Origin of the sequence: Gemmiger qucibialis (assembly GCF_027689445.1) — a bacterium.
Lineage (GTDB): Bacteria > Bacillota > Clostridia > Oscillospirales > Ruminococcaceae > Gemmiger > Gemmiger qucibialis.
Genome location: NZ_JAQFEN010000017.1, coordinates 1 through 51,465, shown reverse-complemented (window position 1 = coordinate 51,465; position 51,465 = coordinate 1). Strand labels below are relative to the sequence as shown.

The window sequence follows — 51,465 nt, the reverse complement described above, 5'->3', positions numbered from 1 at the left end:
CGCCCCAGAAACGCCCCGCCGGGGCGTTTCTGGGGCGCGGCTTGGCGAATCTTCCCGGCCGCACCAAACCATGAAAATCCGAACCTTTTCTCGATAGGAGAAGAGTTCGGATTATTTGTTTTTCGACTGCTACGAAACCACCTATTTCCGCAACGGGGTGAAGCGCAGACCGACATCCAAGCCAAGATGCCCACGGAAGAGTAAAACGACTTTGTAAATTGAAAAGAGACCGTGCTAACATGGCATCGACAATTTCTGCGTTTTGTTCAATTCATTTCTGACAACTATGAAATTGATAAACATTGTATTTGGAAATACAGCATGCTATAATTATGCGAGAATATTAATATAGGCTTTAGGAGGTGCTGAGATGGCCAAACAGCCAATAAATAATGGCAAGGTTGTCGAACGTTCGTATGAAGATTATAGAAATAATCAGTACTTAGTTAATCGACGTTATCAGAGAAAACTGGTTTGGGAGCTTGAGGAAAAACAGGCGTTTATTGATTCCCTTGCAAATGGCTATCCTGTTCCACTTTTTCTTTTTGCAAAATGCGTCTATAAAGGGCAGGATCGAAGCGAAATCATTGATGGCATGCAACGCTTAAATGCTGTTTTTTCTTTTATTGAAAATGACTATCCTGCTGCTAATGGGGAATATTTTGATTTAAGCACTACAGCTTTGACAAAAGACTTGTTGGACAGTCATATTTTAGAGCAAAGGCAGCCTGCACTGAATCGTGAGACGTGCGTTAAGATAGTCAGCTATGAACTGCCCTATTCGATTTATGACGAACATAATCCCGATATTATCGATGAAGTATTTAGGCGTATCAATTCTAACGGCAAGCATCTTTCCCGCCAAGAAATCCGACAGGCTGGCGTAGTTAACGATTTCTCACAACTTGTAAGAAATATTGCAACTCGTATTCGTGGCGATGTTTCTCATAATGATTTTTTGTTGCTCTCACAGATGCAGACTATCAGCATCACAAAAGACACTTATCATGGGGGAATTGATCCTGAATCTGTGTTTTGGGTTAAGGAAAACATTCTATCAAAAGAAGATTTGCGTCAGTCTATGGATGAGGAACAAATCGCCGATATCCTCGGTGCAATGTTGCTGACACCTGTTCCTCCTTCCAATGTTAGCATATTAGACGAATATTACGGTTATAAACAGCCGGATGCTTCTGCGCGGTATCAAAAGATTGAAGAAGCACTTTCTGCAATATCTCCAGAGAAAGTATCTGAGCAGTTCTTTTGTGTGTATGACGAAATCAAACGTGTGTTTTCCGGACGGCAAAAAACAATTATTACACAAATGGTATCACCAAGGACCTATCGAGGACCGCGTTATTTTCAAGTACTATTTCTTTCCATGTATGAATTATTAGTTCGACAGGAAAAACGTATTGCTGACTATGATGCACTTTATAATGCACTAGATGGAATCGGTGCTAGAATTATTCACATTTCAGGCGGAGGCGGTTGGTGGTCTCAACAGGAGAAAATCGATTTGATTGCTGCTACGTCGGGTGTACTGGCACCGCATTTTGTGGAGCGTGGAGAAGGAGATCCCATGCTTTACTCTTACGCAAATGAACTAGAAACACTTCTCAAGCAGTCTTTCACAGAAAATACCCAGTATGATTTCAAACAAGGTATTCACAACATGGATGATGGCAGAAGAAATAATACACTAATCCGAAAAATTTTTAAGACCCTTACGGCAATGGCCAATGCAGGGAAAAATGCTACCGGATATGTTCTTCTTGGTGTTGCAGACACCTTTGAGGATGCAGAAAAAATCCGGCAAGTCTATGGGCAGGAGTCCATCAGGGTTGGAGACTTTTATGTGACGGGTATTAATGGTGAAGTTGAAAAATACTACGAAAACTATGATGCCTACATTTTAACCATCAGAAACGCCCTAAATGATATGCCGCTACAAGATCATTATCGTAGGCAAATTGGGACCAAAATGCGTCATGTCAACTATCATGGAAAGTCGGTAATTATTTTACGGATTACTTGTAACAGCGGTCCAGCAATCTTCGATGGAGCATATTATACAAGGAGCGGCCCTAGTAACGATCCTGTACCAGTAAAGGCAGAAGAAATGCCGGCATTTTTTGCTCAGTTTGCTTAAGCCGTAAGGCGGGAATTGTGCAGTGTTTCCCTAACGTAACTTACTGCGTCTATGATTATAACCGTGTGGGAACCGATGGCAAACAGCGGGAACTCCATGTCGAAAAAGCGTTAGAGGCGACTCGACTAAAGCCCCCTGAACCGACTACCTTCAATGGTCATCTTGCCCAATGTACTTATTTTACCGTAGACGCAGTTTGCGGAGGATACTGTGGCTTTGCCGGAGAAATGTCCTTTGTTTCCTTACTGATTACAGATGACCAAGGCACCTTGCTCTGTGGTGATGAATCTCTCACCGTCAAAAAAGGGGAGAGCTATTTTCTACCGGCTAACAGTAGCCGCTACACTCTATCGGATACCGTAAAAGCGCTGGTGACAACCCTCTGACACACCCATTTTTGTTAATTCCCACGGGTTATAACGTTCTGACCACCGCGTACATTTAAAAAGAAGTGCTTTCTTCATTTTTCCTCTATTTCAAATATCCCCCCCGCCCCTTCCGCTTCAATCAATAACTAGACTTCAAATTTCTGAATTACCCCGTTCTTGTGCAATTCAATATGTAAGCGGCTACCAGTATCCAGACCTGAATCAGTCGGTCTTTTTCAGGATTTTGCGAATAAGGTTTCCGTAAAAGTCAAACTTGTAAAGCATTTACCTGCTGTACAACGTTTTTTCCGCCAAAATGGTATTATCTAATACCCATTTTGCGAACTCTTTTTTCTTTGAAAAAGTAGATTCTCTGTATTTTGACCACCATTTGACCACTACTGTGCAGTTTCCCTTCAAAACACCGAAAAAGCCTGTTGTGACAAGGCTTAATAGTGACAAGTAACTATTTTGTCGCAGAGAACGGTGTGACCCGAAGGTCACGCCGTTTTTCTGCGTTCATAGGTTGTTTGTGTGACAATAGGCTCGGAAATAACGGGAATATCCACATCGTCCACAAAGTTGAAAAAAATCTTCACTTTCTGCTTGCGCTTGCCGCTGGACTTGTCCGGGGCATAGACAACGATCTTCTTGATATACTCGTTCACGATGGTCTGTGTCAGTTCCTCCACATCCACATATTTCTGTGTCAGGGCGATAAAGGCATCCAGACCGTCATTCATTTCTTCCCGCTGTTCCACCCATTCTTCGATAACTTCAATTTCGAGCTTTAACCGTTCCTGTTCGGCTTCATAGTCCGCAGACATCTTTCTGTATCTGTCCTGATTGAGATTTCCAAGAACATAGTCCTCGTACAGCCGGGAGATGATGACATCCAGATCGGCAAGGCGTTTCTTTGCCTGTTCCAGCTTCTTTTTGTCATCCCGGATGCTGCGCTCCTGGTCAGTCCTGCGGCATTGCAGCCATTCCTCCTGAAAACCGTCCACATCGCTTCGGATATACTCATTGACTGCCCGGATGCGTTCCAGAACGATTTCACGAAGCACATCTTCCCGGATATAGTGGGCAGTACAAGTACCACGGTTGCTCTTGTAGTTGTTGCAGACGTAGTGATCCTGCTTGCCCTCAAAGCTTTTGCTTGTGGCAAAGTGGAGCTTGCCGCCGCAATCGGCACAAAACAGAAGCCCTGAGAACAATCCCTGCCGTTCCGCTTTTGCGGGGCGGCGTTTGTTTTTCCTCAGTTCCTGCACCCTGTCAAACTGTGCCTGAGATACAATCGCTTCCTGTGTGTCCGGCAGATAAAACATATTCTCCGGCTCATTGGGAATCCGCTTTTTCAGCTTGTAGGACTTGGAATAAGTCTTGAAGTTGCAGGTACAGCCTGTGTACTCCTGCCGTTCCAAAATCCCTACAATGGACTGGTTGCTCCAGTGGTACGGTCTTTCCGGCATCGGCTTTTTCTTTCGCTTGGCATACAGAGCTTTTGCGGTCAGAATCTGCTTTTCTTCCAGAATCCTTGCAATCTGCTCCGGGCCTTTGCCGTCAATGCAAAGGTCGAAGATGAGCTTGACTACCGGAGCCGCTTCTTCATCCAGAATCCAGTGATCCTTGTCCTCCGGGTCACAGCGGTATCCGTAGGGCGGTTTGCCCATGTGCTTCCCACTGGTTCCTCTCTGCCGCAAACTGACACGGACTTTCTTGCTGGTATCACGGGGATACCACTCGTTGAACAGATTACGGATTGCGGCGAAGCCCTCGCTGTCTCCCCGGTTGCTGTCCACACCGTCATTTACGGCGATAAAGCGGACATCGTAGCTCGGAAAGATAATATCCGTATATTGTCCAACAGTCAGATAGTCACGACCAAATCGGCTGAGGTCTTTGACCAGCCAGCAGCCTACAAGCCCCTGCTTGACAAGCTCAAAGCCCTCCTGCACACCGGGACGATTGAAGTTCGTCCCCGTATAACCGTCATCCACCAGAATTTTCAGGTTTGTATACCCGTGGTCACGGGCATATCGGGTTAAATACTCTCGCTGATTTGCGATACTGTTACTCTCTCCATCTTGGGCATCCTCATTGCTCAAACGACAGTAGAGAATGGTAATTTTCTGCTGATCCAACATAATATCCTCCTTCGGTTGTTGGTCAGCCGACAGTACCGTTGTGCATATTGGAATTATATCATGCTTTTGTGTCGCAGTCATTAACAAATCACCCCCTTGTCAGAAAAAATGAGCCGTTTTACCTTGTCGGCAAGCGGCTCATTCCCGTCACATTCTGTTTCAATCACATACCATGTGTTCCCGATCTTACGCTCAATGGTTTTGCGGAAAGAAGACTGCGCTGTTTCCCAATGCTTGCGGCATTCTTCCAAAAAATCAATGGGCGGCTCAAAAATCGGGTCGAAGCAGGAGTAAATATCAATATAGCCGATGGCATCATTGATTTCTTCCATCGGGGCATCTTCCATAATCATCTTGTTAATTTCCTCTACGGTTTTATTCATAGGCAAATAGTTCCTTTCTTAAATTTCCATATCCTGCCTACGCTTACGGGCAGGGTGCTTATGTTCCTGTGTTTCCTTTCCTCTGGCGAGAATGGCATGAACAAAAGCCCAAACCCTTTCAGACGCAATCTCTATCGCATCCAAGAAAGGCTGGGCTTTCTGTTTCAGTTCCATATATTTTTCGTTTACTGCTTCATACCGCTGTTTCCAGATGGAAATTGTTTTTTCAGCAGAAGCCAGTTTCTCTTTCAAACGCTTATTGTCAGCATTGGCAATAATGCCGTTGACCGCATAGCGTTTGAGTGTATCGCACTGATCCGGCGTGAGCGAGACATTTCCGGTGAGGGCATTTTTCTTGCCCATTTCCTCAATATCCTGCACCGTCAGCGCAATGGTCTTTGCTGCCTTGGTTTCCTTTTGCAGAGCTTCCAGTTTCTTTTTCTGCTTCTCCGTAGCAGCCTTGGCATCCGCCAAACTCTGCTCGGCCTGTTCCACCTGTCCGGTCACAGTTTCCAGGCGGTGCTGTTCGGCCTGTAACTTGAACTGTGTCACCGTCAGATGTTCCTCGGTACTGCCACGCTCTCCACGCTCCACATCGGTATATCCGGCGGCTCGCATGAAATTAAAAAAGTCATCCTGCAGCACACTGTAGGACGACTTCAAAATCTTTTTCCCTTTTGCGTTCAACATCGGATTGCCATCTTCATTGAGAACGGGTTTGGATTCCCATTTCTTACTGCGGCTGACCTGTGTGATCGTTTCTTTTACCGTTCCCCGGAGGAATTCATCCTTGCACCGCTTCGACCACAGGATTTGCTTTTCCACCACCGGGATATAAACCACATGAAGGTGGTAGTGGTACACATCTTCGCCCAGAGCTTCGGACATTGCCTGGTTGCGCTCGTCGGCGTGCATCACAGCGGATAGGATATACTGCTCACCGCCTACGATCTCCACGGCGGCTTTATAGGCATCGGCATAAAACTGTTTTGCAAATTCATAGCCGCCGTGATTGTAGAAGTAAGCAGAGTTCACATCAAAAATCAACTCACCGTATTTGACGGCATCCGGTTTCAGACCTCTTGTGGAGATTACACCGTCCTGTTCCATCTGCTCAAACATTTTTACATAATCGTCCGCGGGGGCTTTGAAATGAATGTTCAGAGAAGTGCGTTCCGGTACGATGTCCTGATTGCTGTAGCTGTCCTTTTCACGCTCATTGTGTTCCTGTACCTTTGCCACATCAGCCGGTGTTTCCAAGTCCTGATTCCGAGCTACGGTGCGGTGGATTCCATCATTTCTTGCCATTGGATTTTTCCTTTCTTTAAAATTTGCAGACAGCGGAGGGCTGGAGAACGGCACTTTTTCAAAGTGTAATAACCCACTATGACACTTTCATCCATACTGGCTGCAAAGTGCCGTGGGCTCTCCCGAGAGGGGATGCGGTCACTGCGGCGACCTCTGCTGACCAAAGCGAAAATGTCTGCGCCTTTTCCCATGGTCAGCCCGTCTGCATGGAGCCGTTCTGCCGAACTACTTCTTGCATCCGGTGGCAGCAAAAACCGTATCTTTCACTGCCATCCATAGGCAGCACTGCGGTGCGCCTATGGAGACGGGAGATGCGAGGGGCTGTTGCCGAGGCATCACTTCTCCCGTCTTTTCTGCCATACGATGTCGTAGCCAAGCACAGCGGCAAGCTCCAATACTTCCTTATATCGGATGCTTTCCCGCTGTAATTTTGCGGACAAATTGGAAACGCTGTCGCTCCATCCGTATTCGTCCGAGAGCAAGTCAACTACTTCCTGCATGGTCATTCCGGCACGGATGATCTGTGCCTTTATTTCATTGCGTACATTCATATTGAAAATTCCTCCATAATTTTGATTTGTAGTTTGGTACGATAGCTACTCTCCGAAGCGGAGCGGATGCACCGAACAGTGAAAAATCCGGCAACTCCAAAATCGTTTTATTTTTGCGGGTGCGATACTCTGTCCATATAGGCATATATCCCATTTTATTGTTCCGTGAGGTTTAGTCTGGAACAGTGAAAACACCCATTGTTCCGTGAACAGAGTACACGGTTTAGAGAAGCACGATTTGGCGAAATGGTTTCGTCCTGCGGTCAAAAACTTCGCTGTTTTCATTACCATTGATTTTCGATGTCCGAAAACAGGTCGGCTCTGAAAACCGCTGTTTCCTATAACAAGAGAGAACGGGGGGTAAATGCTGCGTACATACGTACAGAGCACGACTGGAAAAATCATTCCCGCCAGCCCTCCGGTACGTACGTACACGGCGAAACATCGTAAAATCCATTTATATGAGGTCTTGCCACAGCTTCCACGCCCATAAAGCCCCACACCCGCCGTCCGGCAGAGTTGGTGATGTTGTTGCAATGCTCCAGATTGAATCTCCCGGCATTGGCAATCATGGCGTCGCTGAAGCTGCGGGCTTTCAGCGGAGCAAGGGAATTTTCCTCGCACCACATCCGGTAGATTTCATAGAAATCCTTGGAGCTAATGGACGCATCCGCTTTACGCCGGATGTATCCCTCCGATTCCATGAAATCAAAGATATTGTTGTTGTCACGCTTGACCGCTTCCCTGTTTTCCCGGATACGGTCACTCTCCGTAAACTGAAAGTTGTTGGCAACAAGCCGCTGTAAACCCTCCAATGCCCACAGGAAGATGCCCTCGGCTTCGGTTTTCATCTTCTCTGCAAGGTCAGGATCGTCAGCTCTGTCAGTAGGCTTTTCTTTGGTAGTCAGCACAAGCTGTCTGCGGTAAAATCCGTCACTGCGGTCATACAAGGCTTGCAGATCACCGTTGCTGAACGCAAGCAACCGGGCAAACATCCAGCCCTGATAACTCTGCTTGCCTTTGCGTTCCAAATCCATCTTGCCTTGTGCGGTCACGATGGATTTTACATAGTTGGTCTGGCGCAGGGCTTCCATCCGCATATCATCATCCACGCACAGCAGAATGTGTTCCAGATCGGCACGGGCGAAGCGGTTTTCGGAAATCTTGCCGATGCTGCCGTCTTTCATATTCGTGCCAAAGATAGCAGAAAGCACAGCTCCGATTTGGGATTTGCCCTCGCCGCCGTTGCCTTTAATCACCATCATGCGCTGCCCCTTGTTGGAGGGAATCAGGCAATAGCCGATAAACTCCTGCAAAGTTGGAATGTCCTCGACGTAAAGCAACCCATCCAGAAAGTTCAGCCAGATCACCGGCGCAGTAGCATCGGGATTGTAAGCAACCGGCAAACGGCTCCGCACGATAGCCGGTCTGCCCTCGGTAAATGTGCCGTTCAATAGCAGCGTACCGTTGGACAAATGAATCCGATCCTGCTCCGGTGGAAAGTCCGGCACTTGCGCTTCCAGTTTCAGCACTTCCAGAATGTTGGTGATCTTCCGGGGGATATTGTTTACGGCACAGAATTTCAGCTTGTCGTAAATCTCCCCACGCAGAGGAAGATCGTCCGTCACTCGACCATCGGGCGTGAAAAAAGCTCCGTTTGCGAAGATGATCCTGCGCTCTTGCAGAAATTCTTCACAAAACAGAGCTTCGTTGATGTTCTGCCCGTCAAACCACATGGGCAAGTTCATATCAGGCGTTTTCCGGTTCTTCGCCATGGTGCGCCACCTCCTTTTTCTTTCGTGTGATGTACTCTTGCAGAAAAGCAATTTTGCCGTCCTGCATCAGCTTGTCCACCAATGCCACCCGTTCTTCCAGATCACCCACCGTCAGCACATCTGCCATATATTCGATATAGCAGTGCATCTGGCAGGCTTCCACAAAACGGTCATCCAGAGCATCTTCCGGTGTCTTGGGTGCGTATCGTACTTTCCAATCTTCCAGCAGATGCAGATAATTCGTCAGCACCCGGAAACACAGCATTTCATCCTCCCGTAACTGACGGATATAGGGACGCTTCGGCTTGACCATAGCTGCGGCAGTGGGCGGTTTTGGGTCAAGTCCAAAGTCCGCAGCCAGCTTTTGCGCTGCTTCATAACTGCTCAAATCGAACAGCCTTGCCACAAGGTCGATTACGTCCCCCTTGGCTCCGCAGCCGAAGCAGAAAAAATAGTCCTCATTCAGCTTCAAGCTCGGATACCTGTCGTTGTGGAACGGGCAGCAAGCCATGCCGTTGTGGCTCACTTTCAGCCCGTAGTGTTCGGCGGCTTGCTTGACGCTGATTGCCGCCTTGATGGTTTCATAGATTGTCATAGAAAACCCTCCGTTCATAATATTCTGGAAAGCACGAAGCACCCGCCGTGATTGGCAGGTGCTTCGCTCCTTCTATTATGGTTATGACGGATTTTTCAAAAAACAGGCTAATGACAGGACAATCCTGTTTCAAAAAACAGGACAACTTATCTGAGGGCGTAGATTTCTTTACATTTACATGATATAATTAGAAAAATGAAAAAACAGGACAGGAGGGCAAGCATGAATCAAGAATTGATGACATTGGATTTCTGGCAGGATACGGTCATATATGAGAGCAAAACATTTCCTGTCGGTACGCTTGCCTGTGATGCACTGAATGTTCCTGTGAATACCATTGCAAAAATAAACGAGCAATGCGAGAAAATCAATCTGCTGCTTGGAATATTAAACGCCGGACAGGATGCTTCTGCACTCTGTCCTATTGCAAAGGAAGCTGCTCTGACGATGCTTGATATTCTCAGTCAAACACCGCCGTTCTCCTATATGAATATCTCAAAGCACAGAGAACGGATTGAAAAAGTCTTTACTGTGGACAATGCGCTGAAATATGTGGAGTTTGCCATAAAAGCCGCAACCAATTCTTTGCAATTTGAAGAAATCCAGAACTTTACCGATGCGATGATGCTCCAACGCTATACCGCAGTTTTCGGGCATCTGGCATACTCCCTTGGGGAATACCAAACGGCCATGCTTGATTTTGCAGAAAAAACAGACGGCAACGAAGCAGACCGCACCGCAGAGGGTTTTGCAAAAATGTTCGGCAGCTATTTCCCGCCGGAGTTTTCCATCACGGAAGGCAATGCCTGGATGTCTACCCTGAACAATTCCGTTCAGTATGTATCCGTCATCCGTCCCGGCGAAAAAGTTGCGAAGCTGGTCAAGCGGATGCACTATGTATCCTTTGTAGGGATGTTCCGGTCTGATCTTTTTGAGGGCTTATGTGTTGGTCATGCACCGAAGAAATGCCGGATCTGCGGCAAGTGGTTTCTGACCACCAACGCAAGGCACACCAAATACTGCGGTGGCTATGCACCGGGGGACAAGCTGCACCGCACCTGTCGGCAGATCGGCAATCTGAAAGGGCGAGAACAGAGGGAACTTGCGGACGATCATCCGCTGAAACAGATTTATGAGAAGCGGCTGAATACCATAAACCGCTATATAAAGCGTGGTACTCTGGATGAAGATCTTGCGGAGGTCATGAAAAAGCTGGCAAAAGATAAGATGCTCCAGGCATTGAGCAATGTCGCTTATGCCAAGGGCGATTATGAAAAAGAAATGGGACAGGCGGCTTTGAAGAAAGAAGCACTAAAAAGAATTTGAATTTAGCTAAGAGGTGAGCAACGTTATGTTAGAAGTAGTATTTAGCGACAGTGCCGCAGGGACTATGGCGGTTGCGATTGGACATAAGGGTTTTTTAGGCGGAGCAACCAGTGTAATTATCTCTGATGGGACAGTTTCAAAAGAAGAAATAGAAAAGTTCCAGCATCAAGCAGAAGAACGGGAGCGTTCTGGTTGGGAGAATGCTATACCGTTGGAGGGAAATCGTAAGGACATAGTTAATCTTCCGTTGGCATTGTCTGTGGGCAACATCTCCGAAGCAGGAATTTGTTTGGAGCGTGAGTCGGCATTATCTTTGCTACTAAGCATACTGCCCGATATGGCATCTGAAATCGTAACTGAACTTCTCAATACATCCCGAAAGAACTATGCTACGCTACTGGAAAAAGCACAAAACGGAGAGCCGATTCGTGTTTGGGTCGGACGAGAACCAGATGATGTGTGCGGATTGTATTGGCTTCTGGAACAACTACGACCAATCGGCTTTGAAAAATTGGATGTTACCATTGTGGAGCTTCCAATGTGGGAAACAAGACCAGATGGATGCATTGTCCAGTATAACGGTTGGGGAGAAGTTGAACCTTATCACTTGGGACGGATGGCATCTCTTGGAAAGAAGTTGCCAACAAATTACCTTCGTAGTTTGGCTAACCGCTGGAGAGAACTCCAACAGGAAAATTCTCCTCTTCGTGCTGTTATAAACGGCAAACTGGTCAGCGTATCAGAAACTCTGTATGATACATTTATTCTTCGAGAATTGGATACACTGGACGACGAGTTTAAGGAAAGCGTGCTTGTTGGACAGGTTCTTGGAAAGAATCCATTAGGGATCGGTGATGGGTGGATTGCTTTGCGTGTGGAACAATTTATCAAAGAGGGACTTCTGGTCCCAATCACAACTCCTGCACCAAATGCACCTATTTATCACCGTATGTTAAAGAAAATAAAGTAATAAATAACCCATTAGTTGACCACGGGATATTTATGAGTATTACTAAACTGGAAGGAGGTGCGCTATGCTGAATGATTTTACATGGAATATGACCGGATACATACCGAAACACGCTGTCAATCCATACGGTGATGGCATCATTCCCTATGTGGCAGAGCGCATCTTCCAACTGGAGCCGGAACCGCCAGCGGTTAGCAATCCAAATGAACATATTCTGTCTGCCTTGCAGGAAAAGAATTTGCTTTATTTTTCGTTCTTCCTGCACCACTACGAACCGCAGCTCAACAAGCGCATCAAATTCTTTCTCGGCGTGGATGGCGGCGATTTGTATGACACAGACCGTTTTATAGATATAAAGCTCTCCTGTCGGGAGCAAATGCTCCAAAAGCTGATGGACTATGATCCTGCCAAGGGTGCAGAGTATGCTACCTACATTTTCCCGTTTATCCGGGATGCTATGCTCCGTTTCCGCATGGGCGAAGAAAAATGGTCGGTGTCCTCTTTGACCAATTACAAAATGGTGCGGTCAATGGCATGGCTGTACCATAACACCAAGGATGCGGTCAGCGAGTTTTCCAAGAAGTACAACTGCGAGCTTGCCCTTGCGGAAGAATATCTGAAAGTTGTCCGTGGCATCCGCAATCAGCAACTGTTCTATGTAACAGACGAGGATGGCGAGGAAACAGGCGAAGATGTTGCCCTTGACGATAGCTGGAACTATACCGACATCCTCTGGAACGGCATACAAGCAGAAAAGGTGCAGCGGGCATTTGAGAAACTGAATTACCGGGAACAGACCTTGCTTGAAAAGCGTCTTGCGATCTGCATGACCTGTGGGCGTGTCGGCTCATGGAAAGACCGCCCCACCTTTGAAGAACTGGCGGTTATGTTTGAGGGCAGCACAGCCAGCGGTGCAGAACGAGCCTATCGGAAAGCAGTAGACAAACTGACGGAACTTCTGGTTGCCGAGGATGCAATCCATGCTGTCCGGTTGAAACAGAAATCCAAAACTAAGCGCAAAAAGAAAATCGCCGCCGCAATCTACGAATACCAGGCAGACTGCGACGGCGAATGGGGCGAAATATCAGTTGATTTTGAGAACGGCACAGCAGAAATCATTCGGCTTGCTGATTGGGATACAATTAAAACGAACTGGTTTGCCAATGAGGCGATCCGGTATATTTTATCATTGTCGCCTGATGCTCTTAAAAAATATATGCTCGTCCCCCTTGAGCCGCCACTTATATCTTGAATCCTTACAACAACTGTAAGTGGTATTTGCTGTGTTCCCATGCTATCATTTTATTACAAATGATAGGAGGTATTCACATGAAACCCATTTTGAATATTGAAAATTTAACAAAAATCTATGGCAATGTGCCAAGTCAAACAAAGGCACTGAATGGGGTCACCTTCCAGGTGATGCCGGGAGAGTTTCTTGGCATTATGGGAAGCAGTGGTTCTGGTAAATCCACACTGCTCAATTGTATTGCGACTGTGATTCAACCCACAGGTGGAAGCATTCAGGTGGAGGGCGTTAATCTGCAAGCACTCAAGGGAAGGACTCTTGCAGATTACCGTGGAAAAAAAGTTGGTTATCTATTTCAGAATTTTGAGCTACTGGATAATCTGACCGGACGTGAAAATATACTGCTTCCAACTTCTCTGCATGGGGTATCCGAAGCAGAAAGCAGCCAGCGGCTGAAGCAGTTGGCTGACTATCTGGAAATCACTGATGTTCTGAATAAGTTTCCGTCCAAGATGTCCGGCGGCCAGCGTCAGCGTGTTGCGGCAGCAAGGGCTCTGATCTTACATCCCCAAATGATCCTTGCCGATGAACCGACGGGTGCGCTGGATTCTAAGAACGCAAGAAGTCTTATGGAGAAGCTGTCCGGCCTGAATCGTGACGAACAAGCTACGATCCTGATGGTAACCCATGATTCCAATGCCGCCAGCTTCTGTAAGCGCATCCTGTTCATCCAGGATGGCGTGATCTTTCATGAGCTTCGGCGTGGAGACGAAAGCCAGCAGGAGTTCTACGGGCGCATCCTGAAGGTGATGGCTCAACTGGGAGGGGGTAGCGCAAATGTTCTCTAATCTGATTTTTCGAAACAGTCGCCGCAGCCGAAAGGAAAACGGTCTGTTTTTCAGCTCCCTGGTGATTTCTATTATTGCCTTTTATATGATTCTTTCCATCTCCACACAGGATGTAATGATTTTTTTGCAGAAAATGGAGAGCGACGCAGTGAACAGGCTCTTGCTTCTGATTCCTGTGTTTTACGGAATGACCCTGGGTATTCTTTTCTTTTTGATTTACTTCGCCTGCAAGTATCAATTTGAGCGCAGACGCCACGAGTTTGGTGTCTATCTGATGTTGGGAATGCGCAGAAGCAAACTGTTCTGGATGCTTCTGGCGGAAGATTTCCTGACCAGTATTCTTGCCATGCTCATAGGCTTACCTGTGGCTGTGGTGCTTTCAGAAATTGTCAGTCTTGTCACCGCCAAGCTGGTAGGCATGGGGATCATCGGTCATCAGTTTTCTTTATCCTGGTCTGCGATTGAATGGACGCTGGCAGGATTTCTGGCAATTAAGCTGACGGCACTTCTGATTTTGAGTGGACGAATCAGCCGCCAGGAGATCGGTACTTTGCTATCCCAGCCAACGAACCGCCCCAAAAAGCAAATGCCATCTGTTATCTATGGACTGGCTGCTATATGCGGAAGTGTGATGTTGGCAGTGGCTTACTACATGGCGATTCAGGGAATTGCATGGACAAAGGTAAGTATGATGGGACTGACTTTGCTGTTGGGCATAGTTGGTACGATGCTGCTTTTCTATGGGATGCGTGCGCTGATTGCTTTGATTGTTAAGAAAGGAAAAGGAAATAAGCAGCTTCATGTATTTACCTTCCGGCAGATTCAGGAGAATGTCATTCATCAGTCAAACTCCATGGCCATCAGCTCCCTGCTGATTCTGGCGGCGCTGTGTTGTTTTGGTGCGGGCGTAGGAATTGCAGGAACGAATAACCTGTCTTCTGGCCATGTAATCGACTATACTTTTGAAGATCATACTGCAGAAGACTCATCGCAGGTTCTTCCGAATATAAAGGCAGTCCTGAAAGAAAACAGTTTGGAAAATCAATTTTCAGAGCTTTTTGAAATGAGGGTTGGGCGTATTCGCACCACAGAAGATTATGATAATGCCTACAGCATGGACGCTGTTATGGACTCTCTTCGGAGCCTGCCCCAGTCGGAAGACCGGGATGTCCTTCTGAACAATCTTGGTTATGCCACATACCCATATTTGATTTGTTTATCGGACTATAATCGTTTGTTGGAATTGTCCGGCAAGCCTGTCATTAAATTAAGTGAGGATGAAGCCGCTGTTTATATAGGTTCCGACTTTACTACTGTAAATCGTACCGCAATGCTGAACGACATACTTACTGAACAGCCTGAAACGGAACTGGTTGGCAGTCCGATTTATCTTACTGGAGAGGTTCAGTCTGTAAATTTGATTACGGATCGTTCTATTACTTTGTCCTTTGCATTGATTCTTCCAGATGAAGCCTTCCTCTATCATACCCAAGGAATGTATGATACGTATGTGAATGCGGTACTCAGTGAGCAGGCTATGGAAGGAAATAGCCTTATGACTGCCTATTCCGATCTGAACGAGAAGCTGGACAAAATAGGTATCGAATATGAAAGCTATCTTCAGAATATGGGCCGCCAGCTTTTCTACACCATAGCATCCAGTTATATTACCCTCTATCTTGCGATTGTTTTCCTGGTAGTTGCCAACACCATCGTGGGTGTTCAGTTCCTGATGAGTCAGCAGAAAACCGGGCGCAGATACCAGACTCTGATCCGCCTGGGAGCTACTTACGAAACCCTTTGCCAGTCTGCTGGAAAGCAAATTACCTGGTTTATGGGACTTCCTGTATTGGTTGCAGCTGTCAGCAGTCTGTTTGGAGTCAGGGCGTTATTTACAGGGATACTCTCGTCCCGAACCCGTGGGACAGTGGCTGAAATGATGTTTGTATCTGCTGCTATGATTTTGCTGCTTTGCGTGATAGAATATATTTATATGAGAGTGGTCAAGCACTCCAGTGATCGGTATTTGCTGACACTGATGCAGCCGCAGAGAGAAGAATAATTTGGAAGGAGGTGCTGTCGTGAAAAGAATTGCTGTTGTGGAAGATGAAGTCTATATGCGGGAAGAACTCTGCAATATGCTCCAAAAGGACGGGTATCTTGTGGAGGCAATCACCGAGTTTGAAGATGCCGCTCGGCTCTTGGCAGCCCTCCGTCCTGACCTCGTGATCTTAGACCTGAATTTACCAGAAATCAGTGGCTTTCAAATCTGCCAGGAGTTAAAGAATAAAACCGCTATCCCCATCCTGGTGCTGACTTCCAGAGATCAGGTAAAGGATGAACTGCAAGCGTTCCAGTTGGGTGCAGATGAATATTTGACGAAGCCGTGCAGAAAAGACCGACTTCTCGCCAGGGTATCCAATATTCTCAAAAGGTATGAAGGTCGTACCAACCTCATAGAGGGATTGGACTTCTTGTTGGACCAGCAGACCTACACACTTTATATTCATAACACCTCTGTGGTGCTTCCAAAAAATCAGGGAAAACTGTTGGTTGCTCTTTTGGCAAGTGGTGATGCACTGGTTACAACGGAGCAGCTTTGCATGGCACTGTGGGGAACTACGGAATACATAGATGAAAATGCCTTGCAGGTTAACCTGACCCGGTTGAAAAAAACGATGTCCGCCCTTGAAATGAAGCAGCGAATCGTTGCAGTTCGAGGAATGGGCTACCGTTTGGAAGCGGAGGTGTCTCTATGAAGCAGCTTTGGCACATGATAGAACGGTACTACCCCTGGCTTCTGTTGCTGCTGGGCGTGGATTGCTTTTGCGCTGTCATTCTTTGGATTTCTGACATTCAGGCATTTCAAACCTTGATCGGGTTAGTAGTTCTGACGAGCATCCTTTTGTTTTCAGCGATTCTGTTTGTACTAAACAAGAGGGAGAACACCCACATGGAACTGTTCCGGGATTTCCTCAGTGATCCTACCATCTGCAATGAAGAACGGCTGCTCAGTGCCATTAGTCAGAAAGAAGGAGAATCTGTCCGATTTTTGGCTTCGGTTTTACGGGAATACAAAAACGAGAGTAACAATATGGCGGATGCCCTACGGGACTATGAAGAATACGTGGAGGGCTGGGCACATGAAGCGAAAACGCCCCTATCGTTGCTGACCATGCTCTTGGATAACCGGAACGATGAAATCTCTCCTTCCCTGCAAGCAAAGCTGGATTATGTCCGCAGTCAGCTTCAGGAGGATGTCACGCAGATGCTGTACTATGCCCGGTTGAAGAGCAGTACAAAGGATTACCGATTTGAGGATGTCAATTTGAATGACTGCTTGGGTGAAGTTCTGGAGGACTATGCCCCACTTCTTGAAGAGAAGCAGTTTGTCATTCTCAACAAACTGCAATCTGAAACAGTCTATACAGACCGTAGAGGACTTCAGTTTATGTTGGGACAGATCGTTAGCAATGCCATCAAATATAGCAGCGATAGTCCCATGCTTACGATTTCCATGATACATTCGGAGACCGCAGATATCCTTTCTGTTGAAGATAACGGCATTGGCGTAAAAAAATATGATCTGCCGTACATTTTTCAAAAGGGCTTTACCGGGGATTCTACTGACAGCAGAAAGAAGGCTACCGGTATGGGACTTTACCTGGTTAAGAAGATGGCCGACGATCTAAATCTTCATCTGGAAGCTACTTCCCAGTGGGGAAAGGGCTTCAAGATTGTCATCTTCTTTCCTAAATTGAGATCCAACGGAGGGAAATAATATAAACAGAAAAACGCCCGCAGGATTTTCTCCTGCGGGCAGCGTGTTGTCAGCTATCCAAAGGCTTGTATTCTGTTACAGTTTTCAGATAGGTTTCGGGATCGCCATTCAATATCAAGTCAGCATATGCTATCGGGTCATTGTAGATCAAATAATCCAACTCTGACCGCTGATACATATTGTCTGCAATCTCGTTCTCAACAGCGATAGTGTCAATCGCAATCATTCTGCCGTCCCTGAATTTCAGTTCCACACAGCAATTATCCATAGTGTAAGCACAAGATATTAAGGTTTTCATGGTATGTCCTCCATAATTCGAAATATAAAGCGAAAATCCCGTCTGACTTCCTGTTAGAAATCAGACGGGATTTGTCCGTATGCACCCCGGAAACCGTCAGCTAACAGTTGATAAGTAAATTAGTTCCTTATCACTGTTAAGCCAACCAACAACAGGCTTTTTCTTGTTTTGGGTACAGTTGGGCAGACCTGACAAAATTTACGGTTTATCGTTGGTCTATACACCCCTGTCGTAGTTCTCCGACCCGGAAGGCCAGAGGTTCGAATCCTCCCGGTCGCGCCAAGAGCAGCACCTTGTGGGGTGCTGCTCTTTTTGTTTTGCATAGATTTTATGGAGCAGTAAAAGAGCGGATTCGAACAGCCCGTGCCCCGCGCTTTGCGTCCCGCGGGGCAGAAACGCCCCAGTGGGGCGTTTCTAGGGCGCGGCTTGGCGAATCCCTTCGGGCACACTCAAAAACCTCATTGCAATGTGTTTTTGCAATGAGGTTTTTTCTTTAATGTTATTCTGGTTTTAGAATCATTTTAGCCGCATATCATCTGCCGCATCCATGTACTGACCTTTTGCCAGCCGTTCGTTTCTCAGCCGATTTAAATTATCGAAACATTCGCTCTATAAAGCAATAAAATAGCAAGCGCATCATCGCTGGTTTTCCTCTTCTCAGGGGATCCATGTGCAACATAAAGCGCTTGCTATTTTCATTTTACTTTTTTTCCGTTAACTCTTTCAACAATGCCCGGCACCCAATGTTGACATCCTGCCAGGTGGCTTCAAAATCACCGGTATACCACGGGTCAGCCACATCGCCGCTTTGCCCGGCGTGCGCCAGCAGCAGCGAGCACTTTCCTTCCGGGTCGCCGCCGCAAATGCGGGCCATGTTGCTCAGGTTCATCCGGTCCATTCCGATCAGGTAACCAAACTCCTCATAATCCTTGCGGGTCATCTGCCGGGCCGCATGTCCATCGCAGCGGATGCCATGCTCCGCCAGTTTGCGTCGGACCGGTGGATACACCGGGTTGCCCAGTTCTTCCCGGCTGGTTGCTGCGGAAGCAATCACGAACTCATCTTCCCGCCCCGACTGTCGCACCAAGTCTTTCATCACATACTCTGCCATCGGGCTACGGCAGATATTGCCGTGGCAAACGAATAATATTTTTGTCATCCCGTCATATCCTTTCAAACATCTTGAAGCCGCAATATTACTGTAATCCGTTATTTTATTTTTTCTTTTCAATCTTGTCCCCAAATTACGCATTTTCCATAAATTTCCACTCAAGTTACTGGCAAATGGTGTAATATGTAATACATGGTATAACAGCTGCAGCAAACCTCCGCCTGTTTATCCCGGCATTCTTCTTGCCCCGCCCGCCGCCAAAAGCTGCCTACAGGATACCACACGCAGCGCTAAATCACAACCAGATTCCCTGCACCGCCCCGTTTTCTGCAAAATTCTCTTGCAAGGTTTCGCACCGCCAACTATAATGTATTTATATATTATAAGTAAAGGCGCATGGCACAGCCGTTTTCCGGGCTTGCCGAGTGCTTTGGATTCCAAACAGAAAGGGGGGCCGCCCGATGCCTCGCATTGCCGTGGTGGATGACCAGCCGGATATGCGGCAGCAGCTGTGCAGCATGATTGACCAATACAGCCGCGAGAACAACTGTATGCTGGAAGTTACCACTTTTTCGGACGGTGCCCAGATCATAACCAACTATTGCAAGGGGTTCGACATCATCTTTCTGGATATTGAAATGCCGGAGCTTGGCGGCATGGACGCTGCCGAGCGCATTCGCACGGTGGATCCGGATGTGGTGCTGGTGTTCGTTACCAACATGGCACAGTACGCTATTCGCGGGTATGAGGTCGACGCCCTGGATTTTGTGCTCAAACCGGTCAATTATTACCAGTTCAGCACCAAGCTGGCCCGCGCTTTGCAGCGGGTGCAGCGCCGCAAAGGCGGGCAGATTGCATTACAGACCGCTGGGGGCGTGCAGCTGCTGAACACCGAGGACATCTACTGGCTGGAAACGCGGGACCGTATGCTGCATTACCATACCTCCACCGGGGTATGGTCCGTGCGTTCCAGCCTGCAAAATGCTGAAAAGCAGCTGGCCCCCTACCACTTTGCCAAATGCAACCAGTGTTACCTTGTCAATCTGCGGTATGTGCGGGCGGTCCAGAACGATACGGTCCAGGTTGGGGAGGACCGGCTGGAGATCAGCCGCCGCCAGCGGGCTGCCTTCCTGGCTGCGGTCGCCGCCTATGTTGGGGGTGCCATGTAATGCTGCCAAATCTCCAACAATTTCTTTCTCTTCTTGTCTGTGGGATACAGCTTTGGGGCGCAGCACTGACCTACTGGCTCCCGCTCCGGCACTCGCCGCACTTTTGGCAGCGGGCGCTGCTTTGCCTGATTCCTTCCATTCCCCTTTCCACATTTTTATTATGGGCGGATCACACGCCTTTCTCGCTGTTCCTGCGGGCGGGGGCGTATATTCTGTTTTGTATGTGGATGATTTTCGCTTCCCACAGCTGCACCCAGTTGGACTGGTCCGGCGCCAATTATTGCGCCATCTGGGGAATTTTGAGCGCCCTGACGACATTTGAGTTATGGCAGCTTCTTGTCTGGTGCCTGGCACAGGTAAACATATTCCTGCCATTGGATCAGCCCTCTGCTTTGCTGCTGCAACTGCTGTTTTTTGCCGCTGCGTACTGCCTGCTGCGGGTAACTGTTGCCCATTCCATGCCATATGAAGGCAGCTACCACATCGGTCCCCGCCAGCAAATCAGCGCTATTATTCTGGGCGGCATGTTCGTTCTGCTGTTTTTAACAATGCAGACCGTCACCAACACCGGAGTATCATGGGAAACTTCTATCTTCGTTGTTGTCCCCCTGGCACTCTGCCAGCTCTACTGCATCACCCTTTTATATTTGCAAACTGAACTGTTCAAAAAGGCGGCCATGGAAAAAGAGATGAACTCGCTGAACATGCTGTATGAACGCCAGCGCCAGCAGTATCAGGTGGCCAAGCGGAACGTACAGATCATCAACCGCAAATGCCATGAGCTGAAAGTTCAGATCGCTGATCTGCGCCGCATGGCCCCCAACGCCGCGCTGCAGCAGAGCCTGAACGAAGCCGAAGCCGCCGCCCGGCAGTATGACGCCAGCACCCAGACCGGCAGTGAGGTTTTGGATGTTGTGCTGACCGAAAAGAGCATGCTGTGCGAAGCCCACCACATCAGCATCAACAATGTAGCGGACGGTACCTGCCTGCACTTTATGGATCCGGCCGATCTGTACGCTCTGTTTGCCAACGCACTGGATCATGCCATTGAGTTGACCCGCAAGCTGCCGGAGCCGGAAAAGCGGATGATTGACCTGCTGGTCTGCAGGCGGCAGGGGTTTGCTGTTCTGAATATCATCAGCGCGGTGCCCGATGGCCCGGATCCTGGCCGCGAAACCTGCGATGAGTTAAAGATCGTCAAGCGCATTATCCAGAAGTACAATGGTTTTTTGACTACCGAATCCAACGGTGGATTTTTTGCGATAAAAGCCGTTTTCCCGGTCCAATAAAGTTCCCTCAAAATTTCAGGTATAAGATTTACGCCCTTGCATTTGTACATATTGCACAAATGTAAGGGTTATTTTTTTGTCAGGCAAAAACCGTTTATTCCACGCAAATGACCGATTATGCAAAACCCATTGCGACCTTTTTCGCTGTTCGTTACAATAATAACAGCAAAAAGAAAGGATGGCTGCGCCATGCGAGAAATTACCAAAATCATGAAGGGTTGGGAATTCACCGGCCCCGACGGCACCACCACAACGGTGGACCTGCCGCACACCTGGAACGCCCGCGACGGTCAGGACGGCGGCAATGACTACTGGCGCGGCACCTGCATCTACCGCACCCGTTTCGCTGCTCCCCAGTTTAACACCGCCTCCCATCAGGTCTGGATTCAGTTTGACGGCGTCAACGCCAGCGCCCATGTGGTTCTGAACGGCTCCCCCGTCTGCAACCACGACGGCGGCTACTCCACCTTCCGCGCCAACATCACCGAACTGCTGCGGGATGAAAACGAGCTAACCGTGGAAGTCGACAACAGCAAAAACGACCGCGTTTACCCCCAGAAAGCTGACTTCACCTTCTATGGCGGCATCTACCGCGATGTCAGCCTGATGGTGGTCAGCAAGAACCACTTCACCCTGGATTACTTCGGCGGCCCCGGCATCCGCATCACCCCCACTGTGCAGGGCGCAGATGCCAGCGTTCAGGTTACCACCTGGCACGACGGCGAAGGCGAAGTGAGCATTGAGTTGCTGGACGCTGCCGGCAACACCGTTGCCACCGGCAAAGGCCCCGACATCACCCTGACCATCTTCAACGCACACCTGTGGAACGGCGTTAAGGATCCATACCTGTACAGCTGCAAGGCCCGCCTTGTGGTGAACGGCACGGTGGAAGATGAGACCACCACCCGCTTTGGCGTGCGCAGCTTCAAGGTTGACCCCAAGAAGGGCTTCTTCCTGAACGGCAAGTCTTACCCGCTGCACGGCGTTTCCCGCCATCAGGACCGCAAGGGCCTGGGCAACGCCATCACTCGCGAGATGCACGACGAAGACATGGCCCTGATCAAAGAGATCGGTGCCAACACCATCCGCCTGGCTCATTATCAGCACGACCAGTACTTCTATGATCTGTGCGACGAGGTCGGCATGGTTGTTTGGGCCGAGATCCCCTACATCAGTGAGCACATGCCCAACGGCCGCGAAAACACCATCAGCCAGATGAAAGAGCTGATCATCCAGAACTACAACCACCCCTGCATCGTCTGCTGGGGCGTTTCCAACGAGATCACCATCTCCACCAAGGACAAGAAGGACATGCTGGATAACCACCGCCAGCTGAACGACCTGTGCCACGAGATGGACAAGACCCGCCTGACCACCCTGGCCTGCTACGCCATGTGCGGTCCCTTCAACCGTTCGGCCCACATTACCGATATGGTCAGCTGGAACCTGTACCTGGGCTGGTACGTTCCGGGCTTTATCTTGAACGACCTGTGGATGGGCTTCTTCCATCTCTGCTTCCCCAACCGCCCGTTCGGCTACAGCGAATACGGCGCGGAGGGCATGCCCAACCTGCACAGCACACACCCCCACCGCGGCGACCACACCGAAGAATACCAGGCCAAGTACCATGAGTACATGCTGCGCTGCTTCAAGCGCCACCCCTGGATGTGGGCCACCCACGTTTGGAACATGTTTGACTTTGCTGCAGACGCCCGTGACCAGGGCGGCGAGCCGGGCATGAACCACAAGGGCCTTGTGACCTTTGACCGCAAAACCAAGAAGGACAGCTTCTATCTGTATAAAGCATGGTGGAGCGATGAAGCCTTTGTGCACATCTGCTCCAAGCGCTTTGTGGAGCGCACCGGCAGCACCGCTACCGTAAAGGTTTATTCCAACCAGAGCACCGTTGCCTTGTATGTAAACGGCAACAAGGTAGGCGAGCAGACCGGCGAGCATGTTTTCACCTTCAAGGTTCCCCTGAACGGCGAACTGCACATTCAGGCCGTGGCTGGTGACCGCACCGATGAGTCCGTCATCCGCCATGTAGATACCCCCAACCCGGAGTACAAGTTGCACAAGACCAAATCCAAGAGTGCAAACTGGGTATAATCTATTTTGAACACTCTGTATTTTGTTCTTGCTTAATACAGTTTGTTATAGAGCATTTTCTAACAGGAGGAGAACACAATGAGTAAGAAACCCAAAGTTGGGATGTGGTCCGGCCTGACCGCCGTTACCGCCGTCCTGACCGCAGGCGCCATTGTAGGCACGACGGTTGCGTTCCATTATACGACCACCGTTAATAACTACCTGGACGCCGACACCTACAAGATCATCAGGGGCGACAGCGACGAAGACACTGAGTACTTCAAGAGCGATTTCACCTCTGATGAAGAGCGCGAGTCCTATGAGGCTGAGCTGTGCGCACAGGTTGAAGCCGAAGGTGCAGCCCTGCTGAAGAACGACAACAACGCCCTGCCCCTGGCAAGCGGCGCAAAGGTCAGCCTGTTCGGCCACGGCTCCGTGGACCTGATGTACGGCGGCACCGGTTCCGGCTCCGTTGACACCAGCAAGGCTCCCAACTTCAAGCAGGCTCTGGAAGATCAGGGCATCCAGGTCAACAGCACCCTGTGGGATCTGTATTCTTCTGACGATATGATGAAGAACTACAGCCGCATCACCCCGGCTGCCATCTCCGATACCCTGGAAGCCAACACCCAGTACGCTGTGAACGAAGCTCCCTGGAGCAAGCTGTCCAGCGCCGAGTCCAGCTTTGCTGACTACGGCGATGCTGCTATCGTTGTGTTCTCCCGTTCCGGCGGCGAGGGCGCTGACCTGCCCAGTGGCGAAAACGGCACCAATGATTCCTGGATCAAAGGCCAGGAGGGCGACGGTAACTACCTGGCCCTGTCCGCTGAAGAAAAGGAACTGCTCCAGAACCTGAAGACCCTGAAGGACAACGGCACCTTCAAGAAGATCATCGTTCTGGTCAACTCTTCCAACGCCATTGAGATGGATTTCCTGAACCCGGAGATCTGCGGCGAGGATTACGGCATCGATTCCGCTATGTGGATCGGCGACGTGGGCCAGACCGGCATCAACGGTGTTGCCCAGCTGCTGGCTGGCGAGGTTACCCCGTCCGGCAGCCTGGTTGATTCCTACCTGTATGACAACATGGCCAACCCCGCCATGTACAACTTCTACACCCAGGCTTACCCCAACGCAGCAGATTACAACCTGCTGACTGATGGCCCTGATGTGCAGGGTATGTACAGCGTGTATCAGGAAGGCATCTACCTGGATTACCGTTACTACGAGACCCGCTACGAGGACGCTGTTATGGGCACCGGCAATGCCGGCGACTACAACTGGTCCACCACTGTTGCCTTCCCCTTCGGCTATGGCGACAGCTACACCACCTTCGAGTACAGCGATTTCAACGTGACCGAGTCTGCTGATGCTTTCAATGTCACCCTGAAAGTCACCAACACCGGTTCCACCTACTCCGGCAAGGAAACCGTTCAGCTGTACTTCCAGAGCCCCTACACCGATTACGACAAGGCCAACGGCATCGAGAAGGCTTCTGCTGAGCTGTGCGGCTTTGCCAAGACCGATATCCTGGCTCCCGGCGCTTCCGAGACTGTCAACATCACCGTTGACAAGAGTGAGCTGCGCACCTATGATGCCAATAACGCCAAGACCTATATTGTTGACGCCGGCGACTACTACTTCACCGCTGCCACCGATGCACACAATGCTGTGAACAACATCCTGGCTGCCAAGGGCTACACCGTTGAGAACACCGATGGCCGCATGACCGCCGATGGCGACGTTGCCCTGACCTACAAGTGGACCAACGCCGCTCTGGACAGCACCACCTGCGCCACCAGCGAAAACGGCACTGCCATCACCAACCTGTTTGATGAAGCAGACCCCAACAAGAGCAGCAGCGAACCCGGCGAAGTTACCTGGCTGAGCCGCTCCAACTGGGTTGCCACCTTCCCCACCCAGCCTGTTGTGCTGAACGCAACCCAGACCCTGGCTGATCACCTGGCTTTCACCCGTTACGACGGCAGCAAGGCTGACAGCGTTGAAATGCCCACCCTGGGCGCTGACAATGGTCTGGCTCTGGTTTCCATGATCGGTGCCGACTATGACGATCCCCAGTGGGATACCCTGCTGGATCAGCTGACCTTCAACGAGATGGTCAACACCATCACCCTGGGCTTCCACAACACTGCCGCTGTTGAATCCATCGGCAAGACCCGTACCAAAGACGAAAACGGCCCGCAGGGCCTGACCGCAGCACTGACCGGCGGCGCTTCCGCTATGTGCTACACCTCCGAAGACGTTATGGCCGCCACCTTCAACGTTGACCTGATCAACGATGTGGGCCGCTGCATTGGCGAAGACTGCCTGGCCATGGGTTACTCTGGTCTGTATGGCCCCGGCATCAACATGCACCGCACCGCTTACTCTGGCCGTAACTTCGAGTACTATGCTTCTGATCCGTTCATTGCCGGCACCATCTGCGCTGCCGAAGTCAACGGCATCCAGTCCAAGGGCGTTTACGTTTACCTGAAGCACGTTGCCCTGAACGACTCTGAATCCAGCCGCCGCGGCGTGAACACCTGGCTGAACGAGCAGGCTGCCCGCGAAATCTACCTGGAAGTTGCCGACAAGGCCATCACCGATGGCGGCGCCTGGAGCGTTATGACCGGCTTTAACCGCTGGGGCGCTTACTGGTGCGGCGCTTACGATAACCTGCTGACTGGCTTCCTGCGCGGCGAACTGGGCATGCGCGGCATGATCATCACCGACTACTCCGGTTCCAGCAAATACATGGATCTGGCCGATGGTCTGATTGCCGGTTCCGATATCTGGGATAGCCCGGACCCGACCATCCACACCACCCTGGCTCCGAAGTACGAGAACGATGCTTACATCGTGACCGAAATGCGCGAATCCATGCACAAGATCCTGTACACCGTTGCCAACTCCAACGCTATGAACGGCTGGTCCTCCGCTGACCGCCTGAAGGTCATCACCCCGTGGTGGAAGACCGCCCTGTACGCTCTGGACACCGTTCTGGCTGTTCTGACCGTGCTGTGCATCTGGCGCTTGGTTGTTGCCATCAAGCGCAAGAAGACCTGGACTGCTGAGCAGGCTGCCAACACTGCAAGCGCTCAGAATCAGCAGTAAGGTTTAGGGCAACACCGCACAATTCCCGCCTTGCGGCTTAAGCACCGCTCCGGCAGCTGCGGCACGGCATCTGCGTTGCCAAAATGCTCGATAAGACATCCAGTATTATCTGCGCTTTTGGCTTGGCATCTGCCGCACCTCGCTCGCCGTATCGGCACTTAGAATTATGCGGTATTGCCTTAGCCTCCGCATCTTCCCCCTTTTGAATCGTTTATGCCCCCGCCCGTTTCGGGGCGGGGGTCTTTGTTATGAAAGGAGAATGCCCCCATGAGTGAACAAAACTCTGCGGCGTCTGCCAGCGTCAACCGCGCCAAGCCTTACCAGCTGATGCTGTTCCCGCTTAACAACGGCGCTACCAACGTGTACTATGTTCTGGTGCTTTCCTACATTGCCACTTTCGGCAGCAAGGTTCTGGCCCTGAGCATGATCTTCGCCTCCGTGATGGTCACCGGCATGCGCCTGTTTGACGCCATTACCGACCCTATCATCGGTGCCCTGATGGACCGCACCAACGGCAAGTTCGGCAAGTTCCGCCCGTTTATGGTCATCGGCAACCTCATCATGGCTGTCAGCATCCTGGTGCTGTACTGCCTGACCCCGCTGATCCCCGCCTCCATGGAATGGGCACGTTATGTTGCCTTTGTAGCCCTGTACGCCATCTGGGTCATCGGCTACACCTTCCAGACTTCCTGCACCCGTTCCGGCCAGACTGTTCTGACCAATGATCCCAAGCAGCGCCCCCTGTTCACCATCTTCAACACCGTCGGCTCCCTGCTGGGCATGGGCGCCATGCAGTTCTTTGCCCCCATCCTGGCCAAAAACTATGAAGGCGGTTACGCTTCCGCCGGTTTCTTCCGCACCCTGGCTCCTGTCGGCATCGTGATCTCCATCGCCCTGACCATCCTGGCTGTCATCGGCATCTGGGAAAAGGACCAGCCGAAGTACTTTGGCATCGGCGGCCAGAAAACCGAAAAGATCAAGTTTGCCGAGTATGTTGCCATCATCAAGGGCAACAACCCCATGCAGCGCCTGATGGTGGCTGGTGCAGGCTGCAAGCTGGCACTTTCCATTGCCACCAACACCACTGTTCTGTGCATGCTGTACGGCTGCATGATGGGCAACTATGATGGTCTGTACCTGCCCATGATGGTTCTGGGCTATGTGTTCAGCGTTCCCTTCTTCCTGCTCACCGTCCGCACCAGCCAGAAGAAAGGCCAGAAAGCCAGCCTGATGCGCTATGTCAGCGTTGCGCTGATCTGCTACATCGGCGTTCTGGTGCTGCTGCTCCTGTGGGGCAAGGGCGATGCCTTCACCCTGTCTCTGATGTCTGACGGCAAGGTTTCCATCAACGTTTACACCATCCTGTTCATCGCTTTGTTCGGCATTGGCTATGGCGCTTATTACGCTACTGCCGATATGCCCATCCCCATGGTTGCCGACTGCTCTGACTACGAGACCTACATCTCCGGCAAGTATATCCCCGGTATCATGGGCACTCTGTTCAGCCTGGTTGACAAGCTGGTTTCCAGCCTGTCCGCTACCGTGGTCGGCGTGGCCGTCAGCTTTATCGGCCTTGACAGCCTGCCCACCCAGTACGACCCGTACACCCCCGGCATGAACGTGGTTGTTATCGTTCTGTTCTGCGTCATTCCCATGATTGCATGGACTGCTACCCTGCTCGCCATGAAGAACTACAGCCTGACCGGCGAAAAGATGAAAGAGATCCAGGCCGTCAACGCCTGCCGCCGCGACGCTGTTGCGGGCGGCATGAGCCTGGAAGACGCCATGCAGAAATGGCAGACCATCGACCAGCTGCCGGCCCAGTACCGCGCAAACTAATTTTTCTGTTTTCTCCTCCTCTGATACCGGTTTGATTGCGCCGGTTATTTAACTGAAACACCGGGTGCCATATGGTGCCCGGTGTTTTGTTTTGCCGCTAATCAAACGTTTCTATTCCATCAAAACAGCAGGCGGGATCCCTGCCTCAAGGGGGAGCCCGCCTGCTGCTGTGGCTGTATGTTGTAAGAGAGAGAAATGTAAGAGAATCTTAATGATAACTGTCTTGTTTTACCGATACATCATTCAGCCACATTCCCGACATTTTTCTGCGTTAATACGGTCGATTTTCTCCTTGATCATATTTCCAAAAGTCTTATCGTCAAGTTTTACACTTTTTTCTGCCGCCACAGATTTGTCAGCAAATGCATCAAAACATATGTTCTTTATATGAGATTGTATTAAAACAGAAAGCCTCCGGCTGCTCGCACAATGCAGCCGGAGGTTTTCTGTTAAATTCCCAATCCATCCAAAATTGATGGCAAAGTAAGGAGGCTTGTGTTAGAATAAAATCAGCTTATGCTTTTTCGCTCTGCATGGCGGCAGTCAGCTTTCTGGCGGCGAACACCAGCACAACAGCGGAGGTGAACAGGCTCTGGATCCAGACGCCTGCAAACACAAGCAGGATTTAAGGCAAAAATCCCGCTGTGTTTATAGAAATAGACTACATTTTCGACTTTTCAGATACACCCTAAACTATTACCAACTGAGGATGGGAAATTATCATGGAAAAAAATCTTACAACCGGCAGCGTGTTCAAAGCCATTCTGACCTTTGCCCTGCCGTATCTGCTCTCTTACTTTTTGCAAACGCTGTACGGCATGGCTGACCTGTACATCACCGGCCGGTTCTGCGGGGTGGACAGCATCACCGCCGTTGCCAACGGCAGCCAGGTCATGCACATGCTGACCGTTATCATTGTTGGGCTTGCCATGGGTTCCACCGTCATCATCGGCCACGCCGTGGGGGCGGGCAATATGCGCGATGCCGAAGCCGCCATCGGCAACACCGTCACCCTGTTCATGGCGGTCTCCCTCGGTTTTACCACCGTGCTGGTGGCCGCAGTGCGCCCGCTGGTCGACCTGATCGGTGTTCCGGCAGAGGCCGTTCCCGGCACGGTGCAGTATCTGACCATCTGCTTCATCGGCATCCCGTTCATCACGGCATATAACATCATCAGCTCCGTCTTCCGCGGTTTGGGGGATTCCAAAAGCCCGATGTACTTTATCGCCGTTGCCTGCGCCGCCAATATTGCGCTGGATATTCTTTTCATCGGTCCCATGGCCCTTGGCCCGGTGGGTGCTGCGCTGGGCACTACCCTTTCGCAGACCTTGAGTGTTATTGTTGCCTTGTTCGGCATCCGGCGGCACAAAACCGGCCTGCGGCTGAACCGCCAGAACTTCCGCCCGCGCAAAGGCGTGCTGGGCCGTATTCTTAAAATCGGCCTGCCGGTCGCTGTGCAGGACGGCTGCATTCAGGTCGCGTTCATCATTATCACCATCATTGCCAACCACCGCGGCCTGATTGATTCTGCCGCCGTGGGCATTGTGGAAAAAATCATCAGCGCCATGTTCATTGTGCCGTCCTCCATGCTGGCGACGGTATCGGCGTTGTCTTCCCAGAACCTTGGCGCAGGCAAGCCGGAGCGCGCCGCCCAGACCCTGAAATACGCCGCTATGATCGCCACCGGTTACGGCATTGCCGTAGTATTGGTCATTGAGCTTGTGGCCGAGCCGCTGCTGGGGTGCTTCACCACCGACGCCGCCGTGGTGCTGATGGGCTGCCAGTACATCCGCGGTTATATTGTGGATACCATTTTTGCCGGGATCCACTTCAGCTTTACCGGGTATTTTGCCGCCTGCGGCAAGTCTTACATCGGCTTTCTCCACAACATCATCGCTATTGTGCTGGTGCGCGTTCCGGGGTCCTACCTGGCTTCCCGGCTGTTTGCCGGAACCCTGCTGCCTATGGGGCTGGCCGCACCGGCGGGTTCGCTGTTATCCGTCATGATCTGCGTGGCGGCCTACCGCTGGATGAAGCGCCGCGGCACACTGTATACTGCCGCCTGACTTTTCCCCAAAGGAGTATCCGCCCATGTACGTTTTTTCTCTTCTTCAGCATTCCCACTTAACGGTGTAGCTCAAAACAACGAAAATAACGCATATTCCGCAAACACAAAATTGCTTCTGCCTTTGCAGAAACCGGTTGGATTTTCGGTGTTTCCGGTACATCTTCGTTTTCTCGCTTACCCGCGGCGCTGGCGCAAAAACTTGCCAATGCTGCGCTGCAATGCGGCAAAATCCACCGGCTTTGCAAAATGGCCGTTCATCCCGCTCTCTGCAGAAAGCCGCTCATCTTCCACAAAAGCATCGGCGGAAAGCGCAAACATCAGCACGGTCTTGGCGTCCGGGCGGTTCATGGCTTCTTTTTTCGCGTAAATCTGCTACAATAGAACCAGCATCAAAAAATGTATTATTTTTGCCCACTGCTGGAAAGGAGTTTGCTATGCCCCATACTTTTTCTTGTTCTGCTGATGCCCCGCTGGTGCGCACCACCGGCGGCTCAGTGCGCGGCTACCGTTTTGACGGGCTGGATATCTTTAAGGGCATCCCTTACGCCAAGGCCAGGCGCTTCCACGCGCCGGAGCCAGCTGTGTGGGACGGCGTGCTGGACGCCACCAGTTACGGCTATGTCTGCCCTTTGCTGGAAATGCCCAAGCCCAACGGCGAAATGCTGGTGCCCCACCGCTATTGGCTGATGGACGAAGCCTGCCAGAACCTGAACATCTGGACCCCCGCGCTGGATGACGCCCACCGCCCCGTGTTGGTGTGGCTGCACGGCGGCGGATACTTTGCCGGTTCCTCCATTGAGCAGATCGCTTACGAGGGCGAAAACATGGCCCGCCTGGGGGACTGCGTGGTGGTTTCCATCAACCACCGGCTGAACATCCTGGGCTATCTCGACCTTTCGGATTTTGGGGTGGAATACGCCAATTCCGGCAACGCGGGCGGGGACGATATCATCGCCGCGCTGCGCTGGGTGCGGGATAATATTGCCGCGTTCGGCGGTGACCCCGGCAATGTGACAGTGTTCGGCCAGTCCGGCGGCGGTGCCAAGGTGACCACCCTGCTGCAGACCCCCGCCGCGGACGGGCTGTTCCACAAAGGTATTGTGATGAGCGGCGTTCTGGGCCGTCTGGCCGACTGCACCGGCAGCGGGCGGGACTGCGCCGAGGCTCTGATGGCGGAGCTTGGCGCGGCGGATATCGCCGCACTGGAAACGGTACCCTATGCCGCGCTTGCCGCCGCTTATAATAAAGTGGCCCCTGCCTTGAAAGCAGCCGGAAAAAACACCGGCTGCACCCCACACCCCAACGCCTTTTATCTGGGTAACCCGCTGGAAAATGCGTTCCGCCCCGAAACCGCCCGCATTCCCCTTCTGGTGGGCACCGTGTTTGGCGAGTTTGCCGCCTTCAATGGCTTCGGCCTGAACAAAGCGCAGATGAGCGCCGCCGAGGCCGAAGGCTTTGCCGAAAAAATGCTGGGCAAGCAGACGGCGGATGCCCTGCTGCCGCTGTTCCACGCCGCCTACCCCGAACGCAGCGCCGCCGACCTGCCGTTTTTGGATGTACTGTTCCGGGAGCCGACCATGCGCTATATCCGCCGCCGGGCGGAAACAGGCCCGGTGTGGAGCTATTTCTTCAATCAGGATTTCACCATTGAGGGCGGCCGCGCCCCATGGCATTGTTCCGATATCCCGTTTGTTTTCCATAATACTGAGCTGGTGCCTTCTGCCAACATTTCCGGCGTGACCCCGCAGCTGGAACAGCAGATTTTCGATGCCGTTCTGGCCTTTGCCCGCACCGGAAACCCGCAGCACAGCGGCATTCCCACCTGGCCCGCCAGCACCCCGCAACAGGAAAACACCATGCTGTTTGATTCCGCCACCCGCCTGGCCCCTAACCATGACAAAGCCCTGATTGCTGCCGCGCTGCCCGCCATCTCTGCCTTGATGGCACGCAACTTTGACCCCGACAGTATCCAGCACTAATATAGGGCAACACCGCACAATTCCCGCCTTACGGCTTAAGCACCGCTCCGACGGCTGCGGCACGGCATCTGCGTTGCCAAAATGCTCGATAAGACATCCAGTATTATCTGCGCTTTTGGCCTAGCAGCTGCCTCACCTCGCTCGCCGTATCGGCACTTAGAATTATGCGGTATTGCCATAGAATAAAATAATAAATAATAATGAATAAAGAATAATGGCCTGCCGCTGCAAGCAATGCGCTTGTGCGGCAGGCCGTTGTTCTTTGCATATTTTACTGTTTGTTCTTAGCGGTGCGCAGGGTCTTGTAGTTTTCAAAATAAAAGTGCTTGTCCAGCAGGTCACCCACCAGGCCAATGCCCTTGCCCATGGTGAACGCCGCGGCAATGGTGCCAATGCCCAGCCCTTCCAGGCGGCCCAGGAAGAAGAAGGTCATGCCCGCCGTAATAGCCAGGCAGGTTACATCAAAGCCGATTTTAATGCGCGGGTACGGCACCTTGGTAATGTCCGCCAGCTCCCGCGGGAACAGGTCGGTGGGCACAATGGGCAGCCCGCACCGGTTGGAAAGCGCAATGCCAAAGCAGATCAGCAGGTAGCTGACCACAAAATACACCACCCGCCAGGGCAGTGTGTAGGGCAGAACATCGATCCACAGTTCGTGCACATCCAGCAGCTCACTGAACACAAAGCCCACTACAAAGCTGAACAGGTACGGCCACACCCATTTGCGGCGCATAATCATCAGGCTGGCAATCAAAGTGCCCTGGAACAGGTAGGTCCAGGTTCCCAGCGTAAGTGCCGGGAACGCCAGCGAAAACGCATACGGCACGCTGGAAATGGCCGAAATTCCCGCGCCGGAGTACAGCATCAATACCACGCCAAAGCTGTTGACCAATACCGCAATGACCAGCGCCAGCTCCCCACGGAACAGTGTTTTTCCGCTTTGTTCCTTTTCCACCAAAAACAATCCCCTCTTTATTTTTTATAACGTCCGGTTTCCTATCATAGCACCATAGCGGGGAAAAGAAAAGGGGGATTTTTCCGGGCATGATTTTCCCTTTGCGTTTTTATTTTTCCGCGTTATAATAGTGCCACACACTTCATCAGGGGGAATTCCTACATGCTTGCCATCTACCTTGCGGCACTGGACAGCGCCGACAACGCCGAAGCCTTTGAAGCTGTTTATGAACGCTATAAACGGCTGGTGTACCACGTTGCCTGCCAGATCGTCCACGACCCGCACCTTGCTGAGGATGTAGCGCAGGAAGTATTTTTGTACATAGCCAAAAACTTTGCCCGCCTGCACCGACAGGACCCGCACAAGTTTGCGGCTTACCTTGTCAGCTGTACACGCAGCCGGGCGTTCCTGCTGCTGGCTCAGCGGCAGGATGCCCCCTGCGAGGAAGAACCGGACTTTGACCGCAATGCTGACCCGGCCCCGGTTCCCGAAGATGCGGTGATTGATGAGCAACAGGCCCAGCACCTGATGCAGGCCGTGCAGCAGCTTGCACCCATTTACCGCGACCCGCTGCGGCTGCTGGCGCAAGGGTACACCTACCGCGAAATTGCCGCCGCACTTGCCCTGCGGGAATCCACTGTCCGCCAGCGCATTGCCCGCGGGCGCAAACTGCTGTGGAAGGAGCTCCACGATGAAAGATAATTGCAGCTATCGTTTTGACGCCATCCTTGCTGTGGCTCTGGAGCAGGACGCCCGGCAGGAACTGGCCGCCCTGCCCACCCCTGCCGCGCTGAAAGAACTATACCCGGATACTTCCTCTCTGGACGCCCGCATAACCCGTGCTTTGCACACCCTGCACCATCCCCAAAAAGCGCTGCACCGTGCGTTGGCCGTTGTGCTGCTGGCTGCCGCCCTGTTGGCAGGCACCCTTGCCGTCAGCGCCGAAGCCCGCCACGCGGTGTACACTGCCCTCCTGCGCTTTTTGCCCATTGAAATGCAGGTCACTTATTCTGTGGATGGCACTCCCTTGGATACATTGCCGGAAAATTATTGTGACCATTATGTGCCGGAGGGGTTTGTGCTGGATGAAGAAAATTCGCTCAGTACAGATTTTCTTTTGCTCCACGGATACCATACCACCGCATCTGCCAACGGCGATTCACTTTCCTATACTGTAAAATGCTATCCCATCCAGGCAACCGGACAGATTGAAACCTTTGATAACGAACACACAACATGGAGTTCTGTCACTGTAAAAGGTCACAGCGCCACACTCGGCACAAGTTCAACCGCTTCCGGTACGCCCTGCTATTTTCTCTTTTGGGAAAGTGATGGTATCCAGCACACTGTCTCCGGCTGCATTGACCGTGATACACTTTTCCGTATTGCCGAATCTATTTTCTAATTCATTCAGCATTCTTCACAACGCAATGTTTCGTTTATTGTTGCATTTGCCAATTTTATAATTTCTTGTCACAAAACAACTCTTTTCTTTGTTGTATTGGGTAAGAGCTCTTAAATAAATCTTATCGGAGGTGTTTTTGTTGCAGGAAAAAGAATATTCTCGCTCCTGTTATCTTTAGTCTTTGTTTTCGTCCTTGCCTATTCATGTCTTGCCCAGTCTATTCGCCCTTTATCCGCAACAATAATCACGAAATTCTGAAGCACCCCCACGACGCTGGTTATTATCTTGTTTGGTATCAGGGGACTTTGTATTATGAATAATTCAAAATTTTTTGGCCTTTTCTGTACAAGCGCAGCAATCCTTTTCCTTGCAGGCTGTACAGCTTCTAAAAACGAACCGTCTGTATCGCAGTCCTCCACTTCCACTGTCGCTTCCACCTCGGAATCTTCCGCTTCTTCTGCATCTTCGGATTCTCAGAACAATTCTGTGTCTGAACAGCAAACCTGGTCCGAAAAATCCCCGGACGGCGACTATTACATTGAAGTGTATGAAAAAGACGGTCATGTGTACCGCGTGGATGATGACACCATGCTGTACTGATTTTTATCGATTATCCCCCGCAACACAAAAGGCATGCACCGCCCCGGCTGAACCTCTGTTCAGCTTCCGGCAGTGCATGCCTTATTTGTAATTTTATCGGTTAAGAAAGCTCTGCGATATCGTACAGCAGTCGCTCGGTATCGTCCCAGCCCAGGCAGGGGTCCGTGATGGACTTGCCATAGCAGTGCTCGCCGATCTTCTGGCTGCCCGGCTCAATATAGCTTTCGATCATCAGACCCTTGACCAGGTTCTTGATGTCGTCCGAATGGCGGCGGCTGTGCAGAACCTCTTTCGCAATGCGGATCTGCTCCATATACTGCTTGCCGGAGTTGCTGTGGTTGGTATCCACAATGCAGGCGGGGTTCTTCAGGTTGCGCTTCATGTACAGCTCATACAGCAGGCGCAGATCCTCGTAATGGTAGTTGGGGATGGTCTGGCCGTGCTTGTTCACCGCGCCGCGCAGAATGGTGTGGCTGAGCGGGTTGCCGGGGCACTGGACCTCCCACCCGCGGAAGATAAAGTCATGGGGCACCTGGGCCGCCACAACAGAGTTGAGCATAACGGTCAAATCGCCGCTGGTGGGGTTTTTCAGGCCCACGGGCACATCGCAGCCGCTGGCCACCAGGCGGTGGAACTGGTTTTCCACCGAGCGGGCACCCACGGCAATATAGGACATAATGTCCGAAAGGTAACGCAGGTTTTCGGGATAGAGCATCTCGTCCGCGGTGGAAAAGCCGGTTTCCTGCAATACGCGCATGTGCATATGGCGGATGGCCAGAATTCCCTCCAGCATATCCGGCTTCTTTTCCGGGTCCGGCTGGTGGATCATTCCCATGTAGCCCTCGCCGGTGGTGCGGGGCTTGTTGGTGTACACGCGCGGAACGATCACCAGGCGGTCCTTCGTCTTCTCCTGCACCTTGACCAGACGGGACACATAATCCACAACGGCTTCCTCGTTATCCGCCGAGCAGGGGCCGACAACGACCAGGAGCTTGTCGCTTTCGCCGGTAATGATCTTTTTGATTTCTTCATCCCGCTCTTTTTTGCGGGCGGCCAGTTCCGGCGCAAGGGGAAACCTTTCCCGAATGACATCCGGGGAAGGAATTTCTGTCACAAACGAAAATCCCATGATTTTATGATCCTCTCTCCGTCAGCGCCGCACATTCCAGCCCTCTATTGCCGGGCGGCGCTGCGCTTTTTCCTCTGTATTTTGCACAGGTAGTTGATACAAACAGCTTATTTTTATTATAATATAGAACCCGCCGCGCGGCAAGAGCTGCCCCCGCTGCCGGGCAAAAAACTTGCAAAAAATGCCGTTTCCCGCCGTCCGGCGGCATACAAACAGCCCGTCCGCGCACCACAAACCAGGTGATGCGCGGGCGGGCCTTCTGTATTTAGGGCAATACCGCATAATTCTAAGTGCCGATACGGCGAGCGAGGTGCGGCAGATGCCAAGCCAAAAGCGCAGATAATACTGATTGCTGCAAAGGTGAGCGCCGCCAGTGGCGGAAACAGCGAACCGAAGCAGGGGCAGCGGTCGCAGAGTGCGAGGGGCTTTTGCCCCCGAAGCACGATGCGGGTACCGCAACCCGACATTATCGAGCATTTTGGCAACGCAGATGCCGTGCCGCAGCTGCCGGAGCGGTGCTTAAACCGCAAGGCGGGAATTGTGCGGTGTTGCCTTAGTGAATCAATTCCGAGAACAGCGGGCAAAGCACGGCGGTCATGATACCGGCCACAGCAACGGAAAGGCCGCTCATCGCGCCTTCCACTTCGCCGATTTCCAGCGCCTTGCTGGTGCCCACGGCGTGGGATGCCGTACCAATGCCGATGCCTTTGGCAATGGGGTTGGTAATGCGGAACACCTTGCAGACGGTTTCCGCCGCCAGCGCGCCCACAATGCCGGTCAAAATCACAATGGCGCCCGTCAGGGTGGCAATGCCGCCCAGCTCGCGGGAAACATCCATGCTGATGGCAGTGGTAACGGACTTGGGCAGCAGGGTGATGTACTGCTCATGGTTCAGGTCCAGCAGCAGGGCCAGTGCCAGCACGCTGAACAGACTTGCCATAACTCCGGCCAGCACACCGGCCACAATGGCTACCAGATTTTTGCACAGCAGATCCCATTTTTCATACAGCGGCACTGCCAGGCTGACCGTTGCGGGCAGCAGCAGGTAGCTGACGGGCGAAGCGCTGGCAGCGTATGTATCATAGGGGATGTTCAACACGCTGAGCACCACGATGACAAACGCCGTGCCCAACAGCAGCGGGTTGAAAATTGCCTGACCGGTGCGCTTGTTGATGAGCACCCCCAGGCCGAACGCAGCCAGCGTGAGCAGCACGCCCCATACGGCGGAAGATTCCAGAACTTGTGTGATCATTGCTTTTTCTCCTTCCGCTCTGCCAGGCGCTGGGTCACGCAGCCGGACACCGTCATGACCAAAATGGTAATGGGGATCAAGGCCAGCAGCACCGGCACCAGCATGGCCTGTAAATCCGCCCACAGATCCATCACGCCCGCAGCCGCCGGAACAAACAGCAGCGGGAAAATGCCGGTCAGAAACAGCGCCGCCGTGCGCACCTGCTCCAGTTTGACCACCCCAAAGCGCAGCGCCGCCAGCAGCAGCATCAGCCCGTACACGCTGGCCGGGATGGGCAGCGGCAGCACCAGGTGGCAAACCTCCCCCGCAAAGCAGAACGCCGCAATGCGGGCAAATTCAAATATCAGTTTCATTTATGCTTTCCTCTTTTGTCCGGCAGTGCCCCCACTACCGCCCTGCGCAAAACAAGACACCTTATCGTTATCTTTTTTTGCTTTTCCGGGCTGCACAGACAGCCCGGCTCTCATTTTTTCATGCTTCACAAGTATAGCAGACTCCCCCACCGGGGGCAAGGTCAATTTTTGACATGTTTGACAAATATTCAGGCGCTTTTTTGCACATTGTGACGAATCGTTTTGCCGCGCGTATCGCTCACTTTGTTTTGTTTTTCGATAAATATACAAATTGTATTTTTTGTGTTTTATTTCCGACTACAATAAATCCCTGCCCGGGAACCATCCGGACAGGGATTTGAAGGAGAAACGCAGCTTATTGTGTTCATGGTTCCCCTGCCTCCGTTTTGGCGCAGCCGGCGTTCCGCATACGCGGCTGCACAGCAGGCCGGGGTTCTTGTTCACTCTGCTTTGGTAATAATCAAACGGTTGTCAGCAGGGCTTTGCAGCTGCCCGTTAAAGCATAGGCACCGCTGCCCGCCGTGATAAAGAAACTGTCGCCCTTTTTTGCCTGCACCGTTTCGCCGCCGCAGGTCAGGCACCCCTCCCCTTCGGTAATCAGGAGCGAAACAAAGGATGTCTCGTCCGCCGTGCCGGTGTGACCACCTGCCACCACATCCACGGTAAAGTAATCGCACTTTGCCAGATGGGGGCTGAAATCATGCTGTTCCGGCGGGGTACGGCGCATTACCTCCAGCGCCTGCTTTACATGCAGCGCGCGCGGCTTGCCGTCCGCCCCCACGCGGCCGTAATCGTACACACGGTAGGTCACGTTGGAGTTCTGCTGCACTTCAACCACCACAACACCCTTGCAGATAGCGTGCAGCGTGCCGGACGGGATAAAGAAGCAATCGCCTTTTTTCACCGGCACGGCGTTCAGCACCTCGGTCAGGGTATTGTTCCGGATGCGCTCTTCCAGTTCTTCCCGGCTGATTTCATGGTCAAAGCCGTAATACAGGAACGCGCCCGGTTCACAGTCCAGCACATACCACATCTCGGTCTTGCCGTACTGGTGTTCGTGCTCCAGCGCATACTCGTTGGAGGGGTGTACCTGGATGGAAATGTTATTCTTGGCGTCAATGAACTTGGTCAGAACGGGGAACATTTCAAACTTTTTGCAGTCTGTTCCCGCCGCTTCCGGGTGGGCGGCCAGGTAGTCCGCCAACATGGTGCCGTCCGGCAGATAGCTGGGGCCATCGGGATGGCAGGAAAGCACCCAGGCTTCCGCCAGCGGGTTCAAATCGCTCTGCACGCCAAAGTCGGTGCGCAGGCGGCTGCCGCCCCAAAGGTAATCCTTGCAGGAAGGGGTCAGTTTTAGAATTGACATTGTCGATTTACCTCATTATATCACAGCACATTATAAAATGATAGGGTCATATCGCGGAATCATTTTCAGGTTGACGCACAATTTTTGCGCATTACACTTTGTGCAGGTACCACAGCTTTGCGGGCACCTGGCCGTAATCGCCGGGCAGAGGCAGACCAAGGGTCTGCAGCATAAAGCCGGTGTACCGTTTCCCTGCCTCATCCTGATAGGCTGCAGTCTTCTCCAGCCCCTGCAGAATCAGACGCGGACAGGGTTTTCCACGGCCATTCAGGGCGCTGCCAGATGCCGTCCACAACTTCCGGGCGGGGGGACGAAATCCAGGCAAAAGCTAGCCGCACCGCGCAGGGTCAGCAACCCGCCCCACGGCACCGGAAACTGCGCGCCGACGCTGACATCCAACACCAGCAAAGCCAGCAGCGCCAGCATGGGCAGCCAGATTACGCCAGGGTGGACGCCCCCGCCGGGGCCACGGGCACAGGATATTACCGGTCTTGCTGATTGAGATATGCCTGATTTTTTTCGATCAGCGCCACACGCTGGGCCACGCAGTCACGGCTGCGCAGCGGGTCCGCGGGGGTTTTGAATGCAAAGTCCAAAAGCTGGCCAATGGTCGTGGAAGCAACGTGCAGGCGCGTATCACTGGCGGCATAATAAATATACACCTTACCGTCATCATCCGCAATAGCACCATTGGTAAATACCACGTTGGAAACATCGCTGACGCGCTCCCAGCCACGCGGCGCGATCAAAAATCCGGCCGGTTCGGCAATCACTTTCCAGGGCTCTTTCAAATCGGTCACAAACAGGTAGATCACATAGCGCAGGCCCTCCGCAGTGTTGCGCACGCCATGGGCAATGTGCAGTCAGCCCCTGTGCCGTCTTGATGTAGGTCGCGCCCTCGCCGTTCTTGCCTTCGGTGATGGTGTGGCAGCGGCGGGTCAGCAGGGCATCCAGCTTTGCCTGCTGGCGGTAAAATTCAGAGTGCAGTTTACACATTGACATCGGGGTTCCTTCTCATGAGGTCCATGCACATCCGGCCATTGTGGTAAGGGCACTTCCACGGCTCCACAATGGGCTTGTGGGCGGGGGTGCCGTATTTATCCGTCTGCCAGAACTATTCGCTGCCGGGGCGGGTATCGACCATCTTATCCAGGATAAAATGGTACACATCGGCGGCAGCAGCGGCATAGCGGTGTTCAGCGGTTTTCTGGTATACACCTTTTTCAACCGCTGGCCGCCAAAGGTTTCGCCTGTAAATCATATTGAGGGGGGTGTAAATCCATTTCCCCATATGGTATGATAATATCAAATTCTTTTACATCGAGATCCACCCGAGGGCATTCGCCACAGAACTTACCAGAATGATGGCAGCAAACACCGGGCAAAGGGTGCGGATCATAAAATTGAAAACCTTTTTTCGGCGGAAAGGTTGACCATTCTGGGTCACCTCTTCCTCAATCTTTTCCACGCCAATCACGCTGGTCACCAGCAGGCAGGTTGCAATGGCCGCAATGGGCATCATAACTGAGTTTGTCAGGAAGTCGAAAAAGTCAAGGAACTGCATCCCGATAACGGTCACGCCCGACAGCGGGCCATAGCCAAGCGCCGACAAGCTTCCAAGCAGCACCATAATAATCCCAATCACTGCCGCAGCCTTTTTGCGGCTCCATCCCAGTTCATCCTCAAAAGTCGATACTGCGCTTTCTGTCAATGCAATAGAGCTTGTCACCGCTGCAAACAGCACCAGCACAAAGAACAGCACGCCCACCAGCGAACCAAGTTCCATGCTTTCAAAAACTTTCGGGATCGTAATAAACATCAGTGCGGGACCGGCCTGCAGGGTGTCCGGGTCACCGCCAGAGAACGAAAACACCGCCGGAATGATCATCAACCCGGCCATCATTGCAATCAGCGTATCAAAAATCTCAACGTTCTTGGTAGATCCCTCAATGGACACATCTTTTTTCATGTAAGAGCCGAATGTTACTAAAATACCCATTGCGATGGACAAAGAATAGAACATCTGGCCCATGGCTGTAACCACTGTCATCCATGAAAAATTGGCCGGATTCGGTACTAAAAAGTACTTCACTCCTTCCAGCGCACCGGGCCGTGTTACTGAATAAGCTGCAATAATTACTGATAACACCACCAGTACCGGCATCATCATCCGGGAAACACGCTCCACACCATTGCGGACACCGGCAAAAATGATGCCCAGTGTAAGCAGGGTAAAGAGCAGGAATACGATTTCCACCGAAGCGCCATTGGCGATGAAAGAGGAAAAATACCCATCCTGTGCCAGCTCACTGCCATGACCGGTAATATACCCCACCAGATACTTGATAACCCAACCGCCAATAACCGAATAATACGGCACAATCAAAATGGGAATTACCGCGTTGATCCATCCTCCAAATGCACGCCAGCGTCCCTTTCCAGAAGCTGCAAAGGCCCCAACCGGACTTTTCCGGGTCATCCGTCCCAGCGCTGTCTCTGCCATAATCATTGTATAGCCAAAGGTGACCGCCAGCAGAATGTAAATCAGCAGAAAAATTCCACCGCCATATTTTGCCGCCAGGTATGGGAACCGCCAGATATTGCCCAAGCCAACCGAGGCGCCGGCTGCCGACAGGACAAAGCCAAGTTTGCCGGAAAATGAGCTCCGGCCGCTGTGTTGTTTTTCCATTTATTTTTTCTCCTTACCATTTTCACACTATTATTTTAGTGTAACATAACCGCCAAAAAACTGCAATCTACGCCACAAACAATCGCTTTCATAGGGAGGGGCAAAGTCATTGCTTTTATATCCCTGTCTGCCATTCTATAAAAAAGCTTCCACCTTACGGCAGAAGCTTTTCTTTGGTGGGCCATCCAGGACTTGAACCCGGGACCAAGCGGTTATGAGAACGTCGCTAATTTTGAAATTTCATTTTTCTTGTGGAATCTTGTGACTATCTCATAATTCCGAAAAAACATCTTTGTGTACTTTGACGTAACTTTTGGTGTCTTTTCGTGTCTAAAATGGCTCTTTGTACCCAGAACCGTACCCAAGAATTTTTGGGTACGAAACTCGACACTTACTGTTACTATTTTGCTTTTACATGGCTCACTTTCAAAAAAGGAGGTGAGCTTTTTCTTTTGTAAAAATCGGAAGGGAGGTTTTCCATATGAACAAGCACTCACAGTTGAAAATCCGTGGTCCCACCAAATGACGCTGGACTACTTCTACGGGCAGTCGGGCGAGTTGTTCTCCTATCATGGAACAGATGAAAGCTACCGAGGGCGTGACAGCGGAATTAAAGTGTACCTGTCAAATGGAATGGGTACAACGATATAATAACATCCATAACCGGGCAGAAGAAATTGATTTGCATGTGATGGTTTATTCATAACAGTATCGCAGAATGAGTATGACAAGCATAATTGGGGGAGCGATAAAACTTGCTGTTGATATGTAAATTTAGAGGTTGTTTTTTCTGTATTCAATAGGAGAAATCCCGTAAACCTCTTTAAATTTACGGCAAAAATAAGGCGCATCGTGAAAGCCGCATTGTTCTGATATGGTTATAACCTTCATTTCCGTGGCTGCCAGTAGTTTTGCGGCTTTTTTCAGCCTGTATTGTATCAAATAAGAAATAGGAGATTGACGGATACCATTCTTGAATATTTGCATACAAGTGTTCTTACTTACATGGGCAAAATCTGCGATGTCATCAAGTTGGATCTGGTCGGCATAATGACTATGAATAAAACTCATCATCATTTGAAGGCGAGACGTATCGCTGTTTCTTTTAACGGTTTGTCTTTGTAGAAACATGGATTCCATATTTCCGTACAGCAACTCCCAAATGGTTGCCAACAATCGCATGGTTGTCAGCTCCCTAAAATTTGCTTGTTTCTGCGTCTCAAATATCTGATTTAGTAAAGAAAGTATCTCTTTATGCCACAGGGTATACGGCTCAAAAACCAAAAAGTCAATATCTGAAGTAAGCACTGGCTTAATATATTGCTGGTATATCAAACTCTCCTCTGAAGCCAACAGCAAAGGGGAAAAAACAATATTTGGAATCAATGTGGTTTGTTTTGCTGTTAATTGATGAATGATTTTCGTGTTGATAAATAAACCACTGCCTGCTGGTAACGAGAAATCATCTTTTCCGATATAACATTGCACTTCACCGCTTTGCACATATATAAATTCAATTTCCTGATGCCAATGCCAACCGATTGTATGGAAGTCGAAGTCCCAGATATCTTCTAGATAGTATTGAAACGGAAATACCGATTGTCCGTGGGTTCTTTTTTCCATGAGAGTTTCATCTGTAATGATTTTTAATTCGCTGGTGTCTGCCAATGATGCCCCCCTCCTTTGTATTGTGATATTATACAATAAAAACGTGGTAAAGTCCATTGCTGTCCAAACAAAAGCATGATATCATTCGATGTAGTTTGAAAGGAGGGCTTTGTGCTATGAAGAACTATAAAAAAACATTAAGAGCCTGTTATCTCGGATTTATCACACAGGCAATCGCAGCTAATTTTGCACCATTGCTTTTTTTGGCGTTTCATTCAGATTTCAACATCTCACTGGGACAGATTGCCTTAATTCCCGCAGTATTCTATGTAACACAATTAAGCGTAGATTTAATTTGTGCAAAATATGTGGATTCTATTGGATACCGAAAATCCATCGTGGCTTCTCAGCTGTTTGCAGGTCTGGGGTTGATCGGACTTGCGGTTTTGCCCAATATAATATCTCCATATGTCGGAATACTGATCGGAGTGTTTTTTTATGCACTCGGAAGTGGTCTTGTTGAGGTGTTGTGCAGCCCTATTGTGGAAGCCTGTCCCTTTGACCATAAGGAAAAAGTGATGAGCCTACTTCATTCCTTTTACTGCTGGGGCAGTGTGGGCGTGATTTTACTTTCTACAATTTTCTTTTCCGTTTTTGGTATTGACAAATGGAGGATTTTAGCCTATTTGTGGGCAATGATTCCTTTGTACAATATTTACAATTTTGCCACCTGCCCTATTGAGCATTTGGTAGAGGACGGTCAGAGAATGTCGTTGCGTCAATTGCTGAAGATGCCTATTTTTGGAGTTGCAATTATCCTAATGATTTGCGCTGGAGCTTCTGAAATGGCAATGGCGCAGTGGGCATCAGCTTTTGCAGAATCCGCATTAGGATTAACCAAATCCGTTGGCGATTTGGCGGGTCCGTGCTTGTTTGCAATCACAATGGGCATTGCCCGTGTGCTGTACGGCAAATTTGGTGAAAAGATAGATTTGACAAAGTTTATGCTGGTATCGGGAGTTCTTTGTGTATTGAGCTATCTTTTGGCTGGTCTATCTGCAATGCCGATTTTGGGGTTGATTGGATGTATCCTATGTGGCTTCTCAGTTGGTATTATGTGGCCCGGAAGTATCAGCATTACTGTTCCGAGGATTCCAAAAGGAGGTACAGCCTTGTTTGCACTGTTGGCTGTAGCTGGAGATATGGGTGGTGCTTTTGGTCCGAGCATGGTAGGATATTTTTCACAGCAGGCAGGAGATAATCTTCAGGTAGGTTTGTTGACGGGATGCACATTTCCTTTAATTATGTTGGCAGCTTTGATTGCAATGCGAAAAATGGCAAAAAATGATTGATACTGCGGTTACGCTAAGGCAATATCATCACAGTCGCAAGCATCATATCACGGACAGTGGAAATCCAGAAAAAAGCTGATAGATGCAAGCTAGTAGAAGCCGGACACGCGCAGCCCAGCACAACCCTTGCGATCTACACGCAGGTCTACGATAGGCGGCGTGATGAGATTCGCAACCAGATGAGCAAGGAACTGTACGAATGAGCAAAAAAAGAAGCACGAAGGCCGAAACCTTCGTGCTTTGTGGTGGAGCATTGTCCACAGCACTCGAACCCAACACTTCCTCACGGGTGACCGTTTTGGCATCATCCGTGAAGTTGAAATTGAGTACGACCCGGTCATCAAAGACGTAGACCGAGTTGACAAAGGTATCAATGATCTGCCGCTGGTGTTCCGTGCTGCCCACGTCACCCTTGCGGAATTTTTCAAGCCAGAACCGAATCCACTCACGGGTCAGGACGGGCTTTTTCAGCTCTTCTTCCAGAATGCTGGTGTTCAGGGCTTCTTTCCGGGCTTCCAGCTCGTCCAACCGCTGCTTGGTGGTCGGGGTCAGGATGCCCTGTTCAATGGCTTCCAGAAGGTTTGCGAGTCGTTTCTCCGTATCCCGGAGTTGTTCTTTCAGAACAGGCAGCCGGGTGTTCTCCTGCTGCTGGGCTTCCATGACCAAATCTATCAGCCGTTCGATGATTTCATCGCTGAAAATCACCTTAATGGCAGTGTCCACCACGAACCGTTCCAGCGGCTCCTTGCGGATGGCTTTCAGGTCGCAATGCGCCTTGCCGTGGCGTTTGGCGTTGCCGCACTTGTAGTAATAGTAGGTGTTTCCCATGTGGCTGGTGCCGCTTTCGCCACCCATCAGGGTGCCGCACTTGCCACAGAACAGCTTGGTGGTCAGCAGATATCTCACATCCTCTTTTGCAGGCCGACCATGGGCGATCCTGTTCTGCTCAAAACGCTGCTGCACCCGGTCAAACAGGTCCTGGTCAACAATGGCCGGAATGCCGCCCGGCGTCACAATGTCCTTGTAGCGGTATTCGCCGATGTAGCGGCGGTTGCGGAAGATCTGGAAGAAGCTGTTCTTCACGAACGGCTTTCCGGTGCGGGTACGCAGGCCGCGCTCGTTCAGGGATGCCGCAATCTTCTCAGCCGGTTCGCCGTCGGCATACCGGGTGAAGATTTCCTGCACGATGGGAGCCGTCTCCGGGTCGATATGGTACAGCCTGTCCTCCTTGCCAATGGTGAAGCCCAGCGGCACCACACCGCCGTTGTACTTGCACTGGAGGGCATTTTCGCGCTCACCGCGCGCCACTTTCAGGGCGAGTTCGGCGGAATAGTATTCCGCCATGCCAATCAGCATACTCTCCACCATAATGCCTTCAGGCCCCTGCGAGATGGGTTCCATGGCAGACACCAGATGGACACCGTTCTTTTCCAGCTGGTACTTGTAGTTCACGGCATCGAATCGGTTCCGGGCAAAGCGGTCCAGCTTCCAGACCAGAACCACATCGAAGATTTTCTTTCCGCTGTCTTTGATCATCCGCTGAAAGTCCGGGCGGTCATCCGTTTTGGCAGAGTAGGCACGGTCAATATAGGTGCCGACCACGGTGATGCCGTTCTTCTCGGCGTAGTCCTTGCAGTCGCGCAGTTGTCCTTCAATGGACGCTTCTCGCTGGCTGTCAGATGAATAGCGGGCGTAGATCACGGCGGTCATGGTTGCACCTCCTTGGCGTGTATTCGACTTGCCTTTATAGTATCGGGTCAAGCGCAGCTTGTCAACAATCTGCGAGCAGATTGAAATGTGAAAATTGCGAAACGCAGCGAAAAAGCTGAGAGCAAGAATCGTCCCGTGGCCACAAATTTTCAATTCTTGAAAATTCTTGCCCCTTTGGGACAGCTTCTTGTTGGGGCGTGCCTGCCCCAAACCCTGCTAGGAACGAGTACAGCAAACTGGAATTTATACCCGGTACTTGTCTCGATTTATAGTCATATCAACCAAATGAAATACAAGTAAGATAATAAAAAAAACGAAAGCTATTATTATTCCTGCGCCCGGCTTGATAAAATCAATTATACCGCCAAGACAAAAGAGCATTGCCCATGTCTTAATCCGTTTTCCAGTAACTCTGCATATTTTCTCTGTGTTTAATCCAGTATAATCTCCTGATAAAAACAGCACACTTCTTTCTGTATTCCTTGATTTGATAAAAAATCTTCCAACAAAAAAGAGAACAGTTGCCATCAGTAAATCAATAAATATAATTATTATTTTCATTTTCAACACCTCTAATTCTAAGTTCACAACTTCCAATTTACTGGGCTAAGCCGAGTATACCACACTCCTCCATGAAAGAACACCCCGATATAGTGAAATTTTTCCATTTTTCTGCGTACGTGCGTACACGCTCCGCAGGGATTCCAAAGGGGCTATGCCCCTTGGCACACAGACTTTGGAACAAAGTCTAGTGTGTTACACCTTGCCAGAGGTGTACACGCTCTCCCGGTACGCACGTACACAGCGATTGCCCCCAATGCGTCATATAGGGTGACGACCAAGTTCGCACAAAGCGAACTTGATTCCTCAAAGCAAAAGGCAGGATACCACCGTCATAGTGATACCCTGCCTTTGCTCGTTTAACGCTCTGTGTAGTCCTTCCGCAGAATTTCCGATAAACAAAAAACGTACCCGAACCCTTTCTCGTAAAGAATCGGGTTCGAGTACGAACTGTATGGTGGGCCATCCAGGACTTGAACCCGGGACCAAGCGGTTATGAGCCGCCAGCTCTGACCAACTGAGCTAATGGCCCTCATGATGTCAGATACCTGTTTAGTATATCACAATTTTACCCGCTTGCCAACACTTATTTTCGTTTTCGGCGCATATGCTGGGGTGTATGGCAAACCGGCAAAGGGGTGGTATCATGCGCATATTCTTATCAACCTTGGGGGTGTTTTTCCTTATGTCATTTCTTTTCATAATGCCCGCCGTATTGGGGCCGTCTACCACGCCGCAGCCATCCGCAAGCCCGGTGCTTTCCGCTGCACCCACTCCGTCCCCTGCTGCCGCGCAGGAGATTCGCGCCGTCTGGGTCAGCTTTCTGGAATGGCAGCATACCGATTTCAGCAGTGAATCCGCTTTCCGTGCCGATGCCGCCGCCATCATGCAGAACATTGCCTCCCTTGGGGCAAACACCGTTTTTGCCCATGTGCGGCCCTTTGGAGATGCCCTGTACCCCAGCCGGTATTTTCCGTTCAGCCACCTTTGCACCGGCACCCAAGGGCAGGACCCCGGTTTTGACCCGCTTGCCGTGCTGGTAGAAACCGCCCATGCCCAGGGCCTTACGCTGGAAGCCTGGATCAACCCCTACCGCCTGCAGGCCAACGGAACCCCGGCTGAGCTCTGCGCACAAAGCCCTGCTCTGCTGCATCCCAACTGGGTCAAGCACACTGCAACCGGCCTGTATCTGGACCCCGCCAGCATCGAAGTCCAGCAGTATCTGGCCGATTCCATCCGTGAGCTATGTACCAATTATGCCATTGACGGCATTCATTTTGATGATTACTTTTACCCCACTACTGCCCCGGATTTTGATGCCGACAGTTATGCCGCAAGCGGCAGCACCCTTTCGCTGGCCGATTGGCGGCGGCAAAATGTAAACGATCTAATGCGGGCCTGTTACGCCGCCGCCCATGCGTTCAATGTGCGGTTTGGGGTTTCGCCACAGGGCACACTGAGCGGCTGCCGCGACGGCCAATACAGCGATGCCGCGCTCTGGCTGGCCAAGCCAGGCTATTGTGATTATCTGATCCCGCAGCTGTACTGGGGCCTGAACTACCGCAAAAATGGTTCCGATGCCCTGTCACTTGGCCGCCTTGCCGCCGAGTGGCTCTCGCTGCCGCGCACAGAATCCGTTCAACTGGCATTCGGCCTTGGTGCTTACCGTATCGGTGACGGCGACGAGGGCGATACCTCCGGTCCCGGCACCGAGTGGTGCACCGGCCATGCCCTCGCCACCCAAGCCACCACGCTGCGCTCCCTCGGTGCCAGCGGCGCTGCCCTCTACCGCTATGCTTTTCTCTTTGGCAATACGCTCTATCCTACTCTGGCGGAACAGGAGATTGCGGCGCTGCGGGAGGTTTGGGGATAGATTGTCGGTACCCACACTCACTTATTGTTCTAAATGTGGAATGTGCGAATTATAAAATTCAAGAAGAAAATTGTCAATCTAATTGTAAGAAATATTTAAGTAGATGGCCTATTTTAAAAGTAGGACATATTAGATATCAGGTAATCATATTTGAAGGGTGAATTAGATGATATTAAGCGTAAGTAGAAGAACTGATATTCCTAATTATTATTCGGAATGGTTCTATAATAGAATAAAAGAAGGATTTTTATATGTTCGTAATCCGATGAATGCTCATCAGATAAGTGAAATAAAAATTACTCCAGATGTTGTAGATTGCATAGTGTTTTGGACAAAGAATCCGTTGCCAATGATGAAAAGGTTAAACGAGATAAAAGATTATAATTACTATTTTCAATTCACATTGACTGGATATGGAAATGATGTTGAGGTTAATTTACCAAATAAAAAAACAGAAATGATTCCGATATTTCAAGAACTGTCAGAAAAAATTGGCAAGCAAAAAGTGATTTGGAGATATGATCCTATATTCTTTTCTGATAGATATACGAAAGAATATCATTTGAAGGCATTTAAAAGCATTGCTGAGGCTTTAAGTGGATACACGGAAAAATGCGTGATTAGTTTTGTTGATATATATCCTAAGAATAAAAAAAATATGGATGGATCGTCAAGTTATGAATTAAATGATGATGAGCTGCGGGAATTTGCTGAGAAATTAAGTAAGATAGCTGCGGATAATAATATTAAGATTGGAAGTTGTGCAGAAAAAATAGATTTGGATGAATGTGGTATAATTCATAATTGTTGCATAGATAGAGAATTAATTGAAAAAATTATCGGATGTAAACTTAATGTTGGCAAAGACAAAAATCAGCGTAAAGAATGTGGATGCGTTGAAAGCGTTGAAATAGGTACTTATAATACATGCAAAAATGGATGTGCATATTGCTATGCAAATTATAGTTCAAAAAGTGTAGAAACAAACGCTGCCAAATATGATCCTTCGTCACCTCTTCTATGTGGGCAAGTTCAAGAAGATGACAAAATAACGATTAGAAAAGTTGAGTCATTAAAAGAAACACAGCTAAGTATTTTTGATATGTGAGTTCATTATTATAACGTATATTTTTAAGAGTATATTTGGCTCCATTTTGGCTCTAAAAATTTTAGACGAGGTACACAAAAATGCGAAATAAGATGAATATGAAGAATAAAATGCACAAATGTGCACCTAGAAACAGCCAGATAAATCTCTCCGCCCAAGAGTTCGTATAACGCGCTGCTGCAAACTATTGCCATATACCACGACGCGTGCTCCATTTGTAGTGGCCAATGCTCACCATCGGCCCGCCTGAGCACCCGCTTTGTGTATTAGCTTAAGGCAACACCGCACAATTCCCGCCTTGCGGCTTAAGCACCGCTCCGGCAGCTGCGGCACGGCATCTGCGTTGCCAAAATGCTCGATAATGTCGGGTTGCGGTACCCGCATCGTGCTTCGGGGGCAAAAGCCCCTCGCACTCTGCGACCGCTGCCCCTGCTTCGGTTCGCTGCATCCGCCACTGGCGGCGCTCTCCTTTGCAGCATCCAGTATTATCTGCGCTTTTGGCTTGGCATCTGCCGCACCTCGCTCGCCGTATCGGCACTTAGAATTATGCGGTATTGCCTTAAAATTCTGCCGCTACTTTTCCACATCCGTAGGGAACGGTCTTGACCGTTCCGGAGCATTTGGACGAATCTCCCTTGTGGAATATTATTTATAGGTTTCGGAAGGGCCAAAACCGTTCCCTACAAATCATTTTATAATTGGCCGCCAACATTAAAACTCCCTGTAGAGCGTGGTCACCCGACCACGCCACGGCCTGCTGTACCGCACATCAAAAATCCGCAACGACCCCTGCCCCATCCGTAAGGCGGAGTGCCCTCACCCCGCCGTTTACCCCAATTTTCCTCTATGCTAAAAATTTCGCAGCAAACTACCATCAAACTTATTGTTGCCATAAACACTCTTGCAAACTTGCACTTTTTTTTATTTCAAGGCCCTGCCTCTCCCCATCGCCTCGCCTTTCCACACCCGCCACATTCCCGGGGACTCTCCCGCGGGCTAAGGAACGCCGCGCTGTGGCGTTCCTTACGGCACTGCGTGCCGCCGCCCTTTTCGAGTATCTCCGACGCTGCACCAGATCGTGCCTTCTTAAAATAGA

Annotated in this window: 43 protein-coding genes, 1 tRNA gene and 2 pseudogenes; 23 read left to right on the top strand and 23 right to left on the bottom strand. The window is 50.7% G+C overall.

Features of this window, described 5'->3' with window-relative positions; translation table 11 throughout:
• From PG062_RS14890 to PG062_RS14880, 3 genes are all read left to right on the top strand, one after another.
• Nucleotides 1-204 (top strand): hypothetical protein (locus PG062_RS14890; RefSeq protein ID WP_270752879.1); only part of this gene is annotated, 204 nt, incomplete at its 5' end.
• Nucleotides 205-370: 166 nt separating this feature from the next.
• A complete protein-coding gene (locus tag PG062_RS14885; protein ID WP_270752878.1) occupies nucleotides 371-2,152 on the top strand; it encodes a GmrSD restriction endonuclease domain-containing protein in 1,782 nt (593 codons plus the stop codon).
• Between the two features lie 65 nt (nucleotides 2,153-2,217).
• Entirely contained in the window at nucleotides 2,218-2,538 is a 321-nt protein-coding gene (locus PG062_RS14880; protein WP_270752877.1) for a hypothetical protein, read from the top strand.
• Nucleotides 2,539-3,020: 482 nt separating this feature from the next.
• On the opposite strand, the gene PG062_RS14875 is transcribed toward PG062_RS14880, so the two are convergent.
• From PG062_RS14875 to PG062_RS14850, 6 genes are all read right to left on the bottom strand, one after another.
• Complete coding sequence (locus tag PG062_RS14875; protein WP_330407241.1) at nucleotides 3,021-4,667, bottom strand: recombinase family protein; 1,647 nt, start codon at nucleotides 4,665-4,667, stop codon at nucleotides 3,021-3,023.
• 80 nt (nucleotides 4,668-4,747) lie between these two features.
• Nucleotides 4,748-5,050, bottom strand: a complete 303-nt coding sequence (locus PG062_RS14870) for a hypothetical protein (protein ID WP_085531218.1) — start codon at nucleotides 5,048-5,050, stop codon at nucleotides 4,748-4,750.
• Between the two features lie 18 nt (nucleotides 5,051-5,068).
• The gene (locus tag PG062_RS14865; RefSeq protein WP_270752875.1) at nucleotides 5,069-6,358 is read right to left on the bottom strand and encodes a plasmid recombination protein; all 1,290 of its coding nucleotides are present in this window, start codon (nucleotides 6,356-6,358) and stop codon (nucleotides 5,069-5,071) included.
• Nucleotides 6,359-6,693: 335 nt separating this feature from the next.
• Nucleotides 6,694-6,909, bottom strand: a complete 216-nt coding sequence (locus PG062_RS14860; RefSeq protein ID WP_015566117.1) for a type 2 periplasmic-binding domain-containing protein — start codon at nucleotides 6,907-6,909, stop codon at nucleotides 6,694-6,696.
• Nucleotides 6,910-7,310: 401 nt separating this feature from the next.
• Nucleotides 7,311-8,684, bottom strand: a complete 1,374-nt coding sequence (locus PG062_RS14855; RefSeq protein WP_085531211.1) for a DNA primase family protein — start codon at nucleotides 8,682-8,684, stop codon at nucleotides 7,311-7,313.
• Nucleotides 8,659-9,279, bottom strand: coding sequence for a CHC2 zinc finger domain-containing protein (locus PG062_RS14850; RefSeq protein WP_085531209.1), 621 nt, complete (start codon nucleotides 9,277-9,279; stop codon nucleotides 8,659-8,661). The genes PG062_RS14855 and PG062_RS14850 overlap by 26 nt, the downstream gene beginning before the upstream one ends.
• 195 nt (nucleotides 9,280-9,474) lie before the next feature.
• Here PG062_RS14850 and PG062_RS14845 point away from each other — a divergent pair, with 195 nt between their 5' ends.
• From PG062_RS14845 to PG062_RS14815, 7 genes are all read left to right on the top strand, one after another.
• Nucleotides 9,475-10,605, top strand: coding sequence for a DUF6076 domain-containing protein (locus tag PG062_RS14845; protein WP_015566114.1), 1,131 nt, complete (start codon nucleotides 9,475-9,477; stop codon nucleotides 10,603-10,605).
• Between the two features lie 25 nt (nucleotides 10,606-10,630).
• Nucleotides 10,631-11,575 carry a DUF3658 domain-containing protein gene (locus tag PG062_RS14840; protein WP_085531204.1) on the top strand — a complete coding sequence of 315 codons (945 nt, stop codon included), beginning with the start codon at nucleotides 10,631-10,633 and terminating at the stop codon, nucleotides 11,573-11,575.
• Nucleotides 11,576-11,639: 64 nt separating this feature from the next.
• Entirely contained in the window at nucleotides 11,640-12,827 is a 1,188-nt protein-coding gene (locus PG062_RS14835) for a sigma-70 family RNA polymerase sigma factor (RefSeq protein WP_085531202.1), read from the top strand.
• Nucleotides 12,828-12,904: 77 nt separating this feature from the next.
• Nucleotides 12,905-13,672, top strand: a complete 768-nt coding sequence (locus tag PG062_RS14830) for an ABC transporter ATP-binding protein (RefSeq protein WP_085531200.1) — start codon at nucleotides 12,905-12,907, stop codon at nucleotides 13,670-13,672.
• Nucleotides 13,662-15,734 carry an FtsX-like permease family protein gene (locus PG062_RS14825; protein WP_085531198.1) on the top strand — a complete coding sequence of 691 codons (2,073 nt, stop codon included), beginning with the start codon at nucleotides 13,662-13,664 and terminating at the stop codon, nucleotides 15,732-15,734. The genes PG062_RS14830 and PG062_RS14825 overlap by 11 nt, the downstream gene beginning before the upstream one ends.
• Before the next feature lie 19 nt (nucleotides 15,735-15,753).
• A complete protein-coding gene (locus tag PG062_RS14820) occupies nucleotides 15,754-16,431 on the top strand; it encodes a response regulator transcription factor (protein ID WP_085531196.1) in 678 nt (225 codons plus the stop codon).
• Entirely contained in the window at nucleotides 16,428-17,453 is a 1,026-nt protein-coding gene (locus PG062_RS14815; RefSeq protein ID WP_085531194.1) for a sensor histidine kinase, read from the top strand. The genes PG062_RS14820 and PG062_RS14815 overlap by 4 nt, the downstream gene beginning before the upstream one ends.
• Before the next feature lie 49 nt (nucleotides 17,454-17,502).
• Here PG062_RS14815 and PG062_RS14810 read toward each other — a convergent pair whose 3' ends face one another.
• Both PG062_RS14810 and PG062_RS14805 read right to left on the bottom strand, forming a co-directional pair.
• Entirely contained in the window at nucleotides 17,503-17,751 is a 249-nt protein-coding gene (locus PG062_RS14810) for a DUF6061 family protein (RefSeq protein ID WP_085531192.1), read from the bottom strand.
• Nucleotides 17,752-18,451: 700 nt separating this feature from the next.
• Nucleotides 18,452-18,910 carry a low molecular weight protein-tyrosine-phosphatase gene (locus PG062_RS14805; protein WP_270752874.1) on the bottom strand — a complete coding sequence of 153 codons (459 nt, stop codon included), beginning with the start codon at nucleotides 18,908-18,910 and terminating at the stop codon, nucleotides 18,452-18,454.
• A gap of 413 nt (nucleotides 18,911-19,323) precedes the next feature.
• On the opposite strand from PG062_RS14805, the gene PG062_RS14800 reads away from it, so the two are divergent.
• The 6 genes from PG062_RS14800 (at nucleotide 19,324) to PG062_RS14775 (ending at nucleotide 30,427) form a co-directional block, all read left to right on the top strand.
• Nucleotides 19,324-20,031, top strand: a complete 708-nt coding sequence (locus PG062_RS14800; RefSeq protein WP_270752873.1) for a LytR/AlgR family response regulator transcription factor — start codon at nucleotides 19,324-19,326, stop codon at nucleotides 20,029-20,031.
• Nucleotides 20,032-20,252: 221 nt separating this feature from the next.
• Nucleotides 20,253-21,320, top strand: coding sequence for an ATP-binding protein (locus PG062_RS14795; protein WP_270752872.1), 1,068 nt, complete (start codon nucleotides 20,253-20,255; stop codon nucleotides 21,318-21,320).
• Between the two features lie 189 nt (nucleotides 21,321-21,509).
• Nucleotides 21,510-23,429, top strand: a complete 1,920-nt coding sequence (locus PG062_RS14790) for a glycoside hydrolase family 2 protein (RefSeq protein ID WP_270752871.1) — start codon at nucleotides 21,510-21,512, stop codon at nucleotides 23,427-23,429.
• Nucleotides 23,430-23,507: 78 nt separating this feature from the next.
• Nucleotides 23,508-26,522 (top strand): beta-glucosidase, encoded by a 3,015-nt coding sequence (locus PG062_RS14785; protein WP_270752870.1) that lies wholly within the window; start codon nucleotides 23,508-23,510, stop codon nucleotides 26,520-26,522.
• 267 nt (nucleotides 26,523-26,789) lie between these two features.
• Complete coding sequence (locus PG062_RS14780; RefSeq protein ID WP_114000939.1) at nucleotides 26,790-28,361, top strand: MFS transporter; 1,572 nt, start codon at nucleotides 26,790-26,792, stop codon at nucleotides 28,359-28,361.
• Between the two features lie 722 nt (nucleotides 28,362-29,083).
• Nucleotides 29,084-30,427: an MATE family efflux transporter gene (locus PG062_RS14775; RefSeq protein WP_270752869.1), complete on the top strand. Its 1,344-nt coding sequence runs from the start codon at nucleotides 29,084-29,086 to the stop codon at nucleotides 30,425-30,427.
• A 176-nt stretch (nucleotides 30,428-30,603) separates the two neighbouring features.
• Here PG062_RS14775 and PG062_RS14770 read toward each other — a convergent pair whose 3' ends face one another.
• Nucleotides 30,604-30,777, bottom strand: a complete 174-nt coding sequence (locus PG062_RS14770) for a response regulator (RefSeq protein ID WP_270752868.1) — start codon at nucleotides 30,775-30,777, stop codon at nucleotides 30,604-30,606.
• Nucleotides 30,778-30,863: 86 nt separating this feature from the next.
• Here PG062_RS14770 and PG062_RS14765 point away from each other — a divergent pair, with 86 nt between their 5' ends.
• Nucleotides 30,864-32,408 (top strand): carboxylesterase/lipase family protein, encoded by a 1,545-nt coding sequence (locus PG062_RS14765; protein WP_270752867.1) that lies wholly within the window; start codon nucleotides 30,864-30,866, stop codon nucleotides 32,406-32,408.
• 271 nt (nucleotides 32,409-32,679) lie between these two features.
• Here PG062_RS14765 and PG062_RS14760 read toward each other — a convergent pair whose 3' ends face one another.
• Nucleotides 32,680-33,363 carry a DUF6198 family protein gene (locus PG062_RS14760; protein ID WP_333559434.1) on the bottom strand — a complete coding sequence of 228 codons (684 nt, stop codon included), beginning with the start codon at nucleotides 33,361-33,363 and terminating at the stop codon, nucleotides 32,680-32,682.
• A 162-nt stretch (nucleotides 33,364-33,525) separates the two neighbouring features.
• On the opposite strand from PG062_RS14760, the gene PG062_RS14755 reads away from it, so the two are divergent.
• Together PG062_RS14755 and PG062_RS14750 are read left to right on the top strand one after the other, a co-directional pair.
• Nucleotides 33,526-34,065 (top strand): RNA polymerase sigma factor, encoded by a 540-nt coding sequence (locus PG062_RS14755; protein ID WP_270752865.1) that lies wholly within the window; start codon nucleotides 33,526-33,528, stop codon nucleotides 34,063-34,065.
• Entirely contained in the window at nucleotides 34,055-34,768 is a 714-nt protein-coding gene (locus tag PG062_RS14750; protein WP_270752864.1) for a DUF4367 domain-containing protein, read from the top strand. Before PG062_RS14755 ends, PG062_RS14750 begins: the two co-directional genes overlap by 11 nt.
• Before the next feature lie 197 nt (nucleotides 34,769-34,965).
• On the opposite strand, the gene PG062_RS14745 is transcribed toward PG062_RS14750, so the two are convergent.
• From PG062_RS14745 to PG062_RS14705, 9 genes and pseudogenes are all read right to left on the bottom strand, one after another.
• Nucleotides 34,966-35,193 carry a hypothetical protein gene (locus PG062_RS14745; RefSeq protein ID WP_270752863.1) on the bottom strand — a complete coding sequence of 76 codons (228 nt, stop codon included), beginning with the start codon at nucleotides 35,191-35,193 and terminating at the stop codon, nucleotides 34,966-34,968.
• A gap of 275 nt (nucleotides 35,194-35,468) precedes the next feature.
• Complete coding sequence (locus PG062_RS14740) at nucleotides 35,469-36,497, bottom strand: 3-deoxy-7-phosphoheptulonate synthase (RefSeq protein WP_270752862.1); 1,029 nt, start codon at nucleotides 36,495-36,497, stop codon at nucleotides 35,469-35,471.
• Nucleotides 36,498-37,050: 553 nt separating this feature from the next.
• On the bottom strand, nucleotides 37,051-37,749 hold the full coding sequence (locus PG062_RS14735; protein WP_270752861.1) for an LrgB family protein: 699 nt from the start codon (nucleotides 37,747-37,749) through the stop codon (nucleotides 37,051-37,053).
• Entirely contained in the window at nucleotides 37,746-38,102 is a 357-nt protein-coding gene (locus PG062_RS14730) for a CidA/LrgA family protein (RefSeq protein ID WP_270752860.1), read from the bottom strand. Before PG062_RS14730 ends, PG062_RS14735 begins: the two co-directional genes overlap by 4 nt.
• A 460-nt stretch (nucleotides 38,103-38,562) precedes the next feature.
• A complete protein-coding gene (locus tag PG062_RS14725) occupies nucleotides 38,563-39,468 on the bottom strand; it encodes a type I phosphomannose isomerase catalytic subunit (protein WP_270752859.1) in 906 nt (301 codons plus the stop codon).
• Between the two features lie 91 nt (nucleotides 39,469-39,559).
• Nucleotides 39,560-39,763, bottom strand: coding sequence for a GH36 C-terminal domain-containing protein (locus PG062_RS14720; RefSeq protein ID WP_270752858.1), 204 nt, complete (start codon nucleotides 39,761-39,763; stop codon nucleotides 39,560-39,562).
• Nucleotides 39,764-39,950: 187 nt separating this feature from the next.
• Nucleotides 39,951-40,404, bottom strand: a pseudogene (locus PG062_RS14715) (glycoside hydrolase family 130 protein); the annotation flags it as partial.
• A 178-nt stretch (nucleotides 40,405-40,582) separates the two neighbouring features.
• A complete protein-coding gene (locus PG062_RS14710) occupies nucleotides 40,583-40,729 on the bottom strand; it encodes a hypothetical protein (protein ID WP_270752857.1) in 147 nt (48 codons plus the stop codon).
• A gap of 54 nt (nucleotides 40,730-40,783) precedes the next feature.
• On the bottom strand, nucleotides 40,784-42,157 hold the full coding sequence (locus PG062_RS14705; RefSeq protein ID WP_270752856.1) for a sodium-dependent transporter: 1,374 nt from the start codon (nucleotides 42,155-42,157) through the stop codon (nucleotides 40,784-40,786).
• Nucleotides 42,158-42,725: 568 nt separating this feature from the next.
• Between PG062_RS14705 and PG062_RS14700 the strand changes: the two are divergent.
• Nucleotides 42,726-42,863 (top strand): annotated as a pseudogene (locus PG062_RS14700) (TnpV protein); the annotation flags it as partial.
• A gap of 68 nt (nucleotides 42,864-42,931) precedes the next feature.
• Here PG062_RS14700 and PG062_RS14695 read toward each other — a convergent pair.
• Complete coding sequence (locus PG062_RS14695; protein ID WP_270752855.1) at nucleotides 42,932-43,825, bottom strand: AraC family transcriptional regulator; 894 nt, start codon at nucleotides 43,823-43,825, stop codon at nucleotides 42,932-42,934.
• A 116-nt stretch (nucleotides 43,826-43,941) separates the two neighbouring features.
• Between PG062_RS14695 and PG062_RS14690 the strand changes: the two genes are divergently transcribed.
• A complete protein-coding gene (locus PG062_RS14690) occupies nucleotides 43,942-45,117 on the top strand; it encodes an MFS transporter (RefSeq protein ID WP_270752854.1) in 1,176 nt (391 codons plus the stop codon).
• 42 nt (nucleotides 45,118-45,159) lie between these two features.
• On the opposite strand, the gene PG062_RS14685 is transcribed toward PG062_RS14690, so the two are convergent.
• The 3 genes from PG062_RS14685 to PG062_RS14675 all read right to left on the bottom strand — a co-directional run bounded on the left by PG062_RS14685 (nucleotide 45,160) and on the right by PG062_RS14675 (nucleotide 47,920).
• Nucleotides 45,160-46,827, bottom strand: a complete 1,668-nt coding sequence (locus PG062_RS14685) for a recombinase family protein (protein WP_270752852.1) — start codon at nucleotides 46,825-46,827, stop codon at nucleotides 45,160-45,162.
• A gap of 243 nt (nucleotides 46,828-47,070) precedes the next feature.
• Complete coding sequence (locus tag PG062_RS14680) at nucleotides 47,071-47,415, bottom strand: hypothetical protein (RefSeq protein WP_223382902.1); 345 nt, start codon at nucleotides 47,413-47,415, stop codon at nucleotides 47,071-47,073.
• A gap of 428 nt (nucleotides 47,416-47,843) precedes the next feature.
• Nucleotides 47,844-47,920 (bottom strand) — tRNA-Ile (locus PG062_RS14675).
• A gap of 171 nt (nucleotides 47,921-48,091) precedes the next feature.
• On the opposite strand from PG062_RS14675, the gene PG062_RS14670 reads away from it, so the two are divergent.
• The gene (locus PG062_RS14670; protein WP_270752851.1) at nucleotides 48,092-49,261 is read left to right on the top strand and encodes a glycoside hydrolase family 10-like protein; all 1,170 of its coding nucleotides are present in this window, start codon (nucleotides 48,092-48,094) and stop codon (nucleotides 49,259-49,261) included.
• Nucleotides 49,262-49,427: 166 nt separating this feature from the next.
• Nucleotides 49,428-50,369: a DUF1848 domain-containing protein gene (locus PG062_RS14665; RefSeq protein ID WP_270752850.1), complete on the top strand. Its 942-nt coding sequence runs from the start codon at nucleotides 49,428-49,430 to the stop codon at nucleotides 50,367-50,369.
• The last annotated feature ends 1,096 nt before the right edge of the window (nucleotides 50,370-51,465 follow it).

Excerpts from the sequence above, each read along its gene's own strand:
- PG062_RS14885 (WP_270752878.1), top strand. The coding sequence starts at position 371 with ATGGCCAAACAGCCAATAAATAATGGCAAGGTTGTCGAACGTTCGTAT.
- PG062_RS14875 (WP_330407241.1), bottom strand. The coding sequence starts at position 4,667 with ATGTTGGATCAGCAGAAAATTACCATTCTCTACTGTCGTTTGAGCAAT.
- PG062_RS14870 (WP_085531218.1), bottom strand. The coding sequence starts at position 5,050 with ATGAATAAAACCGTAGAGGAAATTAACAAGATGATTATGGAAGATGCC.
- PG062_RS14865 (WP_270752875.1), bottom strand. The coding sequence starts at position 6,358 with ATGGCAAGAAATGATGGAATCCACCGCACCGTAGCTCGGAATCAGGAC.
- PG062_RS14860 (WP_015566117.1), bottom strand. The coding sequence starts at position 6,909 with ATGAATGTACGCAATGAAATAAAGGCACAGATCATCCGTGCCGGAATG.
- PG062_RS14855 (WP_085531211.1), bottom strand. The coding sequence starts at position 8,684 with ATGGCGAAGAACCGGAAAACGCCTGATATGAACTTGCCCATGTGGTTT.
- PG062_RS14850 (WP_085531209.1), bottom strand. The coding sequence starts at position 9,279 with ATGACAATCTATGAAACCATCAAGGCGGCAATCAGCGTCAAGCAAGCC.
- PG062_RS14845 (WP_015566114.1), top strand. The coding sequence starts at position 9,475 with ATGAAAAAACAGGACAGGAGGGCAAGCATGAATCAAGAATTGATGACA.
- PG062_RS14840 (WP_085531204.1), top strand. The coding sequence starts at position 10,631 with ATGTTAGAAGTAGTATTTAGCGACAGTGCCGCAGGGACTATGGCGGTT.
- PG062_RS14835 (WP_085531202.1), top strand. The coding sequence starts at position 11,640 with ATGCTGAATGATTTTACATGGAATATGACCGGATACATACCGAAACAC.
- PG062_RS14830 (WP_085531200.1), top strand. The coding sequence starts at position 12,905 with ATGAAACCCATTTTGAATATTGAAAATTTAACAAAAATCTATGGCAAT.
- PG062_RS14825 (WP_085531198.1), top strand. The coding sequence starts at position 13,662 with ATGTTCTCTAATCTGATTTTTCGAAACAGTCGCCGCAGCCGAAAGGAA.
- PG062_RS14815 (WP_085531194.1), top strand. The coding sequence starts at position 16,428 with ATGAAGCAGCTTTGGCACATGATAGAACGGTACTACCCCTGGCTTCTG.
- PG062_RS14810 (WP_085531192.1), bottom strand. The coding sequence starts at position 17,751 with ATGAAAACCTTAATATCTTGTGCTTACACTATGGATAATTGCTGTGTG.
- PG062_RS14805 (WP_270752874.1), bottom strand. The coding sequence starts at position 18,910 with ATGACAAAAATATTATTCGTTTGCCACGGCAATATCTGCCGTAGCCCG.
- PG062_RS14800 (WP_270752873.1), top strand. The coding sequence starts at position 19,324 with ATGCCTCGCATTGCCGTGGTGGATGACCAGCCGGATATGCGGCAGCAG.
- PG062_RS14795 (WP_270752872.1), top strand. The coding sequence starts at position 20,253 with ATGTGGATGATTTTCGCTTCCCACAGCTGCACCCAGTTGGACTGGTCC.
- PG062_RS14790 (WP_270752871.1), top strand. The coding sequence starts at position 21,510 with ATGCGAGAAATTACCAAAATCATGAAGGGTTGGGAATTCACCGGCCCC.
- PG062_RS14785 (WP_270752870.1), top strand. The coding sequence starts at position 23,508 with ATGAGTAAGAAACCCAAAGTTGGGATGTGGTCCGGCCTGACCGCCGTT.
- PG062_RS14780 (WP_114000939.1), top strand. The coding sequence starts at position 26,790 with ATGAGTGAACAAAACTCTGCGGCGTCTGCCAGCGTCAACCGCGCCAAG.
- PG062_RS14775 (WP_270752869.1), top strand. The coding sequence starts at position 29,084 with ATGGAAAAAAATCTTACAACCGGCAGCGTGTTCAAAGCCATTCTGACC.
- PG062_RS14770 (WP_270752868.1), bottom strand. The coding sequence starts at position 30,777 with ATGAACCGCCCGGACGCCAAGACCGTGCTGATGTTTGCGCTTTCCGCC.
- PG062_RS14765 (WP_270752867.1), top strand. The coding sequence starts at position 30,864 with ATGCCCCATACTTTTTCTTGTTCTGCTGATGCCCCGCTGGTGCGCACC.
- PG062_RS14755 (WP_270752865.1), top strand. The coding sequence starts at position 33,526 with ATGCTTGCCATCTACCTTGCGGCACTGGACAGCGCCGACAACGCCGAA.
- PG062_RS14750 (WP_270752864.1), top strand. The coding sequence starts at position 34,055 with ATGAAAGATAATTGCAGCTATCGTTTTGACGCCATCCTTGCTGTGGCT.
- PG062_RS14740 (WP_270752862.1), bottom strand. The coding sequence starts at position 36,497 with ATGGGATTTTCGTTTGTGACAGAAATTCCTTCCCCGGATGTCATTCGG.
- PG062_RS14735 (WP_270752861.1), bottom strand. The coding sequence starts at position 37,749 with ATGATCACACAAGTTCTGGAATCTTCCGCCGTATGGGGCGTGCTGCTC.
- PG062_RS14730 (WP_270752860.1), bottom strand. The coding sequence starts at position 38,102 with ATGAAACTGATATTTGAATTTGCCCGCATTGCGGCGTTCTGCTTTGCG.
- PG062_RS14725 (WP_270752859.1), bottom strand. The coding sequence starts at position 39,468 with ATGTCAATTCTAAAACTGACCCCTTCCTGCAAGGATTACCTTTGGGGC.
- PG062_RS14710 (WP_270752857.1), bottom strand. The coding sequence starts at position 40,729 with ATGATTTACAGGCGAAACCTTTGGCGGCCAGCGGTTGAAAAAGGTGTA.
- PG062_RS14705 (WP_270752856.1), bottom strand. The coding sequence starts at position 42,157 with ATGGAAAAACAACACAGCGGCCGGAGCTCATTTTCCGGCAAACTTGGC.
- PG062_RS14690 (WP_270752854.1), top strand. The coding sequence starts at position 43,942 with ATGAAGAACTATAAAAAAACATTAAGAGCCTGTTATCTCGGATTTATC.
- PG062_RS14685 (WP_270752852.1), bottom strand. The coding sequence starts at position 46,827 with ATGACCGCCGTGATCTACGCCCGCTATTCATCTGACAGCCAGCGAGAA.
- PG062_RS14670 (WP_270752851.1), top strand. The coding sequence starts at position 48,092 with ATGCCCGCCGTATTGGGGCCGTCTACCACGCCGCAGCCATCCGCAAGC.
- PG062_RS14665 (WP_270752850.1), top strand. The coding sequence starts at position 49,428 with ATGATATTAAGCGTAAGTAGAAGAACTGATATTCCTAATTATTATTCG.